56 protein-coding genes (1 of these 56 running past the window's edge) are annotated in these 57,671 nt (G+C 34.5%); 25 read left to right on the top strand and 31 right to left on the bottom strand.

The features are described from left to right. From U9K52_RS17850 to U9K52_RS17780, 15 genes are all read left to right on the top strand, one after another. Nucleotides 1-190: the end of a UDP-N-acetylmuramoyl-L-alanyl-D-glutamate--2,6-diaminopimelate ligase gene (locus tag U9K52_RS17850; protein ID WP_322927607.1), read on the top strand. 1,271 nt of this gene lie to the left of the window's left edge; the window shows 190 of its 1,461 coding nt (coding positions 1,272-1,461); its start codon lies off the left edge, out of view; the stop codon is at nucleotides 188-190. An 83-nt stretch (nucleotides 191-273) separates the two neighbouring features. Beyond that, nucleotides 274-1,515, top strand: a complete 1,242-nt coding sequence (gene mraY / locus U9K52_RS17845) for a phospho-N-acetylmuramoyl-pentapeptide-transferase (protein ID WP_248389424.1) — start codon at nucleotides 274-276, stop codon at nucleotides 1,513-1,515. A gap of 69 nt (nucleotides 1,516-1,584) precedes the next feature. Then, nucleotides 1,585-2,922, top strand: coding sequence for a UDP-N-acetylmuramoyl-L-alanine--D-glutamate ligase (murD, locus tag U9K52_RS17840; protein WP_322927606.1), 1,338 nt, complete (start codon nucleotides 1,585-1,587; stop codon nucleotides 2,920-2,922). Nucleotides 2,923-2,944: 22 nt separating this feature from the next. After that, the gene (locus U9K52_RS17835; protein ID WP_248389420.1) at nucleotides 2,945-4,183 is read left to right on the top strand and encodes an FtsW/RodA/SpoVE family cell cycle protein; all 1,239 of its coding nucleotides are present in this window, start codon (nucleotides 2,945-2,947) and stop codon (nucleotides 4,181-4,183) included. 78 nt (nucleotides 4,184-4,261) lie between these two features. After that, entirely contained in the window at nucleotides 4,262-5,416 is a 1,155-nt protein-coding gene (gene murG / locus U9K52_RS17830; RefSeq protein WP_322927604.1) for an undecaprenyldiphospho-muramoylpentapeptide beta-N-acetylglucosaminyltransferase, read from the top strand. After that, complete coding sequence (locus U9K52_RS17825) at nucleotides 5,416-6,072, top strand: hypothetical protein (protein WP_322927603.1); 657 nt, start codon at nucleotides 5,416-5,418, stop codon at nucleotides 6,070-6,072. The genes murG and U9K52_RS17825 overlap by 1 nt, the downstream gene beginning before the upstream one ends. A gap of 2 nt (nucleotides 6,073-6,074) precedes the next feature. Then, nucleotides 6,075-7,433, top strand: a complete 1,359-nt coding sequence (gene murC / locus U9K52_RS17820) for a UDP-N-acetylmuramate--L-alanine ligase (protein WP_322927601.1) — start codon at nucleotides 6,075-6,077, stop codon at nucleotides 7,431-7,433. A gap of 117 nt (nucleotides 7,434-7,550) precedes the next feature. Beyond that, a complete protein-coding gene (locus U9K52_RS17815; RefSeq protein WP_263601863.1) occupies nucleotides 7,551-7,928 on the top strand; it encodes a GxxExxY protein in 378 nt (125 codons plus the stop codon). A gap of 143 nt (nucleotides 7,929-8,071) precedes the next feature. After that, nucleotides 8,072-9,031 (top strand): cell division protein FtsQ/DivIB, encoded by a 960-nt coding sequence (locus U9K52_RS17810; protein ID WP_263601864.1) that lies wholly within the window; start codon nucleotides 8,072-8,074, stop codon nucleotides 9,029-9,031. Nucleotides 9,032-9,052: 21 nt separating this feature from the next. Continuing rightward, the gene (ftsA, locus tag U9K52_RS17805; RefSeq protein ID WP_263601865.1) at nucleotides 9,053-10,441 is read left to right on the top strand and encodes a cell division protein FtsA; all 1,389 of its coding nucleotides are present in this window, start codon (nucleotides 9,053-9,055) and stop codon (nucleotides 10,439-10,441) included. Nucleotides 10,442-10,531: 90 nt separating this feature from the next. Then, nucleotides 10,532-12,430, top strand: a complete 1,899-nt coding sequence (gene ftsZ, locus U9K52_RS17800; RefSeq protein WP_322927599.1) for a cell division protein FtsZ — start codon at nucleotides 10,532-10,534, stop codon at nucleotides 12,428-12,430. A 120-nt stretch (nucleotides 12,431-12,550) separates the two neighbouring features. Beyond that, a complete protein-coding gene (locus U9K52_RS17795) occupies nucleotides 12,551-12,997 on the top strand; it encodes a GatB/YqeY domain-containing protein (RefSeq protein WP_263601867.1) in 447 nt (148 codons plus the stop codon). 515 nt (nucleotides 12,998-13,512) lie between these two features. Further along, nucleotides 13,513-14,067, top strand: coding sequence for an NADAR family protein (locus U9K52_RS17790; RefSeq protein ID WP_322927598.1), 555 nt, complete (start codon nucleotides 13,513-13,515; stop codon nucleotides 14,065-14,067). Nucleotides 14,068-14,209: 142 nt separating this feature from the next. After that, entirely contained in the window at nucleotides 14,210-14,728 is a 519-nt protein-coding gene (locus U9K52_RS17785) for an O-acetyl-ADP-ribose deacetylase (RefSeq protein WP_322927597.1), read from the top strand. A gap of 98 nt (nucleotides 14,729-14,826) precedes the next feature. Then, on the top strand, nucleotides 14,827-15,513 hold the full coding sequence (locus tag U9K52_RS17780) for an NAD-dependent deacylase (protein WP_322927596.1): 687 nt from the start codon (nucleotides 14,827-14,829) through the stop codon (nucleotides 15,511-15,513). 119 nt (nucleotides 15,514-15,632) lie between these two features. On the opposite strand, the gene U9K52_RS17775 is transcribed toward U9K52_RS17780, so the two are convergent. Next, nucleotides 15,633-16,514 (bottom strand): cupin-like domain-containing protein, encoded by an 882-nt coding sequence (locus U9K52_RS17775; protein WP_322927595.1) that lies wholly within the window; start codon nucleotides 16,512-16,514, stop codon nucleotides 15,633-15,635. 588 nt (nucleotides 16,515-17,102) lie between these two features. On the opposite strand from U9K52_RS17775, the gene U9K52_RS17770 reads away from it, so the two are divergent. Both U9K52_RS17770 and U9K52_RS17765 read left to right on the top strand, forming a co-directional pair. Then, nucleotides 17,103-17,312, top strand: a complete 210-nt coding sequence (locus U9K52_RS17770) for a hypothetical protein (RefSeq protein WP_322927594.1) — start codon at nucleotides 17,103-17,105, stop codon at nucleotides 17,310-17,312. Nucleotides 17,313-17,361: 49 nt separating this feature from the next. Beyond that, nucleotides 17,362-18,120 (top strand): GLPGLI family protein, encoded by a 759-nt coding sequence (locus tag U9K52_RS17765; protein ID WP_322927593.1) that lies wholly within the window; start codon nucleotides 17,362-17,364, stop codon nucleotides 18,118-18,120. A 116-nt stretch (nucleotides 18,121-18,236) separates the two neighbouring features. Here U9K52_RS17765 and U9K52_RS17760 read toward each other — a convergent pair whose 3' ends face one another. Then, nucleotides 18,237-18,626 (bottom strand): helix-turn-helix transcriptional regulator, encoded by a 390-nt coding sequence (locus U9K52_RS17760; RefSeq protein WP_322927592.1) that lies wholly within the window; start codon nucleotides 18,624-18,626, stop codon nucleotides 18,237-18,239. 189 nt (nucleotides 18,627-18,815) lie between these two features. Between U9K52_RS17760 and U9K52_RS17755 the strand changes: the two genes are divergently transcribed. Next, nucleotides 18,816-21,530: a carboxypeptidase-like regulatory domain-containing protein gene (locus U9K52_RS17755; protein ID WP_248389396.1), complete on the top strand. Its 2,715-nt coding sequence runs from the start codon at nucleotides 18,816-18,818 to the stop codon at nucleotides 21,528-21,530. Between the two features lie 51 nt (nucleotides 21,531-21,581). Here U9K52_RS17755 and U9K52_RS17750 read toward each other — a convergent pair whose 3' ends face one another. The 29 genes from U9K52_RS17750 to U9K52_RS17615 form a co-directional block, all read right to left on the bottom strand. After that, nucleotides 21,582-22,994 (bottom strand): sensor histidine kinase, encoded by a 1,413-nt coding sequence (locus tag U9K52_RS17750; RefSeq protein WP_263601874.1) that lies wholly within the window; start codon nucleotides 22,992-22,994, stop codon nucleotides 21,582-21,584. A 3-nt stretch (nucleotides 22,995-22,997) separates the two neighbouring features. Further along, nucleotides 22,998-23,705, bottom strand: coding sequence for a response regulator transcription factor (locus U9K52_RS17745; RefSeq protein ID WP_322927591.1), 708 nt, complete (start codon nucleotides 23,703-23,705; stop codon nucleotides 22,998-23,000). A gap of 74 nt (nucleotides 23,706-23,779) precedes the next feature. Continuing rightward, the gene (locus U9K52_RS17740) at nucleotides 23,780-25,015 is read right to left on the bottom strand and encodes an SH3 domain-containing protein (RefSeq protein ID WP_322927590.1); all 1,236 of its coding nucleotides are present in this window, start codon (nucleotides 25,013-25,015) and stop codon (nucleotides 23,780-23,782) included. After that, nucleotides 25,008-27,134 carry a DUF5675 family protein gene (locus tag U9K52_RS17735; protein ID WP_322927589.1) on the bottom strand — a complete coding sequence of 709 codons (2,127 nt, stop codon included), beginning with the start codon at nucleotides 27,132-27,134 and terminating at the stop codon, nucleotides 25,008-25,010. Before U9K52_RS17735 ends, U9K52_RS17740 begins: the two co-directional genes overlap by 8 nt. A gap of 12 nt (nucleotides 27,135-27,146) precedes the next feature. Further along, on the bottom strand, nucleotides 27,147-27,950 hold the full coding sequence (locus U9K52_RS17730) for a DUF4280 and LysM peptidoglycan-binding domain-containing protein (RefSeq protein ID WP_322927588.1): 804 nt from the start codon (nucleotides 27,948-27,950) through the stop codon (nucleotides 27,147-27,149). Between the two features lie 38 nt (nucleotides 27,951-27,988). After that, entirely contained in the window at nucleotides 27,989-29,023 is a 1,035-nt protein-coding gene (locus U9K52_RS17725) for a LysM peptidoglycan-binding domain-containing protein (protein WP_263601879.1), read from the bottom strand. A gap of 47 nt (nucleotides 29,024-29,070) precedes the next feature. Continuing rightward, nucleotides 29,071-29,151 (bottom strand): hypothetical protein, encoded by an 81-nt coding sequence (locus tag U9K52_RS21345; RefSeq protein WP_323673817.1) that lies wholly within the window; start codon nucleotides 29,149-29,151, stop codon nucleotides 29,071-29,073. A 452-nt stretch (nucleotides 29,152-29,603) separates the two neighbouring features. Beyond that, the gene (locus U9K52_RS17720; RefSeq protein WP_263601880.1) at nucleotides 29,604-30,935 is read right to left on the bottom strand and encodes a hypothetical protein; all 1,332 of its coding nucleotides are present in this window, start codon (nucleotides 30,933-30,935) and stop codon (nucleotides 29,604-29,606) included. 11 nt (nucleotides 30,936-30,946) lie between these two features. Next, a complete protein-coding gene (locus U9K52_RS17715; RefSeq protein ID WP_263601881.1) occupies nucleotides 30,947-32,842 on the bottom strand; it encodes a type VI secretion system Vgr family protein in 1,896 nt (631 codons plus the stop codon). A 50-nt stretch (nucleotides 32,843-32,892) separates the two neighbouring features. Continuing rightward, nucleotides 32,893-33,282 carry a type VI secretion system tube protein TssD gene (tssD, locus tag U9K52_RS17710; RefSeq protein WP_263601882.1) on the bottom strand — a complete coding sequence of 130 codons (390 nt, stop codon included), beginning with the start codon at nucleotides 33,280-33,282 and terminating at the stop codon, nucleotides 32,893-32,895. Between the two features lie 84 nt (nucleotides 33,283-33,366). Continuing rightward, the gene (gene tssD, locus U9K52_RS17705) at nucleotides 33,367-33,753 is read right to left on the bottom strand and encodes a type VI secretion system tube protein TssD (RefSeq protein WP_248389375.1); all 387 of its coding nucleotides are present in this window, start codon (nucleotides 33,751-33,753) and stop codon (nucleotides 33,367-33,369) included. A 181-nt stretch (nucleotides 33,754-33,934) separates the two neighbouring features. Beyond that, nucleotides 33,935-34,321, bottom strand: coding sequence for a type VI secretion system tube protein TssD (gene tssD, locus U9K52_RS17700; RefSeq protein WP_248389373.1), 387 nt, complete (start codon nucleotides 34,319-34,321; stop codon nucleotides 33,935-33,937). Between the two features lie 418 nt (nucleotides 34,322-34,739). Beyond that, on the bottom strand, nucleotides 34,740-36,080 hold the full coding sequence (locus U9K52_RS17695) for a DUF5458 family protein (RefSeq protein WP_323673816.1): 1,341 nt from the start codon (nucleotides 36,078-36,080) through the stop codon (nucleotides 34,740-34,742). 48 nt (nucleotides 36,081-36,128) lie between these two features. After that, nucleotides 36,129-36,578 (bottom strand): hypothetical protein, encoded by a 450-nt coding sequence (locus U9K52_RS17690; protein WP_248389371.1) that lies wholly within the window; start codon nucleotides 36,576-36,578, stop codon nucleotides 36,129-36,131. A 62-nt stretch (nucleotides 36,579-36,640) separates the two neighbouring features. Then, on the bottom strand, nucleotides 36,641-38,458 hold the full coding sequence (locus tag U9K52_RS17685; protein ID WP_263601885.1) for a hypothetical protein: 1,818 nt from the start codon (nucleotides 38,456-38,458) through the stop codon (nucleotides 36,641-36,643). A 17-nt stretch (nucleotides 38,459-38,475) separates the two neighbouring features. After that, complete coding sequence (locus tag U9K52_RS17680) at nucleotides 38,476-38,904, bottom strand: GPW/gp25 family protein (protein WP_263601886.1); 429 nt, start codon at nucleotides 38,902-38,904, stop codon at nucleotides 38,476-38,478. Between the two features lie 14 nt (nucleotides 38,905-38,918). Beyond that, nucleotides 38,919-39,617, bottom strand: coding sequence for a hypothetical protein (locus U9K52_RS17675; protein WP_263601887.1), 699 nt, complete (start codon nucleotides 39,615-39,617; stop codon nucleotides 38,919-38,921). A gap of 24 nt (nucleotides 39,618-39,641) precedes the next feature. Next, nucleotides 39,642-40,187, bottom strand: a complete 546-nt coding sequence (locus tag U9K52_RS17670) for a hypothetical protein (RefSeq protein ID WP_263601888.1) — start codon at nucleotides 40,185-40,187, stop codon at nucleotides 39,642-39,644. 30 nt (nucleotides 40,188-40,217) lie between these two features. Continuing rightward, nucleotides 40,218-40,730, bottom strand: a complete 513-nt coding sequence (locus U9K52_RS17665) for a type VI secretion system transmembrane protein TssO (RefSeq protein ID WP_263601889.1) — start codon at nucleotides 40,728-40,730, stop codon at nucleotides 40,218-40,220. A 54-nt stretch (nucleotides 40,731-40,784) separates the two neighbouring features. After that, nucleotides 40,785-41,945, bottom strand: a complete 1,161-nt coding sequence (locus U9K52_RS17660; RefSeq protein ID WP_322927585.1) for a hypothetical protein — start codon at nucleotides 41,943-41,945, stop codon at nucleotides 40,785-40,787. A 25-nt stretch (nucleotides 41,946-41,970) separates the two neighbouring features. Further along, the gene (locus U9K52_RS17655; protein WP_322927584.1) at nucleotides 41,971-42,927 is read right to left on the bottom strand and encodes a TssN family type VI secretion system protein; all 957 of its coding nucleotides are present in this window, start codon (nucleotides 42,925-42,927) and stop codon (nucleotides 41,971-41,973) included. Beyond that, entirely contained in the window at nucleotides 42,924-43,856 is a 933-nt protein-coding gene (locus U9K52_RS17650) for a type VI secretion system baseplate subunit TssG (protein ID WP_322927582.1), read from the bottom strand. The genes U9K52_RS17655 and U9K52_RS17650 overlap by 4 nt, the downstream gene beginning before the upstream one ends. After that, nucleotides 43,856-44,497 carry an NlpC/P60 family protein gene (locus U9K52_RS17645; RefSeq protein ID WP_322927581.1) on the bottom strand — a complete coding sequence of 214 codons (642 nt, stop codon included), beginning with the start codon at nucleotides 44,495-44,497 and terminating at the stop codon, nucleotides 43,856-43,858. The genes U9K52_RS17650 and U9K52_RS17645 overlap by 1 nt, the downstream gene beginning before the upstream one ends. 289 nt (nucleotides 44,498-44,786) lie before the next feature. Beyond that, nucleotides 44,787-45,848: a PKD domain-containing protein gene (locus U9K52_RS17640; protein WP_322927579.1), complete on the bottom strand. Its 1,062-nt coding sequence runs from the start codon at nucleotides 45,846-45,848 to the stop codon at nucleotides 44,787-44,789. Nucleotides 45,849-45,921: 73 nt separating this feature from the next. Beyond that, a complete protein-coding gene (locus U9K52_RS17635; protein ID WP_322927578.1) occupies nucleotides 45,922-46,764 on the bottom strand; it encodes a thiopeptide-type bacteriocin biosynthesis protein in 843 nt (280 codons plus the stop codon). 18 nt (nucleotides 46,765-46,782) lie between these two features. Beyond that, nucleotides 46,783-48,981, bottom strand: coding sequence for a lantibiotic dehydratase family protein (locus U9K52_RS17630; protein ID WP_322927577.1), 2,199 nt, complete (start codon nucleotides 48,979-48,981; stop codon nucleotides 46,783-46,785). Nucleotides 48,982-48,983: 2 nt separating this feature from the next. Beyond that, on the bottom strand, nucleotides 48,984-51,161 hold the full coding sequence (locus U9K52_RS17625; RefSeq protein ID WP_322927576.1) for a prolyl oligopeptidase family serine peptidase: 2,178 nt from the start codon (nucleotides 51,159-51,161) through the stop codon (nucleotides 48,984-48,986). A gap of 69 nt (nucleotides 51,162-51,230) precedes the next feature. After that, a complete protein-coding gene (locus U9K52_RS17620) occupies nucleotides 51,231-51,413 on the bottom strand; it encodes a hypothetical protein (RefSeq protein ID WP_322927575.1) in 183 nt (60 codons plus the stop codon). Nucleotides 51,414-51,532: 119 nt separating this feature from the next. Further along, a complete protein-coding gene (locus U9K52_RS17615) occupies nucleotides 51,533-53,272 on the bottom strand; it encodes a helix-turn-helix domain-containing protein (protein WP_322927574.1) in 1,740 nt (579 codons plus the stop codon). Nucleotides 53,273-53,595: 323 nt separating this feature from the next. Here U9K52_RS17615 and U9K52_RS17610 point away from each other — a divergent pair, with 323 nt between their 5' ends. The 7 genes from U9K52_RS17610 to U9K52_RS21340 all read left to right on the top strand — a co-directional run. Continuing rightward, on the top strand, nucleotides 53,596-53,790 hold the full coding sequence (locus tag U9K52_RS17610) for a hypothetical protein (RefSeq protein WP_248389339.1): 195 nt from the start codon (nucleotides 53,596-53,598) through the stop codon (nucleotides 53,788-53,790). Beyond that, a complete protein-coding gene (locus U9K52_RS17605; protein WP_322927572.1) occupies nucleotides 53,784-54,335 on the top strand; it encodes a hypothetical protein in 552 nt (183 codons plus the stop codon). The genes U9K52_RS17610 and U9K52_RS17605 overlap by 7 nt, the downstream gene beginning before the upstream one ends. Further along, nucleotides 54,332-55,330 (top strand): grasp-with-spasm system ATP-grasp peptide maturase, encoded by a 999-nt coding sequence (gene gwsG / locus U9K52_RS17600; protein ID WP_322927571.1) that lies wholly within the window; start codon nucleotides 54,332-54,334, stop codon nucleotides 55,328-55,330. Before U9K52_RS17605 ends, gwsG begins: the two co-directional genes overlap by 4 nt. Next, nucleotides 55,320-55,520 carry a hypothetical protein gene (locus U9K52_RS17595; protein WP_322927570.1) on the top strand — a complete coding sequence of 67 codons (201 nt, stop codon included), beginning with the start codon at nucleotides 55,320-55,322 and terminating at the stop codon, nucleotides 55,518-55,520. The genes gwsG and U9K52_RS17595 overlap by 11 nt, the downstream gene beginning before the upstream one ends. Beyond that, on the top strand, nucleotides 55,517-56,614 hold the full coding sequence (gene gwsS, locus U9K52_RS17590) for a grasp-with-spasm system SPASM domain peptide maturase (protein ID WP_322927569.1): 1,098 nt from the start codon (nucleotides 55,517-55,519) through the stop codon (nucleotides 56,612-56,614). Before U9K52_RS17595 ends, gwsS begins: the two co-directional genes overlap by 4 nt. After that, nucleotides 56,592-57,419 carry a GLPGLI family protein gene (locus tag U9K52_RS17585; protein ID WP_322927568.1) on the top strand — a complete coding sequence of 276 codons (828 nt, stop codon included), beginning with the start codon at nucleotides 56,592-56,594 and terminating at the stop codon, nucleotides 57,417-57,419. The genes gwsS and U9K52_RS17585 overlap by 23 nt, the downstream gene beginning before the upstream one ends. Nucleotides 57,420-57,563: 144 nt before the next feature. Continuing rightward, nucleotides 57,564-57,671, top strand: a 108-nt coding sequence (locus tag U9K52_RS21340; protein ID WP_323673815.1) for a cysteine peptidase family C39 domain-containing protein, incomplete at its 3' end; no start/stop codon positions are given.

The raw sequence follows: 57,671 nt of genomic DNA, 5'->3' as shown, positions 1-57,671 counted from the left end.
CTTCAGCAAATATACTTCCATTCCTGACAGGAAGGAAGCGATTAAAATGGCGATAAAATTTGCTGAACCGAAAGATATTGTTCTCGTAGCCGGAAAAGGCCATGAAACCTACCAGGAAATCAATGGTGTGAAACATCATTTTGATGATAAAGAAACCATTAATGAACTTTGGAAATTGATGAGCAAGTAAAAATTTATAATCGATAATTGATAAATGTTAATTGGTTTTATCATTCATCAGTCATCATTTATCATTTATTAAAATTTGAAAAAATGCTATACTATCTATACGAATATCTAACCAACCACGGAATCCATGTCCCCGGACTTGGATTGTTGAAATACATCTCTTTCCGAGCGGGAATGGCGGTACTGTTTTCTTTAACCATTGCTCTTATCTATGGAAAAAGAATCATTAATTATCTGAGAGCCAAACAAATGGGTGAACTGGTACGTGATCTCGGTTTAGATGGACAGAAGCAAAAAGAAGGAACTCCTACTATGGGAGGGCTAATTATCATTCTGGCCACGCTGATTCCTGTATTGCTGTTTACAAAATTTACCAATATTTATATTGTTCTTCTCATTGTTTCAGTCCTTTGGATGGGCGCCATCGGTTTCCTTGATGATTACCTGAAAAAAATAAAAAAGAACAAAGACGGCCTCAGTGGAAAGTTCAAAATCGTAGGTCAGGTGGGATTGGGTCTGATTGTAGGCGTTACAATGTACTTTCACCCCGATATTACCGTAAAAAGAAAATATCTGGACGCTAAAGTGGTAAACCGTAACAATGTAGAGCAAAACTTTATGCCTACCGAAAAGATTGCCGTTTCCACCGTTCCTTTTGCAAAAAATAATGAATTCGACTACAGCGGAATTTTGTTTTGGATGAATGATAAAGATGCCCACGAATGGGCATGGGTTGTTTTCATCCCTATTGTAATTTTCATTGTAACAGCCGTTTCAAACGGTGCCAACATTACTGATGGAATAGACGGTCTTGCTGCAGGTACCAGCACCGTTATTTTACTCACATTGGGATTGTTCGCTTATCTCTCAGGAAACATCATATTCGCTGATTATCTGAACATTATGTTCCTTCCCAACATGGGTGAAACCACCATTTTTGTAGTCGCCATGGTAGGAGCTGTAATCGGTTTTTTCTGGTACAATACTTATCCTGCCCAGGTGTTTATGGGAGATACGGGAAGCCTTATGCTGGGTGGTGTAATCGCCGTTCTGGCAATTATTCTGAGAAAAGAACTGATGATTCCTGTATTATGCGGAATTTTTTTAATAGAAAACATTTCCGTCATGCTTCAGGTGATTGTTTTCAAATACAGAAAAAGAAAATACGGGCTTGAATATGCCCAGAACAATAGATTATTCAGAATGTCACCCCTTCACCATCATTATCAGAAAGGCGGTTTTCATGAAAGCAAAATCGTTAACAGGATGATCATCATAGGGGTAATGTTAGCAATTGTATGTCTCATTACATTAAAGATGAGATAAACCGGCGGTATGCAATAAGCGATAAGCATCAGGCTTAAAGCTTATAGCTACAGCATAAAGCAAAAAAGTATGAAAATAGTTGTTTTAGGAGGAGGAGAAAGCGGTTGTGGCGCTGCTTATTTGGCTAAAAAACAGGGTCTGGAAGTTTTTCTTTCAGACCAGGGGTCTATTAAGGATCACTATAAGCAGTTTCTTACGGATAATGAAATTGAATTTGAAGAAGGAAACCATCATGAAGAAAGAATTCTGGATGCAGACTGGATTGTAAAAAGCCCGGGAATTCCTAAAAAGGCAGACATCATTCATAAGATCCACGATAAGGGAATAAGACTTTCCTCGGAAATTGAATTTGCTTCGGAATTTACCGATGCCAAAATCATCGCGATTACAGGAAGCAACGGGAAAACAACTACGACGTCCTTAATCTATTATATCCTGAAAAATGACGGATTGAATGTAGGCTTAGGAGGAAACATCGGATACAGTTTTGCTAAACAGGTTGCCGACGAAAAGTACGACTATTATGTATTGGAAGTAAGCTCGTTCCAACTTGATGATATTCAGAATTTCAGACCTTATATTTCTTTATTGCTGAATTTGTCACAGGATCACCTGGATCAGTACAATTACAACTATGAAGAATATGCATTAGCAAAGTTCAGAATAACGGAAAATCAGGAAAATGACAATTTCTTCATCTACAATAAAGATGATGAAATGAGCAAAAATATCCTTGAAAAGCTGGAGGTTAAAGCGAAAATGATTCCTTTTTCCACCAAAGAGAAACTGTCTGAAGGAGGTTTTGTTGATGATGAAAATATTATGGTTAAAATGAAAGAAAAATTCTCAATGAAAATCGAGGAATTATCTCTTCTTGGCAATCACAATGTAGCCAATAGTCTTGCTGCATCAATTGCGGGTAAGATTCTGGAAATCAATAATGAAAGCATTAGAAATTCGCTAATGACTTTTCAGGCCGTTGAGCACAGGCTGGAATTTGTGACAGAGATTGATGGCGTAAAATACATCAATGACAGCAAGGCGACCAATGTCAACGCAACCTATTACGCTTTGGAAAGTATGAAAAATCCAACCGTATGGATTGTTGGCGGAATCGATAAAGGAAATGACTATACCGAAATTGAAGATTTAGTCAAAAGAAAAGTAAAAGCAATTGTATGCTTAGGCATTGATAATGAAAAAATTATCAACTTCTTTAGGGATAAAAAAGAATTTATTTACGATACTTCAAGCATGGAAGAAGCAGTAAAGATATCAAAATCACTGGCCAAAAAAGGAGATATGGTTTTACTTTCACCATGTTGTGCAAGCTTTGATTTATTTAAAAGCTATGAAGACAGGGGACAACAATTTAAACAGCAGGTTTTAAAAGCAGGTGGCAATTAGCCAAAAGCTAACAGCATTAAATATGAATGAACAAGATACAGAAAACAGATTTGAATTCCTGAAGGGCGATAAAGTACTTTGGATGGTCATTCTTGTGATCTCCATCTTCTCTATTTTCCCTGTATATTCTGCAAGCTCAAATCTGGAATATATCGTAAATAACGGGACTACAACAGGTCACGTGATCAAGCATATGTTCTTCGTAGTCTTAGGTCTTTCGATCATGAGAGTGGTCGGAATGGTAAAATATGAATACATCGGAAAGCTCAGCAGCATCCTGCTTGGTTTAATGATTATTCTTCTCATTGTCACGATGTTTACCGGGCAAACCATCGATGGAGCAAGTGCCTCAAGATGGTTGAAAATTCCGGGCACGCCGATATCATTCCAGCCTTCTTCTTTTGCATTCCTTATGCTGATCATTTATCTCTGCAGGTATCTGACCAAAAAAATCACAAGAGAAAGGCTTCCGATTGAAAATATCATGTACATCTTTGGCCCTATTCTCCTTGTCTTTGTTCTTGTTGCAAAAGATAACGGATCTACGGCATTAATGATCCTGATGGTTTCTGTGATTGTATTGATTATCGGGCAGCTTCACTGGAAATATATTGCAGGATTCATCTCCGCATCATTTATTGCAATTGTATTGTTTTTGATTATTGCACTCAACACAAACCTCATCGGAGGAAACCGGGTACACACATGGATGAGCCGTATCGAAACTTTTACTTCAAGCAAAGCGAAGTCGGCCGATGTAGACGATGAAAGTGTAAAAGCTAAAAACTATCAGGTAATGCAGGCTAAAGCAGCCATTGTCCACGGTGGGATAACAGGAATGGGACCCGGGAAAAGCGCATTAAAACAAATGCTTCCACAGTCTGCTTCCGACTTTATTTTTGCGGTAATTGTTGAAGAATATGGAGTAATAGGTGCAGCCTTTCTGATCAGTATGTATTTAATTATGATGATCAGGATTGTAATGATTGCCAGTAAAATGCCGGCATTTTTCGGATCGTTGCTCGTGCTCAGTCTCGGGGTAATGATCTTTATACAGCTTTCCGTAAATATTGCGGTAGCCGTCAATCTGATCCCGGTAACTGGCCAGCCGTTGCCATTGATCAGCTATGGGGGGACATCCATGCTGGTAACCTATTTACAACTGGGAATAATTTTAAATATAAGCTCACGAATCCAGATTTATGATGAAGAAGGATTGGGCAAAAAGCAAAGCATTGCAGAAATAAACGACATTGCTTAAATAAAAAAAGAGTCTCAAAAGGACATAAATCAGGATAGGGTGCAAATCCTGTCAAATTTAAAACAGATAAAATAAAAAATGGACAATCAATCATTCAATAGCCAGAAGCCACGAGCCATCCGCGTTTTATTATCCGGAGGCGGAACAGGAGGACACATCTTCCCGGCTATTGCTATTGCAGACGAAATCAAAAAGAGATTTCCGGATGCAGAATTTTTGTTCATTGGAGCCAACGGCAAAATGGAAATGGAAAAAGTTCCTCAGGCCGGCTACAAAATAGAAGGCATTGATATTGCCGGAATCAACCGTGGAAATATCCTCTCTAATTTAGGGCTGCCTTTTAAGATTTTAAAAAGTTTATCTAAATCTAAAAAGATCATTAAAAGTTTCGCTCCCGATTTCGCGATAGGAACAGGCGGTTTTGCAAGCGGACCGGCTTTGTATGAATCAAGCAAATTGGGAATCCCGATTTTTATTCAGGAGCAGAATGCCCATGCAGGCGTTACCAACAAAATTTTGAGCAAAAAAGCAAAAGCCGTATTTACTGCCTACCCGAAAGTAGATGGCTTTCCGGCAGATAAAATACACTTTCTGGGTAATCCTATCCGCGAAAATATTGTTTCGGGAATGCAACAAACAGCCCAGGCAAAAGAAAAAATGGGTCTTGATAAAGAAAAGTTAACGATTCTATCAGTCGGTGGCTCTCTAGGTTCAAGAACATTAAATAACGGATGGAAAGAAAATCTTGAAAACCTGAAACAAAAAGGGTATCAATTGATCTGGCAGACGGGCAAACTGGATTATAAAGAAATTGTTGATGAGCTTCAGTTGTCCGTTGATGGAAATAACCAACAACCAGAAACCGGCAACCAGATACAGATAAAAGAATTCATCAAAGATATGGAAACAGCATATTCTGCGGCAGATGTTATTGTTTCCAGAGCGGGTGCCATTGCCATTTCAGAGCTGGCAGTAGCACAGAAACCTGTTTTGCTGGTTCCTTTTCCTTTTGCAGCAGAGGATCATCAAACCAAAAATGCAATGAATCTGGTGGAAAAGAATGCCGCAAGAATGGTAAAAGACTCTGAAATGCAGGAAAAATTCTGGAATACGCTTTCAGAAATCTGTGAAAATGTAAATATAAGAAAAGAAATGTCTCAGAATCTGCAATATTTTGCTAAGCCAAATGCGGCTAAAGAGATTGTGGACGAGATTTTAAAAATAATTGAATAATGTCAGCCACACTTTCTACATATAGAAAATTTATTTATAAGGATGATGCTTTAGAATTAATTAAAATTCTTGAAGTTAATCATATTGATTATGAATTGGCCGACAATTCCTCCAGATTAGATTCAAGCTTTGGAGCAGATGTCAACAATCAGGAATTTGAATTAAAAATCCAAAAAGAGAATTTTAATAAAGTTGAAGAATTAGAGGAAAAGCTTGTAGAAAATGATGTGCAAAATGTTGAAAGAGATTATTATCTTTTTGAATATTCTGATGAGGAGCTTATCGAAATTATACTAAAGAAGGAAGAGTGGAGCAAATTTGATTACTTGCTGGCTCAGAAAATTTTAAAAGAAAGAGGAAAAGAAATTAGTCCGGAAGTTCTTACGGTTATTTCAAAACAAAGATTAGAGGAATTATCAAAAGAAGCTGAAGTTCCGAAACTGTGGTTTTACTTAGGTTATTTCTTTGCATTTGTTGGAGGCTTTTTAGGTATTATAATAGGGTATACGATAATGTCTTACAAGAGAAATTTATCAAACGGAGAATCTGCTTATGTCTATAAGGAAGAAGACCGAAAACAAGGTAGGAATATATTAATCTGTTCAATAATCGGAGTTATTTTTTGGATTGTTGTCAGATATTTAAACAAATATTAAAAATGAACATTTTAAATACATATCAGAATTTTTACTTCGTGGGCATCGGAGGTATTGGGATGAGCGCTCTGGCACGGTATTTCCATGCTTCGGGCAAAAAAGTGTCTGGTTATGATAAAACCAACACCAAGCTTACCCAAGCTCTTATGAATGAAGGAATTGATATTGTTTTTGATGATATTATTGACGAAAGAATTACCTCACTGCAGAAAGATGATACTTTGGTAATTTATACACCTGCCATCAAAGTTTTGGGCATTCTGGATTATTTCAATGATAATAAGTTTGAAGTTCTGAAACGCGCAAAAGTATTGGGATTAATTACAGAAAATACAGACTGTATCGCTGTTGCAGGAACTCATGGAAAAACAACAACTTCCACCTTGGTTTCGCATTTATGTAAAGAAGCGAATTTGCCGTTCTCCTGCTTTTTGGGCGGAATTTCCGAGAACTTCAAATCAAACTTTCTGTATAATGGGACTCAATATTCTGTGGTAGAAGCAGACGAATATGACCGAAGTTTTCTTAATCTCTCTCCAGATTGGGCAGTGATCACCTCCACCGATGCAGATCACCTGGATATTTATGGCGACAAAGACACCATTGAAGAGGGATTCAGGCAATTTGCCGCATTGGTTCCGGACGACAAACAGCTTTTTGTAAGAAAAGGGATTGACATCGGAAGACCACACCTCACCTATGCCGTAAATGAAACAGCAGATTATTATTCTGATAACCTGCGTATGGAGAATGATACGATCTATTTTGATTTTCATACTCCGGAAGAAACAGTAAAAGATTTTGCCTGGGAAATTCCGGGAATCCATAATGTGGAAAATGCGACCGTGGCATTGGCAATCCTTCATAATCTGGAAGTCGATTTTGAAACTTTGAAAAAAGCAATTATCAATTTTAAAGGAATTAAAAGAAGATATACCAAACACAGATATGAGAACGGTAAAATTTACATTGACGATTACGCTCACCACCCGACTGAAATCAATGCGGTAATGAGCTCAATCAGAACTTTTTACCCGGAAAAGAAACTGCTGGTGGTTTTCCAGCCGCACCTGTTCAGCAGAACAAGAGATTTTGCTGACGATTTTGCAGAAAGCCTGAGTCAGGCCGATGAATTAATCCTGCTTGATATTTATCCGGCAAGAGAACTTCAGGAAAATTTTGAAGGCATTACTTCAGACTGGCTCCTGGAAAAAGTGACTTTAGATAAAAAGGAAGTTTCAACATTAAGTGATGCTTTCAGTAAAATAAAAGAAAGAGAATTTGACATCCTTCTCTCCGTAGGCGCAGGAAATATTGATACGCTGTATGATCCTGTTTGTGAGTGGATGAGTAAATATTAATTTAATAACCGCAGCGAGCGCAACGGAATTTATATAACTCCTATAAAGTCGTTCGCAGGGGCGTTTCACTTAGCAAATGATAACTGGAAATATCATTTAGGAATAAAAAAACACAAGATGACAGAAAATGAAATATCAAATGTAGTTTTTGATGCAGGGATGAAAGTGCATCGAAAACTTGGAATAGGACTCTATGAAAATGTGTATGAGCAATGCTTAATCTACGAATTGAAAAATAGTGGACTTAGAATTGAGAGTCAAAAAGATATCAGTATCAATTATGAAGATTTGCTAATTGAGAAAGCATTCAGAACGGATTTGGTGATTGAAAATAAAGTTATTATTGAAATAAAAGCTGCTCCGGAAATTAATACGTATCATTTCTTTCAGCTTCTTAACTATTTAAGAATTACAGAAATGAAATTAGGGATGATTTTAAATTTTCATTCTAGCTTATTTAAAAACGGAGTAAAAAGAGTAGTAAATAAATTATAAAAGCCTGGTAAACAGCACAAATAAAAGGATAAATAGTAAATGTTTTCAGCTAACATTCGCTGAGTGAAACGCCCTTGCGAGCAAAAAAGTAACAAATAATAATAGAAAAAAGCCTTGCGAACTTAGCGTTAAAAAATTTAAAAATGAAAAATAAATACAGAATATTAAAAATTGCCATTACAGTAATCATTCTAGGGTTTCTGCTGAGTTTCTCATTGAAGAAATTCAGTGGACAGAAGATTACGGACAATAAAATTTCTGTAAAAATGAGTGAGAAAACACCAGTTTATTTTATTGATGAAAAAGATATCCGGGAAATTGTAAAAAAAGAAAACCCTTCCGGAAAAGTGGGGGATCTTAATATTCCTGCCCTGGAAAAGAAGATCAATGCCCTTCCTGCTGTAGACAGCGCTAATGTATACCTTAATCTGAACGGGAAACTGAACCTGGATATCAAGCAAAGAGTTCCTGTTTTCAGGCTTAATAAAAATGGGCGTGACTTTTATGTAGACGAAAAAGGAATAGAATTTCCCATTTCTAAAACATACTCTCATCCGTGCATGCTGGTAACGGGAGATGTACAGAAGGACGAATATAAAAAACTGGCTGAGCTTGTCGAAAAAATCGATAAAGATGATTTCAGTAAGAAATATTTCATCGGTATTTCAAAAGATAACGGCGACTACAATTTGCTCACCAGCGAAGGTAATTATAAAGTAGAAATCGGAGATCTGGACAATATTGAATTTAAAGTAAAAGGTTTTAAAACCTTTGTAGAAAAATATCTTGTTTACCAGGATCCCGAAAAATACAAAATGGTATCGGTAAAATATCAGAACCAGATTGTCACCACTTTAAATCCTTATTTTAAAGAAAATGACAGTATTCTGAATGTAAGAAATAAAGAACTGGCAAAAGCTTCATTAGTTCCGGTAAAGAAAGCCGACGATAAGCCCAAACCGGCAGAAATAAAAAAGACTAACCAACCAACTTCCTCTTCATTAAAACCAAAAACAGTAACCAAGCCAAAAGAAATAAAAAAAACAGAGAAGAAATCTACGGCAGTAAAGCCGAAAACAAAGGCGAAAATTAAAATAGAATAAAAAATCAAATCGATATAAACAATGGAAAATCAAGAGTATTCAGTAGGTCTGGACATCGGGACGACGAAAATCGTCGCGATTGTCGGAAGGAGGAATGCACACGGGAAAATAGAAGTTCTCGGTGTAGGGAAGGCTAAGAGTCTTGGTGTTCACAAAGGTATTGTGAATAATATTTCGCAGACCATTAATTCAATCAAAGCTGCTGTGTCTGAAGCACAGTCCAGCGCAGGAGTTCCTATCCGTAAAGTAACGGTAGGGATTGCAGGAAAACACATCCGTTCTCTGCAGCACTCTGATTATATTATGCGTGAACATCCGGACAAATTCATCACAGATGATGACATTGAAGCATTAAAAGATCAGGTCAAGAAGCTGGTCATGCTTCCCGGTGAAGAAATAATCCATGTACTTCCCCAGGAATATAAAGTAGACTCCGAAGGAGAAATTCAAGAGCCGATCGGTATGCACGGAAAACGTCTGGAAGCAAACTTCCACGTAGTGGTAGGACAGATGGGAAGCATCCGTAACATTGCAAGATGTGTGCGTGAAGCAGGTCTTGAAATGGAAGCTCTTACCCTGGAACCTTTAGCATCTTCGGAAGCTGTACTGACTAAAGAAGAAAAAGAAGCCGGAGTAGCCATCGTAGATATCGGTGGCGGAACTACAGATATCGCTATTTTTAAAGATAATATTATTCGTCACACCTGTGTAATTCCTTACGGTGGCGGAATAATTACCGAAGATATTAAAGAAGGCTGTTCTATCATCGAAAAGCATGCGGAACAGTTAAAAGTAAAATTCGGTTCAGCAGTTCCTGAGCTTGAAAAAGACAGTACCTATGTAACCATTCCGGGGCTTCACGGCAGACCGGATAAAGAGATTTCACTCAAAACTTTGGCACAGATTATCAATGCCAGAGTAGAAGAAATTCTGGAAATGGTGAATACAGAACTTAAGGCATACGGCGCATTCGAACAAAAGAAAAAGCTTATTGCCGGAATTGTACTTACAGGAGGCGGATCGAACCTTAAACATCTGCGTCAGCTGGCAAACTATACCACGGGATTTGACAGCAGAATCGGTTTTGCCAATGAATACATCGCAAACGATAAAAATCAGTATCTTAAGGGACCTGAATTTGCTACTTCCATCGGTTTATTAATGGAAAGCTTAAAAATCAGGGACAAAAAACAGCATGCTGAGCTTCAGGAAACGGTTCAGGAGCCTGTAGAAACAAAAGCTGAAACCACAACACCTGTTGCAGAAACCATCCAGGAGAATGTACAGCAGGCGGAAACCGTACAGCCGGAGCATAACGTTAGCGAACAGCAGTCTAAAAAAGCAGCAAAACTGACTTTCGGGCAGTCGCTCATGGAAAAAGTAAAAAAATTCTTTGAGGAAGTAGAATAAATATAAATGATAAAACGATAAGCGATGCATGATCTTTTCCTTATCAGTGGTCATCAATCAATTATCAATAATAATTATAAAAGTATAGTTATGGAAAATATAGGGACACAGGGGTTTTCATTTGATTTGCCAAAAGGAAATTCATCAATAATAAAAGTGATCGGTGTTGGAGGCGGTGGAAACAACGCCCTAAAACACATGTACGAAAAAGGAATCCACGGGGTAGATTTCGTGATCTGCAATACCGATGCACAAACCTTGGATAATAATCCTGTTGCCAATAAAGTGCAGTTGGGAACTACTATTACAGAAGGTCTCGGAGCCGGTGCTGATCCTGAAGTGGGAGAAAAATCTGCTATCGAAAGCATCGAAGATATCAAAGCGGCAATGGGCCAGAATACAAAAATGGTATTCATCACTGCCGGAATGGGTGGTGGTACAGGAACCGGTGCAGCTCCCGTTATTGCTAAAGTAGCAAAAGATATGGGAATTCTTACGGTAGGGATTGTTACCGTTCCTTTCAGCTTTGAAGGTAAAAGAAGACTGGAGCAGGCGGAAAATGGTCTTGATAAATTAAGAAATAACGTAGATTCCCTGATTGTTATCAATAATGATAAATTAAGACAGCAGTTCGGAAACCTTGGTTTCAAACAGGGATTCTCAAAAGCCGATGAGGTGTTGACCAATGCAGCCAAAGGAATGGCTGAAGTAATCACCGGATATTTTGACGTAAACATTGACTTTAGAGATGCTAAATCCGTGCTTCAGAATTCAGGAACAGCGTTGATGTCTACCGGAGTGGCTTCAGGTGAAAATAAAGCTGAAGAAGCCGTTAAAAAAGCTCTGGATTCTCCATTGTTGAATGATAATAAAATCACCGGCGCTAAAAACGTGCTCTTATTGATCCGAAGCGGTGTGGAAGAAGTAACGATGGACGAGATCGGGGTAATTATGGATCATATCCAGAAAGAAGCCGGAAATACCGCAGATATTATCTTTGGGGTTGGTTCTGATGAAGAACTTGGAGATTCTGTAAGCGTTCTTGTAATCGCTACTGGTTTTTCAAATGACAATAAAAAATTCTCCGGGCCAACAGAAAAAATTAAAATCAGCCTGAACGATAGTTTTGATACTCCTAAAGAGTCTCCCTTCAAAACAAGACAGGAAAGAGAAGACGCACCCGAGCAGTCCTATGATTTCGGAGGCAAAAGTCTTTTCAGACTTGATGACGAAGACAATGATGCTCCATTCTTCAGTTCCTCATCTGAAAAAAAAATGACTATTGAAGAAGAACCTGCGAGAACAGAAATAAAATTCACTGACAGAGAGGAAGATACGATTCATACACCGGAACAAAGCTGGAAAAATGAAGAAGAAGAGTCATTCAGCCTGTTTTCTCTTGATGAGGAACCAGAAGATCCGAATGATCTTGAAATAGAATCTTTCAAGTTTGATTTTGATCAGAAAAAAGAAGAACCACAAAGCGGAAATTCTTCCAATAGATCATATTCAGAAGAAAAGCCTGTTGAATTCAGTTTTTTTGTAAATGAGTCGAAAAATACCGATTCGAAATCAGATTTCGGCCCGAAAGCGGAATTTACTTCTTCAACCGAGGTAAACCAGCTTACAGAAGAGCCTCTTCAGAAAGTAGAGCATTTCTTTCAGCATCTGAAAGAAGAGCCCGTTGCAGAAACTCAATCTGAAAAGCAGGCAACAAAACCCGAAGAAGAAGAAGAGTTCACGTTTGTGAATAAAACCGTAGATCAGGAAAGAGTAATGGAACGCAGAAATAAGCTAAAAGAATTCAATTCACGTTACCAGAGCTTCGACAGCTCCAGCGAGTTTGAATCCGTTCCGGCCTTTAAGAGAAAAAATATATCTATTGAAGGGACCAATGCCTCAGAACAGAATATTAACACGTATCTGTCTGACAACAACGGCAACATACAGATCAGGGAAAACAGGTTTTTAAATAAAGATGTAGATTAAATTAAATTTGAAAATGTAGCAATTTGAGAATTTGAAAATTATTCAATGGCAGAATCACATTAAAACGCATCTGCATTTTCAAATTGTCTCATTTTCAAATTTTCAAATTAAAATATTGACATGAGTTTAGAAAATACTATAAACGAAGCGATAAAAACGGCGATGAGAGCGAAAGACAAAGTGGCTCTGGATTCTCTTCGTGCCGTAAAATCTCAAATATTATTGCTTAAAACAGAAGCCAGAGGAGCAGAAGTTACTGCAGAGCAGGAAATTGCGATACTCCAGAGAATGGTAAAACAACGTAAAGATTCTTCAGAACAGTTTACTGCACAAGGAAGAAATGATCTTGCGGAAGTGGAGGAAGCCCAGATGAAAGTTATTGAACAGTTTTTGCCGAAGCAGCTTTCTGCCGAGGAACTGGAAGCAGAAATGAAAAACATCATTGCTGAAACAGGAGCCGAATCCATGAAAGATTTGGGAAAAGTAATGGGAGTAGCTTCAAAATCTTTAGCCGGAAAATCTGACGGAAAAAGCATCTCCGAGATGGCTAAAAAGCTGCTTTCTTAGGTATTGATTTTTTGAGTTGATATAGTAAATCAGCTACAGCCCAAAAGATCAATTTTTATAAGGATATTCAACCTTTGCATATCGATTTGATTAAGAAGCCCGGAACCTTTCCAGTTCCGGGCTTCATTTATTTTTCTCCTTAGGAATAGCTCAACTCATAAGAATTGAACAATTAATTCTGAGGGAATTGGTTAAATACTTTTTTTCATGGTATTGTTTTCAGAATCTGGATCAAAGATAATTGTTTTTTAATAATCAATATCAATAAATGGTATATTTTAACTTAAAAACATATTTTGTATTTTACATTACATTAATTGTTGTTTTGCGGGAAATATTACTCTTATTCTTTCGTGTTCTCTTGATCATTCGAATTACTTTTTTATATTAAAATATATTCTGATGAAATTTACATATTGAAAATCAAACATTTATATTTTTAGCGTAAAATAAACACAAATAAATTTGGAGCTTCAACTTTCGTTTTACTAAATTTGTGTAATAATAACGCAATCATGACCTATACATTAGAAAGCATTGTCGATCGTTTTAACAAAAATGAAAATCTTGAATTTTTATTCTTTTGGGGGCATACTGTTAAAGATGAAGTTACCAAGGCTTGCTTTAGTCAGTGGTTTCATTTACAATTCAAAGAAGAAGAGGTTATATATAAAACCGCCGAGCATTACATGATGGCAGGAAAGGCAAAATTATTCAATGATACTGAAATTTTAGAAAAGATTTTAAACTCTGAAACTCCAAACCTGGCAAAAAGTTTAGGAAGAAAAACCAGAAATTTTAATCCTGAAATCTGGGATGAACATAAATACCATATTGTGAAGCAGGGAAATCTACTAAAATTTTCACAAAATGAAACGTTCAAAGAATTCCTGCTCTCAACCGGGGATAAGATATTGGTTGAAGCAAGTCCTTACGATACCATCTGGGGAATCGGAATGTTGGAAACAGATCCTAAAGCTAAAAATCCGGCACAATGGAATGGCGAAAATCTTCTGGGATTTGCATTAATGGAAGTAAGAGATGAACTAAGAATAAAAAAAGAACTGTAAACAATATCGGAAGTGTCTGATCTGAATAATGAGATGTAATTAGCTTACATTGACATACTTAAAAGCAGTTAGTGTAAAGTGATCTTCGCAGACCTTATTTATAATTAAATTACAAGAGCAATCAAACTCAATAAATAAAAACATGAAAATTGAATTAATAAAAGGCGACATCACCAAAATTGAAACAGCTGCCATCGTAAATGCTGCCAATTCTTCATTATTAGGCGGAGGCGGAGTTGACGGGGCCATTCATCGTGCCGGAGGAAAACAAATTTTAGAAGAATGTATTCAGATCAGAAACCAACAGGGTAAATGCAATACCGGTGAAGCTGTTGTGACCACTGCGGGAAATCTTCCTGCAAAATATGTCATTCATACCGTTGGCCCGGTCTGGGATGGAGATGAGGAAAAATGTTCAAAGTTATTGGCAAATTGCTATAAAAATTCTTTGATATTAGCAGAAAGCCTTGGTGTAAAAACCATTGCTTTTCCTAACATCAGTACCGGAGTTTACAGATTTCCAAAGGAGCTCGCAGGCAAAATTGCAACTGAAGAGGTAAAAAATTTCAAATCAGAAATTCTGGAAAAAGTAATCTTCGTTTGTTTTGATGAGGAAAATGAGGAAATTTATAGAACTTTATTAAAGAATATTACAGATTAAGTCTTTGTAAGCTTTGTTAATTAGAACGCTTTTGCGAACTTAAAAACAGTTGCCAGTAAAAAATCTTCGCGAGCTTTGTATTTAAAAATAAAAAACCAATGAAAAAACTAACCATATTAACCGGTGCCGGAATCAGTGCCGAAAGCGGAATAAAAACCTTCAGAGACGGAGATGGTCTCTGGGAAAATCATAGCATCACAGATGTAGCAAGTCCTGAAGGATGGCAAAAAGACAGAGCATTAGTCCTGGAATTTTACAACCAGAGACGCCGGCAGCTTCATGAGGTAGAGCCTAATGAAGCACACCGGTTATTAGCAGAACTGGAACAATATTTCGATGTTCAGATCATAACTCAGAATATTGATGACCTTCACGAAAGAGCAGGTTCCACGAATATTTTACATCTTCACGGCGAGTTATTTAAATCCTGCTCATGCAATGATAAAACCCTAGTCTACGAACAGAAAAGCGACATCAATATTGGTGATAAAGCCGAAGACGGGGCACAATTACGGCCGTTTATCGTTTGGTTCGGGGAAGATGTCCCTCTGATGAGGGAAGCTACAAAAATGGCTAGAGAATCTGATATTTTTCTGGTCATCGGAACTTCGTTACAGGTTTATCCGGCGGCCGGGCTGCTTCATGATATTAAAGACGACTGCCTTTTAATAGTGATCAACCCTAATGAAACCGGTTTTGGGTACGGACAAAGAGCTGTTGTGATGAAAGAGACTGCAACACAGGGGATGAAACTTTTGTTTGATAAATTGATAAATCTTGCCTGATGGACAATACGGTAAAAGCGGGTCTGGCTTACCGACTTTATTGATCCTCAATATATAAAATATTAAATAATATATAAAAAATAAGAGACTGTCTATTAAGGCAGTCTCTTTTAAGTTGTTTATTTGGGCAATCCTCTTTTCAATGCGATTTCGGCTCTTTTAACGGCCACCTTTTCTTTCCAGTCCATGTATTTCTTCTTGAAGTTTTTCTTCATCACATCATCAAATTTCCTTTGTACCGTAAGATTCCACAAAGAATGTGCTTTCACAGCCCAGGATTTGTCCCAGGCTCTCAGGGAAATGGAGAAACTTCCATCCAGATACTTCATCCAGTGCCACCATCCGGTTGGCATAAACAAAGTATCACCATGTTCAAGGAAACATTCTATGCCTTCTACTCCATCCAGTGCAGGAAATTTTGTAAAATCGGGATTTTCGATATCATAATCTTCAAGTGCATAGGTAGCATAAGGGATTTTATAAAGCCTTTCTTTCCACTTGTAATCAAAAAGAAGAATATGTTTTCTTCCGTTGAAATGGGTATGGAAAATATGCGCCATATCGATATCATAGTGAAGGAATGTTACAGATCCTTTTCCACCGAAAAACATGGAGGGATATTTGTCCAGGAAACCGCCCATTAGATCTTTAGGGGAAATATAATCTGCCAGTAATTTTTTGGCGTGCTTGATAGGATCGAAAAAGAAAATTCTGAGATCTGTAGGTTCTCTCTGGATAAGATCCACATAATCTGTAAACTTCATTTTTGCGGCAGATGCGTTAATGGGAGCGGCGGGATCAGCCTTGCTGCTGTCATATAACGGAACCTCTACATCTCCTACTACTTGCTTCATGTAATCCATGGTCCATTTTTGATAAGCAGGCCACTTTCTCGCCATATTCTTAATCACCACAGGTTTTCTGGGCTTAAGATATTTTTCAATGAACTCTTCTCTTGTAATGTCATCTACAATATCAATAGGCTTTAAATTGATTCCCATTTGTTTAAAATTTAATGTTACAAAATTATTAAATAAAAATATATGTTAACAGATTTAAGCTTTTTTTAATCTATGATTCAAATCATTTTTACCTATTTATTCTAAATAAAATTTTCTTACAACGAAATACCCTGTAAAGTTTACAGGGTATCAAAACACAATAATGAACAAAAAAGATCCATCTAGTGCTAATATAAAAACTTTATCCGATAAAGCTAATTCTTAAAAAGTTGATAAAATATGATTAAAGCAACTATTTTTAAAAATAATTTTCTATGACAGCAAACTGTTGACAAAAGCACGGAACAAGAAATGTGATTTTATAATAAATTTTTCTTTTTGCAAAAATCTTCATTTTTTACGCATAAAAAACAGAGCATAATTTGCTGGTTTTCTTATACTCTCCTCCTAAAAATTATTCTTACGTTTGTGAAATGACACAAATGAGAAACTCGCGAACAGGACGGCATTCTGCCAACTGTATTTTTCAAACGGTCATACTGATGCATCATCCAACTGTACCATTTATTCTAGACAAAATTGTGCAGCTTGGGAAATTAAGTATTAACGATTCTAAAAAACATTTTTATGAAAAAGAAAATTTTATTTTGTGTCATGATCGGAATTTCCGTTATGGCATTTGCGAAAACTCTTCAAGCGGTTTGGACTTCAACTTGCGGAGTCAAACATTACACAACATTTACAGGTGATTGGACTTATAATCAAATGGCAAGCTACATTGCTTCAGTTAATGAAGTCGAATGTGGAATAAGACCTGATGTGACCATTAATCCTTAAAATTAATTTGATAGGCGGAATTATTCCGCCTATCTTCAATATTATTAATATGAAAAAACTTTTTTTATTTTTTGCTGTATCAATGTTTTCGGTTATTTTTTCTCAAAAACTATCATTTGATCCTACTATAAAAGTAACTTATGACTCTAAGCTCCAATTGGGTGAAAAATATTATCATAACCAAAGATTTGTTTTGGTAGGAAACTCTCAGGATTATTATTTTGGTGCGGCACAAAATTATTTAAATGACACAGGTAGATATGAGAGTAAAGGAGTAGATACAAGAGCGATTAGTGACTATTTTCAGGAAAGAGTTATTAAAGTTGATAATAAAACTACAGTTTTTACTATTACAATGGAATCTAAAGTTCGTTATGAAGAAAATGAGCCTTTACGATGGGTTTTGTATAGCGATACAAAAATCATTAATGGAGTAAAATGTCAAATGGCAGCAACAAACAAGTTTGGGAGAAGATGGATTGCTTATTTTTCTAAAGATTATCCTCAGTCTTTAGGACCTTATAAATTTGTGGGCTTACCAGGATTAATCTTTGAATTATATGATACGAGAGATGATTATCATTTTACAGCAATAAAAGTTGAAAAAAATACCGAAGAATTTAACTATAATCTTTCATCTTATAAATTGATGAGTAAGAAAAATTATCTTCAGGCAAGATATAACATGGAATTTACCCTTGCAGGATTTCCACAAATGGATGAAGAAATGAGGAAGCAAACTCAGGAAATATTTGATAAAAAGAAAAAAATGTATAATAATCCTCTTGAATTAAAACCCTTTGAATAATTGTTTTTGTAATTTTTATGAATCCAAAGGTTGTTAAAAGCTTGAAATTTTTGTATTCTTAAAAAAGAGCCTTAAAACTAAGGCTCAAAACACATATGTCAGATAAAGAAACCGACTTATTTTTTCAGACTTTTGATCAGTTCTTCGAGTTGCATACTAATTACTTTTGCCGCTTCAGAATCGGTGATATTGATAATAATACCCTGCTGAATATCTTTTTGGCCAATAGAGTTGTCCTTTAATTCAGCATTTTCAAGATTATTATAATTAGACTGTTTATTTCCTGATTCGAAAAGATCAACAATACTCACCTCGAAAATCTCAGCCAGTTTTGGAATATAGCTGGATTTAATGTCGGTTGCTTCGTTTTCCCAGTTGGTGTACGTATTTCTGTCCAGCCCAAGCATATCCGCAATTTCCTGCTGAGAAAGTTTGGTCTTGCTTCTAAGTTTTTTCAGGTTGGTTCCTACTCCCATATTTAAATCTGTTTTTACAAATTTATACATTTAGCCAAATAATCAATAAAAACAATATAAATTTTTATTCCCTATATACATAAAAAAGAGAAAGGTAAAAGAAATTACAACTATATTTGTAGTGATAAAATTCTTTTTTAACTTCTTCCTGTTATATCAATCTTTCTTATTGTGTAACAAAAAGCTTTAACGACTAACTAATAGCATAAATAGTAAATTATGAAATTGAAAATTACTTTATTCGTCATGATTTTTTTCTCCGTTCTTTCTTTCGCACAGAAAACTGTTTCGGGAAAAATTACGGATGAAGACGGCCAGGCAATTCCCAGCGCCAGTGTTACCATAGAAGAACCGGGCAAAGATGCCATCCTTGCTTATGCAATTACCAATTCCAAGGGAGAGTACAAAGTAACTTTCACCTCTTCGGAGTCTAATGTAGACCTGAAGGTAAAGGCATTCAATCAAAGACCGTTAACAAAGCAGATCAGCAACAGCGATCAGACCGCAAACTTCAAAATGCAGGGCGAGGCTACGGAAATCAAAGAAGTGCAGCTGAAAACAAGGATGATTACGGCAAGAGGTGATACCATCTCCTATGACCTTAAAGCCTTTGACAGTAAAAGCGACAGAACACTTGCTGATGTAATGAAAAAAATTCCGGGCATAGAAGTGAATACGGATGGAACCATCCTTTATCAGGGTAATGCCATCAATAAGTTTTACGTTAACGGAAAAGACCTTATGGAAGGCGGCTACGGAACGATCAACAACTCGCTTCCGAAGGATGCCGTACAAAAAGTGGAAGTTCTTGAAAATCACCAGCCTGTAAAAATCCTTCAGGATAAAGTGCCTTCGGATCAGGCAGCGATCAACATCAAGCTTAAAAATTCCGTTACCATGACGGGAAGAGGCGAAGTAGGAACAGGTTTTGGAGATCCTTGGCTCTGGAACGTTAAGCTTACGCCGATGTTCTTCGGACAGAAGAGCCAGTGGGTAGTCAACTACAAGACCAATAATATGGGAGAGCAGGTGGAAAATGAAGGAAATATTCTTGCGTTCGGAAACAGGTTTGAGGGAAGAAGAATTAATGCCTCCCAGAATGACTGGCTGAATGTGGAAAATGCAAGCACGCCTAATCTTCCGGTAAAAAGGTATCTGATGAATAATGTTCATTATTTGTCTGCCAATTATCTTACCAATATTGACAAGAAAAAAGAATGGGAACTGAAAGCCAATGCCAACTACACGAATAATGCAGTGGAAAGAGAATCTTACAGCAGAACAGATTATTTTGCCACAACAGATGAACCGGCGTCTACTGTTACCCAAAATATATTTAATAACTTTTATACCGATAAAGCGAAAGGAGAGCTGATATTTACGAAAAATGCTAAAAAAGGGTTCTTTAAAAATACTACCAGCTTCTCACAATTCTGGAATGCAGACAGAGGAATTGCAGACAGAACAAATTCTTTGACGAATTCTAACAGACATGGTGAGGAAGCTATTGAATCTCCTACAACATCTTTCCAGAATTCATTAAGTACGATTGTTCCATGGAAAGAAAAAATGGTAAATGTTTTATCATTTATTAATTATCAGACAGACAGGCAGACTCTTGAAGTTTCGCCGGCATCCTATCTTGAAATACCTGGCTTTTTTACCCCTTCAGGAAACGGTGTTGTAAGACAGAGCCTGAGACTGAAAACATTTGAAGCCAACCACTCTGCCAATATCGGCTTTTCTACAAAAGGATGGACGTTTACTCCGGAAATAGGATTCAATTTTAAAACAACAGATCTTGTATCTGATCTTTCAAATATAATAACGGTTCCGTCTTCTGATACTACTCCGCTTTCAGCATATAGTAATGACCTTACTTATACCACTGCAACTCCTTACGGAAGTGTTGGGGTGAATTATAAAAATGATTCCTGGATGGTGTATGCCAACTTCCCGGTAAACTCCAATAATATTAAAGCTGAAGATCCTTTAAGATTGGTATCGAAAACCGTAAACAAAGTAACTTTTGAACCCAATGTTTTTGCACAATATACATTTGCATCTTTCTGGAAGGCTTCTGTAAATGCCAATATCAATAATAACTTTGGCGAAGTTAATACCGCTTATTCCGGATTCCTGATGACTTCTCCAAACGGAATTAACGCAATGGCTGCCAATAATCCTATTCCTCAGAATAATACAAAATCTGCAGGAACAAGAATTGAATATAGAAATCCGCTGAACAACTTATTCTTTAACGTGAATTACAGATTTTCGGATGCCAAAAGAAATCTTATTTCGTCTCCGATAAGAAATAATTCGGGTTATACCATCATGCAATACATAGAGCAGGAAAATCATGTACTGAATAACGGATACAGCACTGAAGTTGGTAAATATTTCCCGAAATTTAAAACAAATGCTTCATTAAGCTACAGCAACAATACTTCGAAATCCGACGCTTATCAGAACGGGTTTGCCTATACCAGCAGAAATAATTCTCAGTCTTACGGATTTAAATTCAACAATACCTACTTCAGCTGGATGAGTATTGATTATAATTTTAATATCTCAAAGACAAAACAGGTAAGTAAAAGTAATACACCTCAGCTGAATAATGAAAATTCCAGAAGCGGATATAATCATAACTTAGGTGTTTTCTTCTATCCGATTGAGAATCATACGATAGGATTCAATTGGGATCAGGTGAATACAAGTGCTCTTGATCAAAAATATACTAACGGATTCTTTGATGTTTCCTACCAGTTTACATGGGCTAAAAAGAAAATTGATTTTGAACTGAAGTGGATGAATATAGCCAATAAAAAAGTATTTGAAACTTATGATATCAATCCGCAAAGTATTTCTTACACAAGAATACAGTTGAGGCCAAGCCAGGTAATGTTTACCGTAAAATTCAACTTTAAATAAAAAAATAAAACCAATCTTAATGAGATTGGTTTTTTTATGATTAGAAGGCTCTCAGCTTTCCCTTTCATTTTCCTGCAAGGTGCTGTAAAAATTCGGGAAGCGCAGCTGTACGGTTGTTCCCTGGTTTTCGTAGGAACTTACAATCAATTCGCCATGATGCATTCTGACGATGTTTCTGGCTAAAGGAAGCCCTATTCCGTACCCTTCATAATTCTTTGTATTAGAGGCTCTGAAAAAAGGATCATAGATTTTATTCATCTCTTTCTGCGGAATACCGATTCCGTTATCTTTAACGATAATATAAACATCGTTATCAGTAGCACCCAGAGAAACTTTTACCTGCTGGAAATTCGAATATTTACATCCGTTCTGGATAATATTGGTAACTGCAAGATGAAGCAGCTGTTCGTTCCCCTGAACCTTTAACTTTTTAGGATTATCGGGCAGCATGCTTATATCAAGAAAAATATTGTTTCTTACATCAATTCTCCGTAAAGTTTCGATAACATCCCAGAGCAGCTGATCCATCCGTACTTTATCCATTTTCTGGATCTTACCGTCAAATCCTGTTTGTGCGATCATCAGAAGCGCATTAATTTTTTTATCCAGTTTTTCGGCTTCATCAAGGATGATTCCGAGTGTTTCTTTATACTCAGCATTGGTTCTTGAAATCGAAAGCGCCACATCTGCTTCACCCATGATGGAAGTGAGAGGTGTCCTTAATTCGTGTGAAACATTTCCGATGAGGTGGTTCTGGGTTTCAAAAGACGTTTCGATACGGTTCAGCATATCATTGAATGTTTCCACCAGCTCGTTCAGCTCTTTATTATCCGGTTGCGGCTCCAAGCGAAGATGAAGGTTTTCGGAACTGATTTCCTTTACCTTTCCTGTAATTTTCAGGATCGGTTTAAACAATGTTTTAGATAAATAAAAAGAAAAAATCATGCTGAAAAACAACGAAAGCACAATACAGGTGATCAATGTTCTCTTCAGGAATCCGAGGTAATATACCACATAATGGTTTTTTGCTGAAGCAATCGCAATATAGCTTTTATCATCATGCCGGAAAGTCTGTCCGATATAATAAAATTCTTTGTCATTGTAATTTGCTTCTCCTTTTCTGACGATATTTTTGAAAAAAGAAGACGGAATATGAATTTCCTGTGAAATTTTATTAAAATTAGAATCTGTGGGAACCGCAAAAACATAGTCTCTTTCCATCGGAAGCTCTTCATCATTCAGACCGTTCAGAATATAGTTTTCGGGAAGATCCAGATTATCTTTGCTTTTTTCTACCTGAATAATGGTGGTGGTGCGGATTTTTAAAAGTTCGTAAAATCGCTGATGAGAAAAATTAACAATAGAAAAATACACCAACCCACTGAACAGCAAAATAATAGCTGTAAAAACCAGCATGAGGAGCACCATTGTTTTGGTCTGATTGGTAATAACTTTATTGAACATCCGCTAGTTTTTTTTTAAAACATATCCCATTCCGATAACGGTATGGATGAGTTTATTATCTTCCTGGCTATCCAGTTTTTTTCTTAGATAATTGACGTAAACATCAACAACGTTTGTTCCGAGTTCGTAATTGACTCCCCAAACCGCATCAAGAATTTCTGCTCTGGAAATTACTTTCTCAGGATTATTAAGAAAATAAAGCAGCAGCTTGTATTCTGTTGAGGTAAGTGAAATCTCCTCTCCGTTTCTTGTTACTTTTTTAGTGTAATCATTAAGGATTAGATCCGAAAACTGATAAACATGTTCCTGACCTGCTTCGGGCTCTTCAATTTCAGCGGTATTTCCGTTGGTACTTCGCCTTAAAAGTGATTTTACGCGGGCAACCAATTCAATAAATTTAAATGGTTTTACGAGATAATCATCTCCGCCGCTTTCCAATCCAAGGACAATATTTTCAGATGTTCCGAGTGCCGTTAGAAACAAGATTGGAACATGCTGATTGGTTTTTCTGATCTCTTTGCAGACATCGAGCCCATTCATTTCCGGGAGCATGATATCCAGAATAACGAGATCAAAATCATTGGACTGTACAAGCTGAACGCCGGTTTTCCCATCAAATGCTACAGAAACTTCATACCCGCTTTCCTGAAGTCCTTTTTTGATAAAGGACACCACACTTGTTTCGTCTTCAATGAGAATAATCTTTTTCATGAGCATAAGGAATTATACAAAAATAGAAAAAAGATTGGGAAGTGTGGGATTGAGTCTCAGAGCGAAGCTCATAATCAATTCAATTTTACTCTGCTTTTATGAATGTATCCTGTTTTACCTTCTTTCGTTTTTACCAAAAACCAATCATCTGAATTATCTATGACCTCAATGTGTTCTCCTGATTTTATTTTTTGTAAGACTTCTGAGCTAGAACTCTTTTCTTCACGTAAGTTGGAGTAACCATCGAGGTCATTAATATAATATTTTTTAATGGATATCGTTTTTTCGATTTTACATTTTTTATCTTTTATATTTTCATCTGGTATCGGATTAATTTTTTCTGTCCAACCTGATTTTGTAATATCGATATTCTGAGAAACATCACAAATATACTTTACTGCATCTTCTGATACATCAGACATTGTTTTGTAAATTATATTTTTAAGAATCCAAGTGTTATTTTGCATTACAAGATTATACTCTTTTTCATAATAACCTCTATCAGGAAAACTTGTAATGATAGTAAAACCCTTACTGTTGGACATTGGTAAAATATCTTGTATAACATTCCCGCCGTCTTCGGAAAAATTTCTTGTTTCTAAAATAAGTTTTTGGTTCTTATCCTTATCTCCTAAAAAAACAAATAAGTCCTCACCATGATAAGGTTTACTACTTACAATTTTATCTAGAAAACCGTCTTTATTAACATCAAAATTTTTGATAAAGTAATTTTTATTATTTTCGTATGTAGTTAAAGAACTTCTTTTAGTCTCATTTGAAACATTTTCGGAAAATATTGCCTTAACAATCTTTTGTTTCCCATCATTAAGATTTTCAATAAAATAATTGCTTTGTTTGGAATTTGATGAATCAAATAAAAACCTAAGAACAGATTTTGCCTCATTACTTGGAAGATTATTAATAAGATTATACTTTTTATTATTTGAAATATAATCTAATGATTTATTTTTAAAATAGTTAACTGCATCTGCCATCCCTATTCCATCTTTACAGATAGAAATTATTTGGGATTCATATTTATAATATTCTGGTTTTTCTAATAAAGAAAACCAATAATCAATATATTGATTAGCATTATTATATAATGCTTCAGGAGCATCTTTTTCTTCATCCCACCCAAACGTATTGTTAAAGTCCACAAATGTTTTAGGAAAATTTTCTAAAAATTTTTTTTCATTCTTGTTTAAAAATGCAGTTTTTAAATAAGTCAATTTATCTTCTTTACTATCTTGTGAGTTTCCTTTACAAGACAGTAAAACAAAAAATAACATCAATAAGGTTTTATTCATATGCTTGTGTTATAATTATTTTAGCTCCCTCAATACCTATCTCTTCTACATAATCAAAAATTTCTTTTAATTTATCCCTACTTCCACCAACAAAATCTTGTGATTTAGTAGAGCCTACTATCAAACACCCTTCAGTATCATCAGCTGTATTTCCTGAATGAATTAATATTGCTCTAGATTTTGATACTACATCATTATATAATTTCAATCCCCTTTTTATCTTGGCTCCGGAATGCCATTCTAAATTGTATACTCCTATTGGTACTCGTTGTTCAATTCCAGGTACGATAGTATCCGGCCCCTTTTCTTCTAAAGAATAACCTTTTATATTAGTATTATCTATTGTAAACTCTCCAATAGTTGACTTTCCAGTTTGCCATTTTCTAACAAGTCTAATAGTAACTTTATCTTTACTTGTTGAACTTTCTTTTTTTGCAGGCGTTATAATATTAACACACTCTTGAGGATACTTAAAAATTGACTTAAGTGTAATTACATAATTACGCCTTTCTTGCAATCCATTCGCTCCTCCATTTACTAGATAGCTAATCAAATCTACATTATCATCATCTGCAATTAAGCTTAGGTCTACTGTTCCATATTTCATAGTTTCATTTCCATCTTTCCATGTAATAATCGTTTTAGGATAATCTGGTTTTTGATTTTTAACATATGATGGTGCATCGGAAGATCCTTTCCATCTTTTTCCTTCAGATAAAACTTTACCTTGCTTCCAATACCATCCTGCTGAATCGCAAGCGTAGTATAAACTTTTAGCAATAATTTCATAGTCCCCTATACAATCTACATTTCTATAGAATCTGTAAATTTTATAATTACTTTCCCATGTCAATTGCATAAGCCCTCTACCAAAATATGGCTTATAACTTTTATTTGTGGCATATTCTAAAGTCGTTCTAAAGCGATCTGTTTCGTGATAAACCTGAGCCAAAAAATGAATTTTTCTAATACAGGTATTTATATTATATTCCTTAAAAGTACGATTCAGGTGATTTCTTAATTTTTCAATAGTTTTATCTGCATAATATAATTTACAATTAGACGAACTAAATAAAACATAACCACTATCTCTAATTACACGAGGTTCACTATTTCTTAATTGTTTAATGATCTTTTCAAATTCATTCTGTTCAATATCTCTATTACAAAAGCATTCTCCTCTAAAAGAATTTTGTATAGGAGTTATGGAATTCACCACCACCGGGCTTCTTCCCTCCGGTTTCCGAATGGTTGGCCGCTGGTCTTTTTTTATCGTTCCTTTACTTTCGCTCCAATCCCAAAGTTCCCGAAATTGATCATCAATATTTTCCAAAATCCCTCTTTCCTCTTTTTTAGATTTCGGTTTTTGTTCTGCCGGTGAGCCTTTTGCTTTGGAAACGGAAGATATAGATGGTTTTTTAGATTGTGGTTTTGAATCCTTTAGAAATGGATTGTTGATTTCCACATTATCCGAGGCATGTTTTTTATAGGAATAGTATTCTACTGTTATATAAAATTCTAGTTGTTTGGGATCTGTTTCGCCCTGCATGGCTTTTTGCGTTAAAGCTTTCGACAGGAGAAATTCAGTAGCAGCGATGCCGTTGTGGTCTACTTTTGTTTTTTGAGTGGCAATGGGCGCATTGCTTTTGTTATGTCCGCCTCCCTTTGCATCATCCTCCCAAAGGGTAAAAACAACTTCTTCATCAAATAGATTCACTGTATAAGCTCTTGCCCGCAATTTCTCCATAAAGCTGAACGTATCGCCTCTGGAATCATCCACATAAAACATTTCTACTTTACTTATTCGCGGTATTTTGTCCCGCCTTGGCGTGATGATCAATCCTCCTCCCTCAGGTTTATAAAGATAAGCTTCTAAACGGAAAGTATGTCCTAACGCTTTTTCACCAAATGTGAAATCACCGATTCCCTTTTTCTTAATATGCGTGGTACCAAATTTCCCATCGCTCCTTTTTATGAAAAGTTCCCAGGTAACCTGAGAGGGATCTCTTTCCAAAGCCAATGTATCGGGATACCAATCGGCAATATGATAGGTGTATTTTCCTCCCACTATAGGAGATGTGTTTCCTGAAACTGCCGAAACGCCTTTTTTATTCATCATCCTGTTTTTAAATTACCACGCCATTCCATAATTACTCCCAAACTCCTCCTGAAATCCCTGAAAATCCATAATAGGATTGTATACATGCTGTTCTTGAGCATCGGCTTTTGCAACCTGGCTTTTCCCGGGTTCACTTTGCTGACCATGTTTTAGAATGGTAATTTTTCCTCCGGAGGTACACATCAGCTCGGAGATTTCTGTGACGCAGCTTCTGTCCATCACTTTTACATTTTCATAGGTTTTTGTCCATTTCCCTGCCGGTGCATAAACACATGGAAGATACCCTCCGGATGAGGGCTTCAGTTTGCATTGTCCGAAAGGCTGCGCAACAGGATCAAATTGAGTATCGTCTTCGGTTACGGCAAGATAGTCTGGCTGTCCGTGTGCGTCATTCCAATAAAGTTTTTGATGGCTGATTACTTTGAATTTCGGATATTTAAAACCCTGATTGCACTGACACCTTCCTTTCTGTACAACAAAGTATTTTCCGTCGTGCAATTCGGAACGGCCTATGCTGTTTTGGCTTTCTTGCTTTTTTGAGGTTTCTTCTTTTTGCTGTGAGTCCTGTTTTTTATCCTCGGACAGTATCTTATCACTATAGCCGTTTAATATATCGGAAGTTTTTTCATCTTCTTTGAGATATTGTGCATCCTCAGGAATCAAAAGCACCTTTCCGGGAACCAGTTTATAGCCCAATAAGTCTTCCAGAGGACAATGCGTATTGTGAAAACTCCGAAGCGTTTGTGCATCTTTTACAGAAAATCGTTCTGCAACGGATGAAAGGGAATCTCCTTTCTGGATAAGATATTTTTTCATCGGATGTTGTGTTTTTATGATTGATTAAATTTAATAAATTAATTTTTTCTCTGAAGAATTAATTTATGAGTGCTGTATATTTTATCCTTATTTTTCAAAATAATTTTGATTTTTGCTTTTAAAAGCTGCATTGTATGCTTTTCCTTTTCATATTCACAAATTATCTCCCCGGAAACCGGCTCTTCAGAATGTTCGGGAAATTTCCTTCCTCCCAGCAATTCCTGTAAGGTGCAGCCGTCTTTTATATTTCCGCGGAGTATTGTCAGAATATGACCATCTGATTCATCATGGTATTCAGCTTCCATCAAACATGTTACAGGAAATGAATTTTGAATGATGTATAATTTTTCTTCCCAAGATTGGTTTTTATGAAACCATTCCATTTTTGGGAACAGGAACTGATAAAGCAATGTAGAGCGAAATTTTTCAAGCAGGAGTTTTTCATTGTCAAGATAATTCCTGAATTGAGTAATATAAGCCTGAGAAATCTCACCTACAAAAAAATTTTCAGGGTCCTGCAACTTCTTCCTGAATGTTTTTATCATTTTTTTATAATCATAAAATCCGGAAATAGATCCCTGAGCAGGAACAGTAAAAGCGACAGGATAAAGAGCTTTCATACAGGATATTGAAAGCATGCTTATTTTATCTTCGGGAACTTCATTATTTTTTTTAAACTCAGAACTTTTCGTTTTGATTATAAACCCCTTATTTTCAACCTTATGAACATTTATTGAAACGACGTAACTTATTATTAAATCTTCTGTTCCCGGTTTTTCAAAATGCTCACTTACTTTGTAATTGTCTGCATAGAAATTTTTGAACAGATAACGCGAAGGACGTATTTCCCGTTTTGAAACAATACAGTTATTTTCTCTCAGTTCTCTGATCTTTTCAGGCGGAGGAATGAGTATTTTACGCACATTGTCAAGATCATGTCCGATAAGCTCATCAAGGCTGCAGTAGGTATTATGATATCGTTTCAATACTTCGGCAGAGACGCCTGTTTCCCGGGCAACAGATTCTAATGTATCTCCTTTCCTGACGTAATAGTTGAGAATGCTAATCTCCATTATTGATGTTGTTAAATAATTTACTTTAGTCGGAGGTTTCGCTCACGTTAAGACGTTCCCTTCACGAAAGGCTTTTCTGCATTTCCGCCCTCAAAACCAATGAGCAATTCCTCCCCGGTTTCGGGAATAAAATGAAATCTTCGTCATTATATTAAATTAAATCCATGTTAAGAAATTTAAAGTTTAAGAAATTTTGTAATAACTAATACTATTGATGAACTAACAATTAAATACAGATAAGAATTGGAGAAAACCCCAATAAGCTCACCCTTTAATGAAAAACTAGTCCATGAAGAAACTCTATCAACAAAAATATTATAATTGTTAAAAGAGATTATTATAAGATAAGCTACTATAAAAAAGAATACTACTATTTCTTTTTTTATAAGCCTTTTTAGTAATAGAAAAATCATCATAAGTATTATAGATGAAAAAAGTGAAGAAATGAAAATATCTCCTTGATATGAACAATCAAAGCAAGAAGATGATCTTTCTTTTGAATATTCATACATTGAAAAGTATGTTGTAAAGTAAGCTAACCCTAATATTAATAGAAAAAAAAATAGTTTTTTAGAATATTTCATATCTTACTATTTTGTTTTGGTTCTTTATTCTTTTCAAATATAAATATTCCACCTTGTAATAATCCTCCCGGAGAGTCTCCTGATTTTGGAGGCAAAAAAGCCCCATCGGAATTCCAAAGCGCTTCATCCCATCCTTTTCTAAACCAATCTTTAGGGTTAAGAGGATTGCTAACATTCTCATCTTCGATTGTTATATATTTAGATTTATATTCTTTTTTACCCCCATCAAGCCAAGTTGGTGTATAATTACTCCTTCTTAAATAAGCAAAAACTTTTGCACCTAAATTTTCACTTAATTTTTGAGCAAGGCTATTTTCAGGTTTTACTAGTTTTATTGATTCAGAATCATATTTATAAGACGGATTTAAAGTTACTACTCTTCCATCACTATTTCCAGTTCTACACGCATAAGAATATATTTCTGGATTACTTGTGAAAGATTCTTTTTTTAGTTTAGTAACATGTTCTACTGTAAAACGTTGATTCTCTTCATTATCTCCATCCAATCCAAAATCTAATATACTCGGTAAACCATGTGAAAAAATTTTAATCGTAGAAATTTTGATTCTGCTTCTATTTACAGTTGCGTCTCCCCTGTTAATATAGTCTACTAATTCAGTAACCGAATTAATTTGTTTCATATATAAATTTACATTCCACTTTTTTGCATCTCTTTTAATAATGCTCAACTGCATATTTGTAAATGCATTCTTAAAAATAACAATATTTGAGTGTTTATGATTTTTATAATTTTCTCTTATTTCTCGTACAGCCTGTGCAGGAAACATTAGTTTGTTACCATATGTTTGAGAATGTTGTTCCGTTCCTACTATAAGTAATACTTCTCCCTGAATAATTTCTGCTTTAGTATGCGCCAAAGGAGTTTGAAAAAAAGCAAAAATTTTAAGCCTCAAGTTATTATTAGATAGCAAAACTTTATGTATAATTTCAGTTTTTTCTTTATTTGAAACATTGCCTAATAGTCTTTTACCATCTTCATTATATTCGGTAGCCCATTTCAAAGCTTTTAACTCCTTCTTTTCTGGAATTCTATTAAATTTCGCCTTATAAGTATACCATTTTTCTTTTTCGATAGAATCAACGAGTCTATCATTTTCATCAAAAGGACCTTCTACTTTAATAACTTTTAAAGCTATTTTTCTTGGTCTATTTACATCATTACTTACCCCTCCTTTCTTACCCGTTTGATAAAATTTTCCACAAGCAATATTTCTAATAAGCTTGCCTTCTTCCAAAATTTCACCAGATGCCTTTCCTCGAATATTCTTGGCAAGAATCAAAATCTGTCCTTTTTTTTGTTCAGCCATAAGTTTGGTATTTATGTGTTATGCACATTTTCTCCGGCAAGGTTATGTACCATTTTTTCACTGTTCTGTATATAATCCTTACCTGCTGCAACATCTATATTTTCCATTGCGTTTTTGTAAATATCATTAGCTTCATAGCTATAGGTTTCGCTTGCTATTTTTGTAATATTAGCTGCGTTTAGGCTATAATCTAATGTTGCATTCTGGAAAATGTTCAAACCCGCCATTTCCACAATGTTCATTCCCACTGTATTATTTTGGTTCATTCCAATATTCGTTGTCATATTTTCTCCAACATTAATGTTCAGGTTTTTTCCTGCCGTAAAGTTCATGTCATTCGGTGCATTCACATTAATATTTCCCTGCCCATCCATCAAATAAGTATTTCCACTCGGGTCTTCTATAAAAACGCTTCCTTCAGCATCATTTAAAATAATCTTGGTTCCGCTTCGGGTATGAATAACTTTTTTATCATTTCCTGGAGTATGATAAGAGCTGATTTCACTACCATTATAATGCGTTCCCATCACGAAAGGCTTTTCCGCATTTCCGCCCTCAAAACCAACGAGCACTTCCTCGCCGGTTTCGGGAATAAAATGAAATCCTTTTCCGGATCCTGAGTGAGGCTGTATCATTCTGATCCATGGGGTCTTCTGGTTTTTGTCTTCCTGCCATGGGAACTGTACGCGAATCCTACCCATCCCCATTGGGTCATTGTTGTCTAAAACTCTCGCAGGCTGTTCACTACTTCTTGGTACAGCGTCCGTATCTATATAAGGCGCGGCATTAAACAAATCCGGGATCCCCACAAATTCATTATAATAATCATCACCACCTTCATGAATATGTTTAATATCTATGATTCGGTAGGTTTCCATCGCTTTTCCGTTGATATCAGCCAGCCTTGCTCTTCCTCCAATTTTCAGTTCCGGATCTCTGCTCTTTCCTTTTACAAGCACCAGATTTTCCCTTCGTTCTTTTTCCCGCAAAATTGCCTCTTCAAGCTCTTTTTCCGAATTCTCACCAATTCCTGTATGACTGAAAAACATTTTCGATTTTTTTTGAAATATCTTTCCGGATGTATTTACAGCGATTGTTTGAAAAATATTCTCCTTGAATTCAGATTTCAGACTGTTGCTGTCTTTTTTCATCTTTGATCCCGTATAAATATCATAGGCCGTATAGCTAAAATCCTGAGCATCTATTTTCAGATCGAATTCAACACTGATAAGATCAACATTTTCGGCAAGGTCAATAAGAGGCTGTGTAGATGTTCCGAAAATTAATTCCTCTCCATTGTAATAGAAAAATTCACCGTACCTTCTGGCAAGTCTTCGGATGAAATTATAATCTGACTCCGCATATTGTACGGTATATGGCAAGGCGTGTTTGGTATTGGGAAGATCAACTTTTATTTTAACTTCCTGAGGATAATCCTCTGCAATCTGCATGATAATTTCTTCCAGTGTCCTATCTTCAAAACTTTGACAATCTTTTCCGCTTTCCAGTAAGATTCCCGGTGAACTGCCCGTAATGATAAGGTTTCCATATCCTCCCCCTTCATCTTTCATATTTTTAATTCCGGTGATAATTCCTGAAAAAGACTGTCTGATTTTCCCGAAACGCCAGTAGGCGATCCCTACATTTTTTCCAAGAAGGCTTTTAGACTTTTCCATGACATATCCTTCAAAGCTATCTAATGCATCATCCGGGACTGTGATAATAAAACGATCATGATCTGCTGTTTTCTGGTGAAGTTCCACCGAATAGCTGTTTCTGGCCAGAAATTCTTTACCGTCAAGGGTAAGCAGGCAATAGGCTATCGGATTGGAAGGATCCTGAAGCCATTCTTTAAAGGAACGTGAGGTACTGAAGACCAAGCTATTATCAAAATCTGTATTTTCCATATTTGTATTTTGGTTGATGGCGTATACTTTACGCACCAGAATTCATTGCTTTAGTCGCGCCACATTTTTTCGTGAATAGCACCATTTATATTAAACTTTTTTGCAATGAGATGCATTTCTATCTGTAATGGTTCTTCGTTGCCGGCATTGAAGTGTTCAGAAAATTCAATGCAGTATGCTTTTTCAAAAACCAATTCCTGTAGTTTGCTCATTGCATCCCGCCGGTAGAAAATGATTTTCCCGTTTTTTACCTGCTGATGATCCAGCATCCAGTTCAAAAGTTCCGGATTGCCTGTACTTTCGATACGGATCATGATTTCACCACCTTTAGGAATTCCTTTTGGCTTTCCTGTACTATCTACTGGCTGTGTAAAACTGTATTGGCATTCGAGAATAGTATATATATTACCGTCGAGTTCTAATTTTGATAAAAATGACATGATTCTTTATTTTCAATGGAAATGTAATTAGCGTATTTTTTTTTTGAAAAAACGGATAATATTGTTACCCATTCTGACAAACCATTATACCCATTCATTTTCATAGGCACCACTTCCCATTTCTATTTTCCGGGCGGAGATTGTAAATGACTCGGTGAGCGGGTTTTCTCCAACCGAATCAAATTTTTCTTTATGCTTTACGAGATAAGCTTCTGTGAATTTAAGCTCTTTGAGTGTGGCTTCACTGTCTCTTTTGAAGAATACTATTTTTCCATCTTTTCTTTCGAAAGAATTGGTCATCCATTCAAAAAGTTCCGTAGACCCTGTTCCTTCTACAGTAACATCAACTTTTCCTCCTCTTGTAATGGTAGACGGACGTCCTGTAGCATCAGTTTCCTGGAATAATCCATAATTTACATTCAGTATATTGTACTTTTTTCCGGCTACTTCTAATATTGCTTTAAATGACATAATAATTTTTTTTCGGTTAAGTGTTTTTGTTTGATAAGTAAGCTCTGGTTTTTTAAAAGATCATTGAAGGGAATACCTGTTTAAGGATTCCGCAGGTATTTTCTGATTGAAAATCTCTTTTATAAGAAATACAGAAGCTATATTTTTAGTTTGAAATAATTCATTTTGAATGTAAAGAAGGTTAAACCCATTCATTTACATGTTTGGCATTACCCAATTCAATTTCTTTTGCTGAAAGCACGAAAGTTTCAGTAAGCGGATTCTCTCCTGAGGCATCAAAATTTTCAGTGTATTTCACAATATAAGCTTCCTTGAATTTAAGCTCTTTCAATGTAGCATCACTATCTCTTTTAATGAATTTAACACTACCATCTTTTCTTTCAAAAGAATTGGTCATCCATTCAAAAAGATCAGTTGCACCGGTTCCTTCTACGGTTAAATGGATTTTCCCTCCCCGGGCTACCGAAGATGGCCTCCCCGTTTTGTCGGTTTCCTGTAACATGCCGAATTCTACTGATAAAACATTACGCTTTGTTCCGGCGTATTCTAAAATGGTTTTAAATGACATAATATATTTTAAGTTTAAATGATAATATTACCAATAATGGAATATATTCGTGCGTTCTTCAGCTTGACTTATCGGCGCAGAATACTGTTCAAAAGTAAAATTAATTTTAATAAAACCAAAAAATATTTATAAAATATTGCAGTATTTTTTTATTATGTTAATAACAATATGCTTAAAAAGATAAAAATAATTAATAAAATAACGTATTTTTATAAATAATGAATTATTTATGTCAATCTGTAAAATATAAAGTGTTTTTAGGAAAAAAGTAATTTTAAATTTATTTACATCAATAGAAAAGCACAGAAGCAAAAATGCTCCTGTGCCAAAAAAACACAAATTACGAAAAAGACAGGAGGAATTGCTCACACCCTTACTTATTCACTCCTGCTGCACCATGTCACGGTGCTATTTCCGTTTATTTTTGCTCATATTCCGTATTCCATTCATTACCATCATCTACTTTATGACCATCCATCTTAATAAGGAAATTTTTTGCCGGGAAATAAGGCTTCATATGAATATCCAAGTGAATTCGGTCTTTTTGTACCGGATCCTGTTCGAATTTTCTGATTTCGAAGTTTTCTATAAGCTTACCGGGACCTGTAATAGCATCTAAAAAGCGTACAATCTGATTCATGATTTCTTTTCTGGTTACAGCAGTAAAATTCTCAAAAGCCCTCCTGTTAAGAAAATCCATCAGGACTTTAGTTACATAATCAAATACCCTGACTACGGAATAGGTTTGCAACCCAAGATTATCTCCGTTGAAAAGTGTTTTTCCGGAGAATGCCATTACTTTCCCATATTCATTAACCATAGGGATCAATCCCATATTTTCAAGGTTGGCGATTTCACTTTTTTTTAGGTCAAACTTTACTCCGTCCACTTCATTAATCCCTCCGAATTTTTTGCCTGCAGTTACCTGCGACATTAATGTTTTATATACCTTTCCGGCCAAAGCTCCTGACGGAGGCACAAATAAATCTTCCTGCTCACTAATTTCTTCAAAACGGCCTCTTCCTACCAGCCAGTTGCAGGTCATTAAAATATTTGAGCGGTAGATTTCACCACCGGTAAGATAAGCCTGATCAAACATTTCCATCACATCATCCGGCTCATCAAGATGTTCAAAATCCGTTATGAGTATCACCTTATTTTCATGAGCAATCTTCGCCCATTTTTCTACAACGATATTGGATCCCAAATATCCCGGAATTACCAGAATACCATAGTTGTTCCTGAGGTCAAGCCTGTCATAATTATCAGAAAGCTCCGCATGGATTGTATCAATAAAACGGGTATTGTCTAAGTCCTTCAACTGTTCCAGCGTAGCATTTACTAATGTAATATTTCTTACTTTTTCAGACTCGGTATTTTTATAGAATAAGGCGATTGTTCTATAGTTGGCTTCCAATTCCCGGGTTGCTTCCACTGCCCTGAAAAGATTTTTTGCCAACAGTTCTTCTGCAGACTTTCTTTGAGCATCACAGTGGGACACCATATCGGCAACAGAATTATTCTTTCCGATTATAATAGTCCAGAGCTCCAGTGTCTTTTTAAGTATCTCTCTTTCTTTTTCTTTACTTTTTTCGGTAAGAAAAATTTTTCTTCTCGCTTTACGATCCGGATTTATATTCTGAATATTTTCAATGGAGGTTTCCAGCAAGTCGAATCCTCCATAGCGTGCCAACTTTTCCAATAGCTTATCCGCAGAAGCATGTCCTGCTATTTTTTGCTCCAGTACGGGAGCTTCCATTGGTTGCAATTCTTGTTGTTTTTGTGACATCGTTTTGTGTTTTTAAGATTATTTATTTTCTTCAAGTTCTTTGATGAGCAACAGCAGCGTATCGTGCAATGCTTTCTTTGCATCGGGATCTTCAAGGGCCGCTTTCAGGATTTTATTTGTTTTCAGCTGCTTTACAATTTTCTGGTATTGGTCTTTTTCCGTTTCCAGTACATTGAGAAAATTACTTTGTGCGGTAATTCCTTTGGTTCCGAAGTCTCCAAGATTGCTGAATTGCAGAGATTCCATTTGGGTAGCACCTTCTGCATTTTCAAAATCAACTTTAATTTCTGGTTTAAAATGTTCAAAGACTTTTTCTACCGTAGTTAGTCCTTCTACGAGCTCCGGTTTTACCGGGTCTTCTGCTGTAAGTTTCTGTGCGAAAAGGGTTCTGTTTTGCGGGATTTCCACAATCGCTTCATTTGCATCAAATGGTACTTCATTACCACCGATTCCTTTGTTTGATAACATACTATATTGTGTTTAAATTATTCGATATCTTTAATTTTATATTAAGTTGTAATGATTCTCACCTATTTTTCAAATAAGCGGTAAGGATAAATGTTTGCGGATGCATTTTTTAGGTTCAGCAAAAAACTATCGCACAGATATTCCCATTCTTCTTTACGGATATTTTCTTTATTTCGGACAAGAAAGACGTCAATAGTTCTGCTGAAACCTCCTTTCAATGAAACTTCTTTCTGTGTACCTTTCCGAACTTCAACGTCTTTGATAAGCTGCCTGAAATGATTCATTGCAAAAGCCCTGATATCTGCTACTGTAACAATGCGACCCCTTGTCAGTAAAGCATTTCTATATTCTAATATTTTCTCCTGCGGAGAAAGCTTCTTTTTCCCGCCCACTGAAGTACGGATAGCCAAGGCAGAATTTTCAAACAATCCGTTTTCCGGACCTACTGCTGTGAGCCGGGTCATCTGCTTTACATCATTCCCATCCTGTGCAGCGGTAGACCAGTAAGAGATTTTGCACTGTACATCTGTTTCCGGATCTCCCGAAGAAATAATCAGGTAAGGACTGTTGGCCTGAACAAAGTTTTTTTCTTTTGCAAGCTGATGAAGTGATGCCATATTCTGATTAATCTGCCTGAGAATATCATTGACGGAATTGGAACCTATACTTGCAAACGCAGCCGTTTCGTCTTTGATCAGTTCTAATAAATACTGTAGTAATTCCGACGCGCTCCTGCGGTCGAAACGGGAAACACCTCCCCGCCTCAAAAAAGCTATTGGTTCTTCATTTTCAGATTCATAATTTTTAATATCTAATCTTTTTCCATACTCGTCCGACACATCATCAAGTTCCAGAAATTGCTCTGCATCATCGATTGGAATGATATTCAGCCTGCCTTTTATTCTACGGCTGATGTTTTGATTCCTTATATTAATAAAAGGAACACAGTTTAATGCAAAACGAACATTTTGTAAAATCTCAGGAACAATTGCTTCCGAAAATTTAAACTTAAGCCAAAAAATAGCTTGTTCATCTGCTATCCCATTTTCCGGAAAGTGTTTAAAAAACAGTTCCTCTTTTTCCGGTTTCTCAGAAAAAGACAACCTCGCTTTCAGCGTAAAGAAATATGGTTTATAAAACCGGTTGATTTCATTATAAATATATTCCAAGTCTGAATAATTTTTAGTAATAATCTGTTCTGGATTCAGGCTGTCATTTTCTATATTATAGCCTTCATTTAAATGATACTCTCTATTTCCAAAAAAAACTTTTACCTGCTTCAGATAATAGTAAAAGATCTCTTTCTGGAAGCTATTACTACTATCAATAAAAAGCACCAAGTCCTCAAGATCTTCCCTCAGATGGGAGTGTATTCCCAGCCATAATTCACCTGAGGAAATATGTTCTTCTGCCTTTCCGATAATTTCATCAGAAAAAAAGTCTTCAATGTGCATCATTACATTATCATAAGCAAGATATTTTACTTTTGCAGCAAACAATTTTGTTTCTATCGAAGGACTGAAATACAAGTCTTTAACAGTACTTTCGGATGGATTGTAAATATTCTGTTTTCGAATTGTAGTTTTAAAACTACTATAGTATGAAATAAAGGTATTGTTTTCCAGAGGGTTCACCTGAAGCAGGGTTCGTGCCGGTACTACACCGGAAACCTGTTCGGGGAACATTACTTCCAAAACCCTTTCTATAATTCTGGAACGGGAATTTTCAAGCTCAGAGCCCAGTTTTTCAAGTTCTGCGGCACAGGCAGATAACAACAAGCTTACAACGGGATCGAAGGAACTTTCCGACTCCAACTCACTGTATCCCCACAACTTTGAAGCCTTTCTTAATATCCTGTCTTTAATTCTTTCCTGATTCATGTATATTTAATTCCGTATTAATATGAAAGTGGTCCCACAAAAAAACAACTACTGAACACAAATGAACGGTCAGTCTCTGCAATGAGCCCTTTAATGGCAAATGACACTCTTTTTTTCATTCTTCTTTTTACTGAATTTCCAAGATTATGGTCACTTACATAAACCTCAACATTTTCAAGTTCCAGCCTTTTCTCATGTTTTATAATTGATTTCTTCAGAGTCTCAGAAATTAATTCTTTGAGGCTGTTGTCGCTCTTCAGGAGATCAAAATCTATTTCCCATATTTCCGAGCCATAGGTTTCATCAAATTTACATTCTCCCAATGCCGTGGTTGCCAGCAGAAAGAGATGTTGCCGCAGTGATGTTTCCAAAGAAATTTTATCGACCTCTTTTTTGCTGGTAAGTCTTTCAAAATCAATTGGTATGTTGTAGTAAATGTCTTTCATTGCCGTGTTAAATTTTACAGATAAATAATTTTTTTAATACTTCCTTTATTATTGTATTCGAAATTCATCGGAACCTGCTTTCTTTTGATAATCCTGAGTTCTACTTTGGGAGTAAGTTTCAGAAATTTTTCACGGTAAAGAATATCTCCGATAAAGCTCTTTCCCTGGTCATTATCTACAACAATAAAATATTTTTCAACATGTTCCGGTTTTATAAAATTGCTGATATCTCCTGCATAAATTACCATCTTACCCCCGCTTCTTTCCAGCTGGTAAAACAGCATGTCGTGAGATAATTTTCTGTATGCTGAAATATCGAATGTTTCAATGCTGTCCTGTTTCGGCTCAAACGGAATATTTTCGTAGAGATAAGACGCTTTATCAAACTTTTTAAATCCGAAGAATGACAACCAACTTTTTTTATTTTTGGTTTTAACAAATCTCAATATATCTCTTGTTACCTGATAAGATCGTATTTCTTCTGTCTTGTCATCGGTCACAATTAGTTTATACGTGGGAACTTCAATTTCATTTCCATTAATCTGCAAAATTATAGTCCCCGCCTCCTGATCGGATATCGTAAGACTAATCGTATATTTCCTGAGTGCAGAATCCGTTCTTATGATTATTTCTTCTTTTCCCTTTTCATTAAAAGGAAAATCAGGATCTTTTGACATTCCTAAATTCAGATTTAATTCAGGCAGCGGACTCATTTTATACGATTTTATTTTACTCTCTTATTTATGGATTTCACCTTTTCTAATATTATATGCTGAAAGGCAATTAATGTAATGGAGAATATCCTGTCTATGTACTTCGTTCAGATATATCTCATAATTTTTTTTATACGTGTAAATTTGTAATTGTGTTATTTCATTTTCTTTAAATTTTTTAAGTTCTTTTTTACTTAACTGTTTTGCGAAAAGCGACTCACAGTTGATCGGAAATTCATTTTTCAGGACAATAACTTCGCCTGTTTTAAAATAAACGTCAACATTTTTATCATTATTAATGCAGATATCTTCTCCAAGCAGCTTCAGATAGAGATATATTTTATTTTTCCTTTTTCCCAGCTGAAATGAAGCGTACATTTGCTCTTCATTATCTATTCTCAGCCTTATTGCCGGAGCACTTGCAAAAAAACGGTGATCCAGCTTTTGCTTAGTCTGGATAATTCCACAATCGAAATGAGCAAATTGTGCAGAATCAAATGGCTTATTCTGAGCATAAAGCTTATGCTCAAAAAAGAATATACCACAAAAAATTATACAGAATCTTAACATTTCGATTATTTATTTAATACAACTCTTTTATCACTGAACCTGATAAAGCTGTCTGCAGACATCAAGATCGGTTTTCATTTTATCATATTCTTCTTTCAGTGCTTTGTTTATTGTGCTTAAACTGTCCATCAGTTCCTGATTGCCTGAAAGCTGTTTGATTTGTTTCTTAGCATCAATCAGGTCTTTGTAGGTCATGATGGTATTGTTGTACATATTCTTGTTTTTCAGGGTATCTTTCGGGAGTTGTTTATACATGTCCGCAAGAATGGAAAGCGCCAACTTTTCATTAAAAAAATCATTCTGTCCCGGCATTCCCATAGAATCTACAGCCACTTTTACTTTTTCCAGCTGAAATGAAAATTTATTCTGTGTTTCCATTTCTTTTTTCATTCGTATGTTTTCAGCTTTGAGAAGGCTGTTTTCTTTAAACGGAAAATAAGTATTGAAAAAAACAGCTACTACAATAAGTGTGGATGTAAGCAGGAAAAACAATATAAAAAACCAATAAGCGGCTCTCCGCTGATTTTTATTTAAAACTTCCATGAATGATATTTAATTTTAGAAATATAATTTTTAGCTTCAGTTATCGTCTTATAATTATTCTGCCAGGAAAGTACGGCTTCTTTTGGCATGGATAATTGTATCCTTTTCATCGGTACTTTCCGATACGAAAATGCTTCCGTCACGTTTTTTCCCGATGTAATCAAGTCTGCTTAAAATGGAGAAAAGATTTTCAAGTGTTTTCATAAAACGGGTAATCTTTACAATCATTCTGTCCATCTGATTATGGTTATAATCAAGATTAATAACATCCGAAAATATGATTTCAAAATCTCCCTGGCTAACGTTGCACCATTCCGCAAAATAATTCAGCAGCTCTTCTTTTCCTGCTCCGGAGCGGGCATCAATAAAGTTTTTAAGAATTCTTGCCAGAATCACAACCGAAAGCAACATGTTGACCGGAGCAGAATGCGGCACCATCCATCTGAAGCGGTTGATTTCAATGCCTAAATAATTTAAAGTTTTATCAGACATAAGCTCCATCATCACCGCCAGGCTGTTTGACTGTTTTTTTGCATATATTTTTTGGGAAATCTGCGTAGAATACAGTTCAATCTGTCCATAAAACCGATCAATTTCAGTATGTAGATCCTGAAGCCTGTGATGTCCGGCAATAGTGACGGAAGGAGGAATATAATTTTCATCAATTTTAGATTCTCCTGCGTTTACCAGAATCTTTCCTATGGTCAGATAATTACTTCCAAAACCTATGTTTCTTTTTAGTTCGTCTTCTGAGATTAAATTAAGTGAATATTCGGGATGAGTATAAGGATATCTTGGCGGATTTTCCTCTGGATCCGGCTCGCCGTAAGGCGTTCTTTTGAATGGATTCACTGAAATACAAGCCAGTAAGACCGCATTTTCATTTTCTTTCAGCTCACGGACTGCTTCGGGATAGGGAATGGATAAAGCGAGGTTTTCGTAATCACCTCCCCCAATTTCTATTCTTGAGCCATTAGGTGTTATGGCGTGGCACTCTTCCACCTGTATACGCAGAAGTTTATGATTATCAATAATAAGATGAATCTTAATAGAATTTTTTACCGGCAGGAGACCATAATTGATCATTGAAGTATGCACTCCAATTGCATCACGCACCGAATCGCTTACAAAATCCTGCATATCAATAAAATGAATTTTATTGATCTTCATTCCGTCGATCCAATTTATCGGAAAGTGAGTTAATTTTTCTATCATTTGTGCTATCTTTATTGTAATGGTTTTATTGATATTCCCTTTCTTTTTCCTGATTATATTCAAAGTCTGTTTTACCGGCTTCTTTATTTTTACCTAAAACCTGCTCTGTTCTTATACAAAACACCACGCTGTTTTCTTCAATGCCATTCATGTAAAGGGTGAGATTGGGATCAATATATTTAGTAGACTCGTACCATTTGGGCTGCAGAAAGAATACCCAGCTGAAAAGTCCGTTTTCGTCTTCCACCTGAATCTGATCTTCCGGATGTCTCTGGTTGTAATCTACTGTAAAGTTGTAAAAAAGCCTTCCGAAATCAAGTCTTGTTGGTCCTTTAGCTCTGTATACGCTGTATTTTCTGGCACTTTTATCTTTATTCATCACATAAGTGAAGACAACCATATCCCGCCATTCATCATCAGACAGACCAATGGTCTCTTTATAATTTTCCGGAAACTGCCATGTTAGGTAGACTTTGGGAGGAATATTCATGATCCGGTTAAATGTATCATTTAAGAAGGTCGGGATAAAAAATACAATAAAATGTCCCAGCATCAGATAAACGAGATCTGTTCCGTTAAAAAATGAGTAAATCAACATAAAGGGAACGGAGGCATATAAAACCGAAAGTAAAGCAAAAAGATATTCGTTACCGGACTTTCTGAATTCAAATTTATCAAAATATGTACGATAGACATAACAATGAATGACCCCTATAATTAAAGAACACAGTTGATAGAAGACAAATTCATAGAGATTATTTCCCTGAAATAGCCTATTATAACCTAAAAGCGCAATGATTGCGTAAGCAAAAGCAAATGAAAAAAGATAGATGTAGAATTTGGCCCGGTATTTTTGTTTGAAATCTTTTGTTTTTTGAGAAAAAATCATCGTGAGGATGATACATAAAGCAATTCCTACTAACAAAATGACAAAGAGTTGGGGATCTAATAAATTAGCAATATGTTTTTTTATCTTAATCATATACAGGTATTGTATCCTAAAATAGCTTTGGTTTGCCGACTCATATCAAATTTTTCTTCGTTTTCCTGAAGAAGAATTATTGTAGTAATTTCTATTTCGAGCGGAAAAAAATATTCGCAGAACATATCAACAAATTTTTTCTTTTTTCCTGTATAGATAAAGTCTGTGAATGTCGACTTTTTCAAAGGACCAATTTTAATATCAATATGTCTGGAATAATCATCATATTGAGTTCCTGTAATAGAATCCAGTCCGAGACGGGTCTCACCCAACAAAGTTGTTTTGCTGTCGTCAGCATATTTTTGATATCCGCGTTCATTAACTGTTATTTCTTCTTCAAGCAATATCGAAAGAATGTGGCAGGCCTGAGATATATTGCCGACTATTTTATAGGTGAAGGGAAGGAGCCTGATGAATTTTGAGATCAGCAGTGGCGGAAAGTCCCTGCTCATATTCCAGAATGTATAAAACAGATCGGGAGCTTTGGTTCCGTTGAGTGCAGACAGGAAGGAACTCTCAAAATTTTCTATTTCTACACCGAATTCAAACATTTCATTTTCAAAAGGCTGAAAAAACTTCCTTGCCTCTTTTTGCTGTTTTTTTTGATCATAATATTCGCGAATCATCACATCCACATCTTTTCCTGAAGTATCATTCTGAGAGTTATGGAAAATTCCCTGCGGCAGTGTATCGTACATGCTGTCCCGGGAAAGATTCAATACGAGCTGCGCTTTTTCATCATCGGAATCAGCTACTTTTGCATCAAGCACATCGAAGCGATAAGCCCGCGAAAATTGGCCTTCTTTAAGAACAGTATAGTCTTCTGCTTTGAGATCTCCGCTTTGTATAAGATCATTGATAATGACTTCTGCACGGATATCCTGAGGAAAGGACGTAATTAGAGAGGCAATATGTTGTAAGTGATTCATTATTTCTTGTCTTTTAATCTTCCTGCAGCTACAAAACGCAGCTGAAAATATTCATCATTGAAATTATAGATATTAAGACCTTTAGAGGTACACGCCAGAATACGGTCATTATGAAGATACAGCCCTACATCAGAAATAGGATGGGATTTATCATACCGAAAAAAAATGATGTCACCTTCTTTCAGGAACATTCTTCCTGTAAAAAGCTGCAACATTTTTGAACGAAAAATACCATCCGGTGTTTTAGGAAAGGTTTCTTCGTATACTTCACTGAACAACGCCTGTATAAGATAGGAAGCATCAACTGCCTTTTGTTTTTCAAGAGACTGTTTTTTATAGGGCGTTCCCAGCCATTCATCAATATAGGAATAAAGCCTGTAATCTGTGATTTCCTTGGGCATTACTTCCATAATAATTGAATATTTTTCCTTAATTTTCAGTACGTCATCATCCAAAATCTGAGGATTATTACCTTCTATAGAATGCGGGGATCCAATGTCATTTGCCAAATTCCGGCTTTTGTGAGAATATTGATCTGAATAATAATAAGGGATTTCTGTAATGTATTTCTTGCCGCTACATGAAAGTATAGCGATATATATAAACAGATACAGGATAATATGAAATATATCTTTTCTCATCGTGTTTTAATAAAATTTGTGTTTATTCTGTTATTGTATTTTTTTTAATAACAATAGAATTTAAAGTATCAAATATATCAATTTATTATGAAATAAGTAATAATTACAATTCAAATTAATATAATTTAAAATAAAACGACTCAATAATTAAATAGTTAATAATTAATTTCAGTTTTGCTTTTTGTAATATTTAATTATCGTGTAATTTTTTTTAATCAATTTTAAATTACATTGCATTTTTAATAATCGCATTTGTCCTTTTAGGGCTGGAAAATTTGTTTTCTATAAGTCATTCTTCCATCCATAACATCCATTTTTTTACATTATAATGAATACTGATACTCTGAATACAGTTTTTAGTATTTTTATTCATCCTAAGAGCAGTAATTTTAATTTTTTTACCGGCAATTTCCTGACAAAGCTGATCGAATGGTATCAGTTTTTTTTCGTTCACAACAACAGGAATATCATATCTTTCACACATGAAATCTTTAAAGTCGTCCTTGGTTTTGGTTTGTGCCGCAACCTGCCCAACCATAATCCGAAATTGTTCATTGGAAATTTCCGGAGCTTTCTTCGCAGCAATGCCTGAGTCTTTTTGGGGTTTCATTTTCGGAGACACGGGAATATATTGCAACATATCTACAAGAGGATCTTTCTGAGCTTCCCCGGGAGGTAAAGAAAACGCGGAGTGAGGTTTTTCAAATTTATAGGATTTAATATTTACCTTTTGTTTTGCCCGAATCACTTTAGGAGCAACATATATTGTTTTTACTGCAGTATGCTCTATGTCTCCATTAACGATAAGGGTAATTTTTTTATCACCTGTCGTTTTGAACCTATAAACGGGCGCTTTTTCTAAAGCATCTGTTGATCCGGTTTCCCCAAAACTCCATTCCCAAGATTCGCCGGCTTCTTTTTCAGCATTAAAATAGACCGGCTCGCTCACGGTTGTCACATTCGGAGCTATGATAATGGGAAGATAGCCATTTTGCTGACTAATACTGGTAATAGTCACCGGTTTTTCGTGTATACAGTTGCCGTTGATTTTTAATTTTACAATATATTCTCCCGGCTTTTTGTAGTAATGAAGAGTTCGCTGCCGGCGATCAGCCGGTGTGTTGTCCCCAAAATCCCACTCCCAGGATATAGCTCCCTTAGTGTTATCATTAAATGCAACTACTTTGTTGACGATATATTCATCTGCATGAATATAGAAGTTAGCATTTTCGCAATCGATGTGGCGGAAATACTGATAAACCAGGAAAACAAGACTGAGTAAGAAAATGATTCCAAAGCTTAGATAGATTCTCGGATCAATATTCGGAAGAAAACTGGTTCTTTTTTTCATTTTATATCATTCGTGTGGTTACAAATGTATTTATGTTTTCGGGTTTAAACAAATTTTATTTTTCTTTTAAAATTTATGCCTCTATCCAAACCTGTGATTTATAAAACCTCATCATATAATCATAAATTATCATTTCAAACAGCCTTTGTTGCGAAACAAAAAGCCTGTTGATATTCATATGAAATATGCTTTGAAAGAATTCCTGTAAAGGCATTTCTAAAGATTGATCTGCATAATAGCGAACAATAGAATCTACAGCAACATCACTTTTTTCAATAAGGGCAGTAACTTTATTTCTTTCATCTGAAAATTCATCGGCCTGAAGAAATTCTATATATTTTGATTTAAACTTCCTGTATTTCTTATCTATGCTGGAATTCAGCTTTTTATCTGCATTAAATTCAGCTTTAAAAGCGGCATTAAAATCATTAATCCAAATAAGTTTTTCCCAGATAGAAAGTCCGATTTTGTTCAACAGTTCATCAATATAAAAAATACTTATTATAATTTTTTCCTCATCATCATAGTGAAGGCATTGCAGCGTAAATTCGCTGTTTTTATGGAAGAATGACTCTGCTTCTTCTATGGTGTTTTTACCATAACGTTCAATTTCACGATTATAGGTATCAATCTGAATATTTGAAATTTCTCCGCTGTCAATAAATTGCTCACATAACTGATTAATTTTTTCAAGCATTTCATTGTAAAAAATGACATTATTCAACAGCAACCTTACTCTCAAATGCGGCTTAGGATCGTTATAGCGAATAAAAAACCATTTTGAAATATATTCTTTTTGCTGAAAGTATTCTACAAGAGGCTGTATTTCTTCCTCCAAAATAAGATCAGCTGTTTTCACTCCTGTATAGATTTTCAGGTAAAGCCATTCGCTTCCGGGAGGGAATTTTCTTTTCATCGTTTAAATTGTGTTTCTTTATTTTACTTTGTACATCGGGAAGATAAATTCACGCTTAAAATCGTCGTTTTCATTGTACAGAAATTCTTCAATGATGATTGCCTTCTCTGCTTTCAGGATTTGGAAGAACAGCTGTACCATATCGTAATTTTCAAGGTTGAAGGTTAACGTATTATCAGATTTTACCCATTGAATCCATTGCGGAATTTTTCTTTTTTCTCTCCAGTTTTTAAAGGTTGTTAAAGTCTGGTTTTTATCTGCAGACATTTCCACTGCGGAAATATCTTTTTCATTGATCTTCCAATGTGCTTTTGAGAGAATGATGTTTTTATATTCTACTCTGGGTAAAAAATGGTAAATCTGACTTAAACTTCCCCAATCGAAATATAATCCGGTTCGCATATTTTCTGAATTAAGTTCGGAGAGAAAATGATAAACAGGAAGTGTGTTGATATAGTAATTATGTGCATTTGTGAGATAAGGTCTGATCTTTTTATTCAGCCTTTTGGACCTTAAGACAATCTTATTGTTTTGTAAAGAAATATACAGATCATCAATGGGTATTTGCATCTTCTTCGATAATATAGATTGCGCCAGATAGGATATTTCGTACGATCGTATTGTCGGTCTGCGAATGATATTTCCTATTCTTGCTTCCGGTAGATGGATAATTTCCGCTAAGATCTCATCGTTGCCATATTCTGCCTGTCGAAGCTTTTCTTCTTTTTGGGCGATGGCTATTGTAAGGTTTTGTACACCTGCTTTTTCCGAGCAAAATCTTCCCAGGAGATTAGCAGCACTGCTTCCACCTCCGTTTCCTATATATAATTTTTCATTTCCGCTTTCTGAAATTATTTCTGTCATAAAAGACATCGTATCCGGCAAATCATCCCAATTTTCAATGAACCCGTCAAAATCTTCGTCAGCCAAGCTGATTACCTGGCAGTTTTCTATAATCGCTTCCTGCAATTTTTCATTGAGAATTTCCTGAACGGGATTCAGACTAAGTTTCACAACCTGCTTTTGAGGAGAATCAAAAATTAGTAAATCTTCCAGATAAGGGTGGATTCCGTTTGAGACGATATTCTGTTTGTACCCTATTCCTATTTCGGTGTCAAGAACATATGCCAAGGGCATTTCCCGTGTTTCAAACCGTTCATAGAAAGCTTTTTTAAATTCATCCAAATAAGATTGTTTCTGAGATAATGTAATTTTATTAAGAAAGCTGATTCCTTTTTTGAGTTCTTTTTTCCATTGTTCTGGCAATAGAAATTCGTCTTTGTAATACAGATCGGTTTGGAAAAGGTATTTTTGTTCGTATTCGGTATCGAATATTTTAATGAGGCTTTCAATTTCAGTATATTTTGAAGCGGGATTTCCGATATTCTGATCCAGTTCGTTTAGCTTATTTTTTATGTCGATTAAAATTTCGACTTTATCATTTGCTTTTATCTTATTTAAAACAGCAATGATGGAATCTAAAAAATCATTTCCCGAAACATTCGGCTCAAGCTCGCTTAACAATACCTGATTGCTGATGAGTTCCTCTACAAATTCTTCTGCTTCCCATGTTGCGGTTTCTTCATTTACCAAAATCCCGGCAATTTCATCTATGGGTCTTTTCTGCTTTGAAAAATGCAATACCCGTTGCAGCTCTTCTGAAAGCGGTGCCGAAGAAATAATATATTCTCTTTTTCCTTCAGTGTACTGATATTCGACATAGCGAATTTTACTCCCTACTTTATAAATACTGTTGTTGGGGAAAAATAAAAGTTTTTTTCTTACCTCGGGTAGCTGCACAAAATGCTGAGCAAGGGAGACCAAAAAATGCATGTCCAATTTCGTATCCCTGACTTTTTCTGAAACCGGAATTGTCATCCTGACTTTGTCGAAGGATCCCAACCCTACTCCCGAAAATAATCCGAAAGGTGTACACCGGCAGCTTATTCTGCTATAATATTTTAACAGGGTTTGTTTTAGTTTCTGAAATTCTTTAGAAGAAAAGTCTTTTTCTGACTGGATCCATTTACAGGCTTCATCGTGAAGGTTGGGTGACGCGAGATAAAGCGCCTCCAGAAAAACAGGATTTCTGCAAATTTCTTGTAACTCTGAATCAGGAATTTCATTTCTGCTCAGTTGCTCCTGAAAGTCTTTCCGCGAAAATAAAGGAGTACGAACAACGAACTCATCAAAAAACTGATACGGGAAACGGGGCATTGTTAATTTTTTGGGTTTTCTTTGGGTTGGTAATCGGGATGTCCTAGCTGCCAAAATGCGAAAGCGAAAATATCAGCTATATCTTCATAAGCTTTTTTCTTAGTATTATCTCTGCCATGTCCCCCATCAAAATCTACTTTAAGTAAAACAGGGTTCTTTGAAGTATTATTAGCCATTAGTTTGGCTGCAAATTTTGCTGATATCCATATGGGTACTCTCGGATCATTGTATCCTCCAGTTATAAGTGTTGCAGGATATTTCGTCCATTTTTTAATATGATGATAAGAGTCCATTTCATATAAATAACCAAATTCATCTTTATTTTTAACTGTCCCAAATTCTTTTATATTATTTGGACCATTAGGAGCTGTTTCCATTCGAATAGTGTTCAAAGTTCCTGCAGCTATAATTACTGCTTTTACTAAGTCTGGTTTTTCTGTCATAGTTCTACCCATTACTATTCCTCCTGCACTGCTTCCCCAAATGGCTGTTTTACTTGGATTTGAGTATCCTTTTTCATGCATGTATTCGATACAAGAAATAAAGTCCTTCCACGAATTAGGTTTTGTTTTCTTGAATCCTCCCAAATGCCAATCTTCCCCTTTTTCTCCACCTCCTCTCACATGTGTATATGCTACAATCCCTCCTTTTATAACCCATAATAAAGCTATTTTAGCATAGAAGGGACTATAGGAAGTAGCATATGCTCCGTATCCTAAAACCAATAAAGGTAATTCCTCTTTTGGATTTAATTCTTTGTTGTATATAATTGACAAAGGAATATCTTTTCCATCATGAGATTTCACGGTTGTCTCTAGAACCTTAATATATTTAAAATCAGGAAATTCTATAATAGGATTTATATTTTCTGGAATAAATTTATTTTCGGAAACATGGTATTTATATCTCTTATCTGTGTTAATCCAACCGGAACAAGTAACCCATATATCAGAGTATTTATTTGATTTTGTTGTTAACTTTACATTACCTGAAGGAATTGGTAAAACTATTTCATTAATTTTTTTCTGTGAAGAATAAAAATATAGTTTAGACTCTACACCATTTTTTGTTGTCGTAAGAAATAATCCATCTTTTGTAGAGTATACAGAACCAATTACGTCATCTTTCATTTCGGGTATAATGATTTCGGGATGCAAGAAATCTGGCTTTTTTAGAACTGTATGTGCAACAAAATTGTTTTTTGTTCCTCTAGCACTCACATAATACAAGTTATCTTTTACTAGGGTATAATCAACAACTTTATCCTCTTTCTTATACAGAGTTTTCCAACTAATATGTTTATTGTTTAATTCTGAAAAATTAGCATAGTACGTATCCGAAAAATTTGCCGCTCCCCCAATTTCTGCTATTAGATAATTTTGATTATTTTTATTAATTGAAACGATAGGGAAGTCTTCTTCTTTTAAATTCAGCTCCGGATAATCTTTTTTTGATAATATTGGATGAATTATCTTAGGGTCATTACCAATTTTATATACTACAGATGCCATGTTTTTTAAAAACATTTCAGATTTATTATCCACTATTGGGTAATACAAATAAATAAAACTATTATTATCAGGTAGCCATGAAACTCCACCACCATCAGACGGCCAACAGTGGGTAATTGTATAAGGTAAGATGATTTTTTTCTCAACATCAATAATAATCATTTCTCCAATTTCTTTTCCACCCTCAGTTAAAGCAACCACAATTTTAGACCCATCATAATTGGGCTTTATATAATTGATAACATGTTCTTTGTTATTCTTTTTATACTCGGCAGAGGTAAATAACAATTCTTCTTTGGCATCAAATCCATTTCTTAAATATAGTTTTTGGACATTTTCTTTGACTTGTCTTTTTATATAAAAATATTTATCATTATCTGTAATTTGTAAATAAGAAATAGAATATTCATTTTTACTATCCATCTCGTCAAGTTTGTCGATTAAATACTGACGAGATGGAATAGATTTTAAAATAGAATTAGTATAATTATTCTGTTCTTTCATCCAACTTATTACAGATGAATCTTTTACATCCTCAATATTTCTATATTCATCTACTATTCTATTGCCAAAATATTGATCCGTTGATGGCGATGATTTAATTACTTCTTGTTTTTGGGAAAATAAAATTTGATAGCAAAAAATCAAAAATGTGAATATATATTTCATATTATTAATGTACGTATGATGAAAAATATTGGTGTAAGGTGCTATTTTGCACCCCACACCTTAAATTCCTTATTTAATTTTAAAATTCATATCGGCAAGACCTTGAATTGATGTGTCTTGTCCCATATCACCTGTATTATTTCCTCCTGTATCTCCATCTCCTCCTTTAATTTTTCCCAAATTAGTAATACTAATCATTTGTAGTTTTTTCAACGATAATTTTTTTAACGTTTTTTCATTTTGTTTTTTCATCTAATATGATTTTTAAATTGCGATGGCAAATTAATTATTTTTTCAAAGTATACCTACATTTTGTTGCCGATATTGGTAAATACAGCATTAACAAAAATATTTAAAATGCTGAATATCAATTATTTAATTTCTTTTTGTAAAATTTTAATGTAATAAGAAGGTAAAGTGCCAGTAATATTTTTAAATGCTTTTGTGAAGGATTCCACATTATTAAAACCTACATCTTCTGCAATACTTGCAATAGTTTTTAGTCTTAATGTTTTATTTTCCTTTAATTCGGTAATAGCAAAATTAATTCGTAATTCAGTTAAATATTTTGAGAAACTTTTACCTTTAGTTTCATTAATTATTTTTGACAAATAATCTCTATTTGTTTCAAATTCTTTAGATAAAGAATGTAACGTAATACTTTTAGTAATAAACATTTTTTGTTTTTCAAAATCATGTAGCTTTAAAATTAATGCCTCTTTTATATTTTCGGGAATTTGACTTTTAACTCTATTAGGTTTCTTATTTCCTAAAGTATTACGGAGCTGCATTTCTTTATCTTCTACATCTAATTTCTGCAAATTATCTGATTCGTCAATTACTGAACTTTTATTTTGTATATCAATTAATTTTTGTGCTTGAATTTTATATGTTTTTAATTTTTTCCGATTTGTACTATACAAATAAATGAATATGAAAAGCAGCAAAAAGCCTCCAGTAAGAAACCAATATAATACAGTATTCCTTTTATCTAAATTGGAAATTAATTTCTGCTTTTGTTCTAACAATTCAGGGGTGTCAAACTTTTTGTGAATCTCTTTGGAAAACTCATAATTTGATTTATAAATAGTATCATTAAGCGTTATAAGTCGGTCAATCAAATAGAGCTCTTTTTCTTTATTTCCCTTTTTTTCGTAAAAATCTAAAGAATTTTTATATAAATCTATTAATTCCGGACGAATAAACTTTATTCTCTTTTGTATAGAATCCATTTTATTAAAATAATAGAAATACTCACGCCTGTTATTTAATTTCTGGAAGTTCATGGATAAATACATATACGAAATCCCTAAATTGGTAGAGTCATGCTTTTTAAAATAATCTATATTTTTCTTTAATCCTTTAACTGATTTTTCATTATCTTTTAGATGATATTCAATTATATGGCAGGCAAGATCAAAGGCGCGATAGTAATATTTCTTATTATATACAAGACATTTAGATTTTCCTAAGTTTGCATAGACATAAGCCGAATCGTATTTTCCCACTCCGTTAAAGGCAACTGTTAAACTATACAAAACAGATAAATAATTATTAGGATCTTTTGTTTCTTCCTTTTTGATATAATCATAATTTCCTTTGAAAATTTTTAAAGACTCTTCATAATCATTCGTCCGTGACTTAATATCTCCAATCGCATTCTTAATTAATATGATACTTTTTTTATTATCATTTGTTTTTGCATAAGTGAGTGCTTGTAAATAGGAAGATAACGCTTGATCATATTTGTTAGAATTGTAATAAATATGTCCCATTTTATAATAACCATGTGAGAGATTATCTACAGTATTATTTTTACGAATAACATTTTTTATACTGTCAACATAATGAATGTTTTTTCTGGATTTTGTAAAAAGCAAAAAATATCCATCTATCTGCTTTATAACATTTTTCTCTTTTTTTGCTTTTACTAAAAAAGTATTCGCATAAAGTAGAGATTTATTTTCTACACGAAATTCTTTGCTATAGGATTTCTCTAGCTGATCAAAGGTTCTATTTTTTAATGAATCAGGAATCTTAAAGTCTTTTGTACTTTGAGAAAAGTATAGGATACTAAAAAAAGAGAAAATAAATAATATAATTTTATACATACAAGTGCGTTTCAAGTACAATAATACTATATTTTAAGTATTTCCCAAATAATAATTTATTAAATTAAAAACCAAAATGTTATATGTTTTTGAGTACTGAAAATTGATCAATCTTGGTTTCGATTATTCCAAAATTGATCAATTTAGGAATACTTTGTTTGTAAAAATTATCGCACCATTGCATCTTTGCTTCAACAAAAAACACAAATGTTTATTTTTTGTAGTGCGCACTGCAAAGTATAAATGAAAACCGCTGATCAGCAAAAACCCATGCCGGGGTTTATACGGCAAACAAAATCTTTAATTTTAAAAAATCAACAAAAATGAAAAAAACATTAGGGTCATTAAATAGCAAAAAAATCAAAAAGAATGATCTAATTGCAGTAAAAGGAGGGCTATCAAACCCTGGTTCCAGTACTATATCTTCTGGATGTGATACACTTGTCATGACAGGACGCAAGGGCGATGCTCACCCTTCAAATGACGGAACATGTGATGACAGTGATTGGGCATGTTAAATAACATCACAAACAGGTTGGTTACGGCTTTTGCCGTAGCCTCCTTTCTTATGGCATGTAAAACATCTACAGAAGTTACAGCTCTAAAAGATGAAAAGTTCAGTTATGTTATACAGAACCAGAAAAATGCTGTTGCATTCAAAAGTTTAGGTCTCAGGAAAAATTCTAAGTATTATTTTCATAAAAGTTATGGAAAAAGAATTTTCAGCAATCAACAAAAATCAATAGTGAATAATTATTGTGGTAATAATATTATTACCTCGCTGTTTCTTATAAAAAGTCTTCCTGACATTTCAGAGAAAAAAAGTAAATTGATTACAACTGATGATGGCAAAAAATACCTCTGCTATGATATTATTGAAGATATTGGAATGCAAAAAAAGATGCTGAAAAGGTATTTTTCTTATAAAGACCGGAATTATCTTTTTGTCGTGAAGGAAATAAAAATTTGCAGAAAAAATAAATCTACTGAAGCACTAAAATTAAGCTACGACCTTGACATAGAATTATATGCCGATCAAGAATTTAAAGGTCTTATCTTATGAGTAAAATCTTAATAATTTCAAAATCTTTTTTTGATGAAACAACTAATGATATATGTTGCTGGTTGGATTTTCACAAAATTCCCTATGTGAGACTTAATATAGATGAAATAAATAATCCTAAACTATACAATGTCTTTATTGATTTTCAATCTGAAAAAATAATAATAACCGATGTCTTACTAAATCATAAAGTCAATTTAGAGGAAATTAAGATCGTATGGTGTCGGAGATTTATTGACCAAAGCAGTGAAAGTATTACAAAAATGGCTGGCATAATTGATCATAATGCTGTTACTCTTTCAAAATTCATTTTTGCAGAAAATAATAAATTTTTAAGAATATTGTTTGATTTCTATCCCAATTGGAAATGGTATGATTACTATAAAGATATATTGTCCGTAGAAAAAATGCACGTTCTAAAAATTGCAAAAAAGATAGGATTGACCATTCCAGAAACATACATAGCAAATAATTTGCATGCCTTACAAAATATTGAAAAAGATCTAATTACTAAGCCTATATATGAGGCGACAAGCTTTAATGCTAAAGAAGGTGGAATATTTATCACCCATACAAAAAAAATTTCGGATATAAAAAGTACCGGGAAAAGTTTTTCAAATTCTCTTTTTCAGGAGGAAATAAAAAAAAGATTTGAAATTAGAGTGTTTTTTTTAGAAAGTAAATTTTATTCCATGGCAATTTTTTCCAATAAAAATAAGCATACAAAGGTTGATTTTAGAAATTATGACTTTAAACGACCTAATAGAAGAATCCCTTTTAAACTTCCTCAAAAAATAGAGGATATGTTGAGAAATCTGATGAAAGAATTACATCTGACGATGGGCTCTATTGATTTGATTAAAAGCTATAATAATCAGTATTATTTTTTAGAGGTCAATCCGGTGGGTCAATTTGGAATGGTTTCATATCCTTGTAATTATTTTATTGAAGAAGAATTAGTATTACACTTAAAAAGTAAATTATATGCAGAATAATCATGAAGCATTGTTAAAAAACAAATTAAAAAAAATCAATACAAGCTTTATACTACTCGATTTAGAAAAATTAAAAGTGAAGAAAAATATTCTTGATAATAATGAGAATTTACAAATTAAAGGACATAATAAAATAAAAAATTCTATTACATTTTCAAGAAAACTATATAAGCCCATATCAAAATTATGACATATAAACTATTTAGTGATATTATTCTGTGCAAGGGTCATGTGAGAACATTGCTATTGGATACAACAAGAAATTTATATTACTATATACCCAATGACTTTGCTAATATTTTAATCGATAATATCATTATAGATTTCGAATTATTAAAGAAAATATACCCAGAAAGTGTAAAAATAATCAATACTTATAAAAAATTTCTGTTAAAAGATGAATTAATTTTTGAAGTTTTGGACGAAGAAGAGGCGTCATCATTTCCTAAAATTAATTTACAATATAAGCAGCCGTTTGGAATAATAAACGCAATCATAGACATAGATGCTGAATCTAATCTATCATATTTAGAAAAAATTGAATATGATTTTGAAAAGCTACGCGTACAAAGTTTACAGATTAGAATTTTTTACATAAATGACATTAAAATATTGATAAATTTCATAGATAAAATTTCAAAGTCAGGAGATAACTTCTTGAAAGATATTCAAATTATCCTAGTAAAAAATGACTTCCTAAATTTTAATTGCTATAAAGTTGCTAAAATACTGCACAATTATAATATTATTACACAAATAGATATTTATAATTACACAGAAAAAAATGCAGACAAAATGTCTTCAGATAAGATTTTTTTGCATAAAAAAAAGATCCATAACTGTAAAAGTTGTGGAGAAATAGCAGAAAATATGAGCACAATTAATTTAAAAATAGTTTCCGAATCTCACCATCATAACTCCTGTCTCCACAAAAAAATATCAATTGACGCAGAAGGAAATATCAGAAACTGCCCTTCTATGCCACAAAGTTTCGGCAATATAAAAGACACAACATTAGAAGAAGCGTTACAGCAATCTGATTTCAAAAAATACTGGAATCTTACCAAAGACCAGATTGAAGTCTGCAAAGACTGTGAGTTCCGCTACATCTGTACAGATTGCAGAGCGTACACAGAACGCAGCCATATTAATAAAGAAGGATTAGACACTTCAAAACCTTTAAAATGCGGCTACAATCCATACACAGGAGAATGGGAAGAGTGGAGTACCAATCCTTTAAAACAAAAAGCAATACAATATTATGAACTGGAAAATATTATTTAAAACATTATGTGTTCTTATAACATTAATTTTTAATCAGTCGATTGCACAAAATTACAAAGTATATTATCGTATGAATTACAAAACAGATTCATTAGAAGAAGAGATTAAAAATAAAAATATGATCTTACTGATAAAAGACGATAAATCTAAATTTTATTCTCAAGAGCAATTTGAAAATGATTCCACAGTAATTGAAAATAGAAAGAAAGGAGTTAAGAGCCAGATTAAATATGAGTATGCCTTTATGGTTATAAAGGATTCTAAGACAAAAAAATTATCAAAATTTACCTCTTTATTCAGAGATCTATATCAGCTATCGGAAAAAGCTCCAGATTTTGACTGGAAAATAATGCCTGAAACAAAAAGCATTGCTGGTTATACCTGTCAGAAAACATCATTAAGTTATTCTGGTCGTAATTGGGAAATATGGTTTACATCTGATATATCTTTACAGGAAGGTCCATCTATTTTCAATGGATTACCCGGACTGATTATTTATATGAAAGACACTAAAAATAATTATGAATTCAGCTTTACAGGAATAAAAAAAGATGAGATTACAGATATAAATTTTTTCTCTACAACCTTCCTGGAAGTAACAAAGAAACAACTTGCAAAAGTTCTTATTGATCATTACAACGACCCATATAGAGAAATGAAAACAGGAAATATAAAAGTTCTCTGGCAAGATGAAAACGGCAAACCATTTAAACCTGATTACAAGGAGCTTACAAAAAATGAACAGCAGTACATTAAGAAAAACAATAATCCGATAGAATTAGCTGATGCAATAAAGTACCCTTAAAATCATTGATATTCATTAATATCCGTTTATATTTATAGCTGCAGTTTATTTTTTCAACAAATTGTTTGTTTTTAAAGATTAAAAAATATTCTAAAAAGTAGTTGCCAGAATGACGCCATTTATTGCATACAAATTGATTAAAAATTGAAATCCTTTCCCTTTTACCTTCAGCCTGATTCCAAAGACTGCGGACCTACGTGCCTTCGTATCGTCAGCAAATACTATGGTAAAACCATTTCCCTGCAGCAGATC

Origin of the sequence: Chryseobacterium sp. MHB01 (assembly GCF_034651565.1) — a bacterium.
GTDB lineage: Bacteria > Bacteroidota > Bacteroidia > Flavobacteriales > Weeksellaceae > Chryseobacterium > Chryseobacterium nepalense.
This window is presented reverse-complemented; position numbering and strand designations above follow the sequence as displayed.

Bases quoted from the DNA above. Each gene is read 5' to 3' on its own strand.
- mraY (WP_248389424.1), top strand. From the start codon at position 274: ATGCTATACTATCTATACGAATATCTAACCAACCACGGAATCCATGTC.
- murD (WP_322927606.1), top strand. From the start codon at position 1,585: ATGAAAATAGTTGTTTTAGGAGGAGGAGAAAGCGGTTGTGGCGCTGCT.
- U9K52_RS17835 (WP_248389420.1), top strand. From the start codon at position 2,945: ATGAATGAACAAGATACAGAAAACAGATTTGAATTCCTGAAGGGCGAT.
- murG (WP_322927604.1), top strand. From the start codon at position 4,262: ATGGACAATCAATCATTCAATAGCCAGAAGCCACGAGCCATCCGCGTT.
- U9K52_RS17825 (WP_322927603.1), top strand. From the start codon at position 5,416: ATGTCAGCCACACTTTCTACATATAGAAAATTTATTTATAAGGATGAT.
- murC (WP_322927601.1), top strand. From the start codon at position 6,075: ATGAACATTTTAAATACATATCAGAATTTTTACTTCGTGGGCATCGGA.
- U9K52_RS17815 (WP_263601863.1), top strand. From the start codon at position 7,551: ATGACAGAAAATGAAATATCAAATGTAGTTTTTGATGCAGGGATGAAA.
- U9K52_RS17810 (WP_263601864.1), top strand. From the start codon at position 8,072: ATGAAAAATAAATACAGAATATTAAAAATTGCCATTACAGTAATCATT.
- ftsA (WP_263601865.1), top strand. From the start codon at position 9,053: ATGGAAAATCAAGAGTATTCAGTAGGTCTGGACATCGGGACGACGAAA.
- ftsZ (WP_322927599.1), top strand. From the start codon at position 10,532: ATGGAAAATATAGGGACACAGGGGTTTTCATTTGATTTGCCAAAAGGA.
- U9K52_RS17795 (WP_263601867.1), top strand. From the start codon at position 12,551: ATGAGTTTAGAAAATACTATAAACGAAGCGATAAAAACGGCGATGAGA.
- U9K52_RS17790 (WP_322927598.1), top strand. From the start codon at position 13,513: ATGACCTATACATTAGAAAGCATTGTCGATCGTTTTAACAAAAATGAA.
- U9K52_RS17785 (WP_322927597.1), top strand. From the start codon at position 14,210: ATGAAAATTGAATTAATAAAAGGCGACATCACCAAAATTGAAACAGCT.
- U9K52_RS17780 (WP_322927596.1), top strand. From the start codon at position 14,827: ATGAAAAAACTAACCATATTAACCGGTGCCGGAATCAGTGCCGAAAGC.
- U9K52_RS17775 (WP_322927595.1), bottom strand. From the start codon at position 16,514: ATGGGAATCAATTTAAAGCCTATTGATATTGTAGATGACATTACAAGA.
- U9K52_RS17770 (WP_322927594.1), top strand. From the start codon at position 17,103: ATGAAAAAGAAAATTTTATTTTGTGTCATGATCGGAATTTCCGTTATG.
- U9K52_RS17765 (WP_322927593.1), top strand. From the start codon at position 17,362: ATGAAAAAACTTTTTTTATTTTTTGCTGTATCAATGTTTTCGGTTATT.
- U9K52_RS17760 (WP_322927592.1), bottom strand. From the start codon at position 18,626: ATGTATAAATTTGTAAAAACAGATTTAAATATGGGAGTAGGAACCAAC.
- U9K52_RS17755 (WP_248389396.1), top strand. From the start codon at position 18,816: ATGAAATTGAAAATTACTTTATTCGTCATGATTTTTTTCTCCGTTCTT.
- U9K52_RS17750 (WP_263601874.1), bottom strand. From the start codon at position 22,994: ATGTTCAATAAAGTTATTACCAATCAGACCAAAACAATGGTGCTCCTC.
- U9K52_RS17745 (WP_322927591.1), bottom strand. From the start codon at position 23,705: ATGAAAAAGATTATTCTCATTGAAGACGAAACAAGTGTGGTGTCCTTT.
- U9K52_RS17740 (WP_322927590.1), bottom strand. From the start codon at position 25,015: ATGAATAAAACCTTATTGATGTTATTTTTTGTTTTACTGTCTTGTAAA.
- U9K52_RS17735 (WP_322927589.1), bottom strand. From the start codon at position 27,134: ATGATGAATAAAAAAGGCGTTTCGGCAGTTTCAGGAAACACATCTCCT.
- U9K52_RS17730 (WP_322927588.1), bottom strand. From the start codon at position 27,950: ATGAAAAAATATCTTATCCAGAAAGGAGATTCCCTTTCATCCGTTGCA.
- U9K52_RS17725 (WP_263601879.1), bottom strand. From the start codon at position 29,023: ATGGAGATTAGCATTCTCAACTATTACGTCAGGAAAGGAGATACATTA.
- U9K52_RS17720 (WP_263601880.1), bottom strand. From the start codon at position 30,935: ATGGCTGAACAAAAAAAAGGACAGATTTTGATTCTTGCCAAGAATATT.
- U9K52_RS17715 (WP_263601881.1), bottom strand. From the start codon at position 32,842: ATGGAAAATACAGATTTTGATAATAGCTTGGTCTTCAGTACCTCACGT.
- tssD (WP_263601882.1), bottom strand. From the start codon at position 33,282: ATGTCATTTTTATCAAAATTAGAACTCGACGGTAATATATATACTATT.
- tssD (WP_248389375.1), bottom strand. From the start codon at position 33,753: ATGTCATTTAAAGCAATATTAGAAGTAGCCGGAAAAAAGTACAATATA.
- tssD (WP_248389373.1), bottom strand. From the start codon at position 34,321: ATGTCATTTAAAACCATTTTAGAATACGCCGGAACAAAGCGTAATGTT.
- U9K52_RS17695 (WP_323673816.1), bottom strand. From the start codon at position 36,080: ATGGAAGCTCCCGTACTGGAGCAAAAAATAGCAGGACATGCTTCTGCG.
- U9K52_RS17690 (WP_248389371.1), bottom strand. From the start codon at position 36,578: ATGTTATCAAACAAAGGAATCGGTGGTAATGAAGTACCATTTGATGCA.
- U9K52_RS17685 (WP_263601885.1), bottom strand. From the start codon at position 38,458: ATGAATCAGGAAAGAATTAAAGACAGGATATTAAGAAAGGCTTCAAAG.
- U9K52_RS17680 (WP_263601886.1), bottom strand. From the start codon at position 38,904: ATGAAAGACATTTACTACAACATACCAATTGATTTTGAAAGACTTACC.
- U9K52_RS17675 (WP_263601887.1), bottom strand. From the start codon at position 39,617: ATGAGTCCGCTGCCTGAATTAAATCTGAATTTAGGAATGTCAAAAGAT.
- U9K52_RS17670 (WP_263601888.1), bottom strand. From the start codon at position 40,187: ATGTTAAGATTCTGTATAATTTTTTGTGGTATATTCTTTTTTGAGCAT.
- U9K52_RS17665 (WP_263601889.1), bottom strand. From the start codon at position 40,730: ATGGAAGTTTTAAATAAAAATCAGCGGAGAGCCGCTTATTGGTTTTTT.
- U9K52_RS17660 (WP_322927585.1), bottom strand. From the start codon at position 41,945: ATGATAGAAAAATTAACTCACTTTCCGATAAATTGGATCGACGGAATG.
- U9K52_RS17655 (WP_322927584.1), bottom strand. From the start codon at position 42,927: ATGATTAAGATAAAAAAACATATTGCTAATTTATTAGATCCCCAACTC.
- U9K52_RS17650 (WP_322927582.1), bottom strand. From the start codon at position 43,856: ATGAATCACTTACAACATATTGCCTCTCTAATTACGTCCTTTCCTCAG.
- U9K52_RS17645 (WP_322927581.1), bottom strand. From the start codon at position 44,497: ATGAGAAAAGATATATTTCATATTATCCTGTATCTGTTTATATATATC.
- U9K52_RS17640 (WP_322927579.1), bottom strand. From the start codon at position 45,848: ATGAAAAAAAGAACCAGTTTTCTTCCGAATATTGATCCGAGAATCTAT.
- U9K52_RS17635 (WP_322927578.1), bottom strand. From the start codon at position 46,764: ATGAAAAGAAAATTCCCTCCCGGAAGCGAATGGCTTTACCTGAAAATC.
- U9K52_RS17630 (WP_322927577.1), bottom strand. From the start codon at position 48,981: ATGCCCCGTTTCCCGTATCAGTTTTTTGATGAGTTCGTTGTTCGTACT.
- U9K52_RS17625 (WP_322927576.1), bottom strand. From the start codon at position 51,161: ATGAAATATATATTCACATTTTTGATTTTTTGCTATCAAATTTTATTT.
- U9K52_RS17620 (WP_322927575.1), bottom strand. From the start codon at position 51,413: ATGAAAAAACAAAATGAAAAAACGTTAAAAAAATTATCGTTGAAAAAA.
- U9K52_RS17615 (WP_322927574.1), bottom strand. From the start codon at position 53,272: ATGTATAAAATTATATTATTTATTTTCTCTTTTTTTAGTATCCTATAC.
- U9K52_RS17610 (WP_248389339.1), top strand. From the start codon at position 53,596: ATGAAAAAAACATTAGGGTCATTAAATAGCAAAAAAATCAAAAAGAAT.
- U9K52_RS17605 (WP_322927572.1), top strand. From the start codon at position 53,784: ATGTTAAATAACATCACAAACAGGTTGGTTACGGCTTTTGCCGTAGCC.
- gwsG (WP_322927571.1), top strand. From the start codon at position 54,332: ATGAGTAAAATCTTAATAATTTCAAAATCTTTTTTTGATGAAACAACT.
- U9K52_RS17595 (WP_322927570.1), top strand. From the start codon at position 55,320: ATGCAGAATAATCATGAAGCATTGTTAAAAAACAAATTAAAAAAAATC.
- gwsS (WP_322927569.1), top strand. From the start codon at position 55,517: ATGACATATAAACTATTTAGTGATATTATTCTGTGCAAGGGTCATGTG.
- U9K52_RS17585 (WP_322927568.1), top strand. From the start codon at position 56,592: ATGAACTGGAAAATATTATTTAAAACATTATGTGTTCTTATAACATTA.